Source organism: Streptomyces sp. NPDC033131, from assembly GCF_055578365.1.
The window spans coordinates 75564-133234 of the sequence record NZ_JBVIPA010000017.1 but is presented as its reverse complement, the minus strand read 5'-3'; the positions used below and the strand labels follow the sequence as shown (position 1 = coordinate 133234).

The following is a 57671-nucleotide window of genomic DNA, read 5'->3' as shown; positions in this document are numbered from 1 at the left end:
ATGAGACGCGATACGTGAGATCCGATACGCGATATCCGAGAGGCGCGCATGACCTCTGTGCCCACGCCGATCCCCTCCCGCACGCAGTACGTGCTGGAAGGGATCAAACACCGCATCCTCACCGGGCAGCTGACCCCGGGGCAGGCTCTGGTCGAGACCGAGCTCGCCGCACAGTTCGGGGTGTCCAAGACCCCGGTGCGCGAGGCCCTCAAGACCCTGGCCGGCACCGGGCTCGTCGTGATGAACCAGTACAAGGGCGTCACGGTGCGCATGGTGGACGCGGACATGGCGCGCGAGGTCTACGACGTCCGGCTGCTCCTGGAGCCCGAGGCGCTGAAGCGTGCCGTGCAGCGTGGGGCGTCCCTCGACGCCGCCCGCTCCGCGCTGACCAGGGCCGACGAGGCCACCGACACCGCCGAACGCTCCCTGGCCAACCGCGAGTTCCACCGCGCCCTCTACCTGCCCTGCGGCAACCCGCTGCTCGGCCGGATGCTCGACGAGGTGCGCGACCAGGCGGCCCTCGTCTCCGCCGTCGCCTGGGCGGCCTCGCCGTCCTGGGAGCGGGAGGCCGGCGAGCACCGGGAGATCCTGCGGCTCGCCCTCGCCGGTGACGCCGACGGAGCCGCCCGCGCCCTTCACGCGCACATCGGGTCGTTCGTGCAGCGGGCCTTTCCGCATGCGGAGTCCGAGGCCCAGGGAGAGGACGGTCAGGCATGACAACGACGTTCGAGACCCAGCGGACGGCCCTGGCCGACGTGGTGGCGATCCCGGTGACCCCGTTCGCCGAGGACGGCAGCATCGACCAGGACACCCACCGGGCCCTGCTGCGTCGTCTGCTCGACGGAGGAGTCAGGACCCTCACCCCCAACGGCAACACCGGGGAGTTCTACGCCCTCACCCCCCGGGAGCGGCAGCTCGTCACCGAGTGGACCATCGACGAGGCCGGCGACCGCGGCGTGATCCTCGTCGGGGTCGGACACGACGTGCCGACCGCCATCGCCTCCGCCCGGCACGCCCGTGAGCACGGCGCCCAGATGGTCATGGTCCACCAGCCCGTCCACCCCTACGTCTCGCAGAGCGGCTGGGTCGACTACCACCGCGCGATCGCCGAGGCGGTGCCCGAGCTGGGCGTCGTCCCGTACATCCGCAACGCCCAGCTGCACGGCGTCCGCCTCGCCGAACTCGCCGACGCCTGCCCGAACGTCATCGGCGTGAAGTACGCCGTCCCGGACGCGGCCAGATTCGCGGCGTTCGCCCGCGACGCCGGCCTCGACCGTTTCGTGTGGGTCGCCGGCCTCGCCGAGCCGTACGCCCCCTCCTACTTCTCCGCGGGCGCCACCGGCTTCACCTCCGGACTGGTGAACGTGGCCCCGTCCGTCTCGCTGAACATGCTCGAAGCGCTGCGGTCCGGCGACTTCCCGGGCGCGATGAAGGTCTGGGAGCAGATCCGCCGTTTCGAGGAGCTGCGCGCCGCGAACGGCTCCGCCAACAACGTCACCGTCGTCAAGGAAGCGCTCGCCTCCCTCGGTCTGTGCCGCCGCGAGGTCCGGCCGCCGAGCAGGCACCTGCCCGAGGACGAGCGGGCGGAAGTCGCCGCGATAGCCGCCGGGTGGTCGATGTGAACGGGCCGGTCAGAAAGCGCCCCGAGGACCTCAGAAGCCACCAGTGGTACGGCACCGACGGCCTGCGCTCCTTCAGCCACCGTGCCCGCACCCGCCAGCTCGGCTACCTGCCCGAGGAACACCTGGGCAAGCCGGTCATCGCGATCCTCAACACCTGGTCCGACATCAACCCCTGCCACGTCCATCTGCGGGACCGCGCGCAGGCCGTGAAGCGGGGGGTGTGGCAGGCCGGAGGTTTCCCGCTCGAGTTCCCGGTCTCCACGCTCAGCGAGACCTTCCAGAAGCCGACCCCGATGCTCTACCGCAACATGCTGGCGATGGAGACCGAGGAGCTGCTGCGGTCCTACCCGGTCGACGGGGCCGTGCTCATGGGCGGCTGCGACAAGTCCACGCCCGCGCTCCTCATGGGCGCCGCGACCGTCGACCTGCCCGCCGTCTTCGTGCCCGCCGGGCCCATGCTGCCGGGCCACTGGCGCAACGAGATCCTCGGCTCCGGCACCGACATGTGGAAGTACTGGGACGACAAGCGGGCCGGCCTCATCGGCGACTGCGAGATGACCGAACTGGAGTCCGGGCTCGCCCGCTCTCCCGGTCACTGCATGACGATGGGGACGGCGTCCACGCTGACCGCCGCCGCCGAGGCCCTCGGCGTCACGGTCCCGGGCGCCTCCAGCATCCCGGCCGTCGACTCCGGACACGACCGGATGGCCGCCGCCGCGGGCCTCAGGATCGTCGAACTGGTCCACAAGGACCGCAGGCTGAGCGAGATCCTCACCCGTGACGCCTTCGAGGACGCGGTCACCACCGTGCTCGGCCTCGGCGGCTCCACCAACGCGGTGATCCACCTGATCGCCATGGCGGGCCGGGCCGGAGTCAGGCTCACCCTGGACGACTTCGACCGCATCGCCCGCACGGTCCCGGTGCTCGCCAACGTACGGCCCGGCGGACAGACCTACCTGATGGAGGACTTCCACTTCGCCGGCGGTCTGCCCGGTTTCCTCTCCCGGATCCCGGACCTGCTCCACCTGGAGCGGCCGACCGTCTCGTACGACACCCTGCGCGAGCAGATCTCCGGCGCGCAGGTGCACAACGACGACGTCATCCGGCTCCGGGACAACCCGGTCGCAAGCGAGGGCGGGGTCGCCGTCCTGCGCGGCAACCTCTGCCCGGACGGCGCGGTCATCAAGCACATCTCCGCCGAGCCGCACCTGCTCAAGCACACCGGTCCCGCGGTCGTCTTCGACGACTACCGGACCATGCAGCGGACCATCAACGACCCGTCGCTGAACATCACCGCCGAGAGCGTGCTGGTGCTGCGCAACGCCGGGCCCAAGGGCGGACCGGGCATGCCCGAGTACGGCATGCTGCCCATCCCCGACCACCTGCTCAAGCAGGGGGTGCGGGACATGGTCCGGATCTCCGACGCCCGGATGAGCGGCACGAGTTACGGCACGTGCGTCCTGCACGTGGCACCCGAGTCGTACATCGGCGGACCGCTGGCCCTCGTCCGGACCGGCGACAGCATCACCCTCGACGTCGACGCCCGCGCACTCCATCTGGACGTGGACGACGAGGAGCTGGAGCGCCGCCGGGCCGAGTGGACACCGCCGCCGGTGCGCTACGAGCGCGGCTACGGCGCGCTCTACAACGAACAGATCACCCAGGCCGACACAGGCTGCGACTTCGAGTTCCTGGCCCGCCCCGGCACGGTGCAGGACCCGTACGCGGGCTGAACCGCCCTGTCCCTCACCAGGACAAGAACCAGGCGCGCCCTGGGAGAAAGCGCTTCACCCGAACGCGAGACACCCGCACCACAACGCACGACGTACCAGAAACGGAGAACAGTCATGGCCCAAGCCGCAGCCGTGGCGAAACCGCCGGGGCCACCCCGGCGACGCCGTGCCTCCGCCACGCCGCGCAGGCTCCCTTACCTGCTGATCGCGCCGGCGGCCCTGCTCATGCTGGGCTTCATCGCCTACCCGGTCATCAGCGTCTTCTACTACAGCCTGCAGAACTACAACCCCACCAAACCGTGGCGGAACGGCTATGCGGGCTTCGACAACTTCGTCCACGCCTTCACCGACGACCCCATCTTCTGGGACACGCTGACCTTCAGCGCCAAGTGGGTCTTCGTCGAGGTCGGACTCCAGCTGATGTTCGGTCTGGCGCTGGCCCTCATCGTCAACCAGACCTTCGTGGGCCGCTCGCTCGGACGCGCCATGGTCTTCTCCCCGTGGGCCGTCTCCGGCGTGCTCACCTCCGCGATCTGGGTGCTGCTCTACAACTCCCAGACGGGCATCACCCGTTACCTCGCGGACATGGGCATCGGCAGCTACGGCACCAGCTGGCTGTCGGACACCTCGACCGTGTTCTCGGCGGCGGTCGTCGCCGACCTGTGGCGCGGTGTCCCCTTCTTCGCGATCCTCATCCTCGCCGACCTGCAGTCCGTCTCGAAGGACCTGTACGAGGCCGCCGAGGTCGACGGGGCGAGCCGGATCAAGCAGTTCTGGCACATCACGCTGCCGCACCTGAAGGACGCGATCATCCTGTCCACGCTGCTGCGCGCGGTGTGGGAGTTCAACAACGTCGACCTCCTCTACACCCTCACGGGCGGCGGACCGGCCGGCGAGACGACGACACTCCCGCTCTACATCGCCAACACCAGCGTCGACGCCCACAACTTCGGCTACGCGTCCGCCCTGACCACGGTGGCGTTCGTGATCCTGCTCTTCTGCTCGATGGTCTATCTGCGCCTGAGCAAGTTCGGAGGTGGGGACAAGTGAGCACCAAGGAGGCCACCGCGGTGGCACCGGCCCCCCGGCGCACGGTTCCCGAACCGCAGCGCCCGGTCAAGAAGCGTCCCGCCTGGGACGAGGCCCCTCGCTGGCAGATCTACCTGCCACTGTCGATCTACCTCGTCTTCACGCTGATCCCCTTCTACTGGATCCTGCTCTTCGCACTGCGCCCGGCGGGCTCGACCTCGCTCGTGCCCTGGCCGGTCACCTTCGAGCACTTCGAGAAGGTGTGGACGGAGCGCGCCTTCGCCACCTACTTCGAGAACAGCCTGCTCGTCGGTCTCGCCACCCTGGTGATGACGACCCTCGTCGCGCTGGCCGGCGGTTACGCACTCGCCCGGTTCGACTTCAAGATCAAGCAGGCCTTCATGCTGGCCCTGCTGTGCTCCCAGTTCGTACCGGGCGCGCTGCTCCTGGTCCCGCTGTTCGAGATCTTCGCCGAGCTCCAGATGATCAACTCGCTGGGCAGTGTCATCATCGCGGAGACGGTCTTCCAGCTGCCGCTGTCGATCATCCTGATCAGCAACTTCATCAAGAACGTGCCGTACTCGCTGGAAGAGGCGGCCTGGGTCGACGGCTGCAACCGGTTCACCGCGTTCCGGATCGTCGTCCTGCCGCTGCTGCGGCCCGGTCTGATCGCCGTCGGCTCCTTCGCCTTCGTGCACTCCTGGAACCACTTCCTGTTCGCCCTGATGTTCCTGAACAACCAGAGCAAGCAGACCATCCCGGTCGGACTCAACACCCTGATGAGCGCGGACAGCGTCGACCTCGGCGCGCTCGCCGCGGGCGGCATCATCGCGGCCGTACCCGTCGTGCTCGTGTTCGCCTTCATCCAGAAGTGGCTGATCACGGGCTTCAGCGCGGGGGCGGTGAAGGGATGAGGAAGCGTCACCTCGCGGTCGCCCTAGGCCTGTTGGGGATGCTCTGCGTCCCCGCCCACGCCGAGGCCCGTGACATCAGCCGCGAGACCCTGGCCCCGAACGACGGCTGGGCGGCCGCCGACGGCGGCACCACCGGGGGCGCGGCGGCCGACGACGCCCACGTGTACACGGTCACCGACCGCGCCGGACTGGTCCGCGCCCTCGACGGCGGCAGCGCCACCCCGAAGATCATCAAGATCGCCGGGACCATCGACGCCAACACCGACGACGACGGCGACCGCCTGGACTGCGCCGACTACACCACCGGCGGCTACAGCACGAAGAAGTACCTGGCGGCCTACGACCCCCGCACCTGGGGTTCGGCCAAGCCCGCCGGCCCGCAGGAGGAGGCCCGCCAGGCCTCGGCGGCCCGGCAGGCCGAGCGGGTCGTGCTGCCGGTCGGCTCCAACACCACGATCGTCGGCCTCGGCTCCAAGGCCGTCCTCAAGGGCGGCAGCCTCGAGGTGAACAACGCGGACAACGTGATCATCCGCAATCTCGAACTCCGCGACGCCTACGACTGCTTCCCCGTCTGGCAGCCCAACAACGGCGGCCTCGGGGACTGGAAGACGGCGTACGACACCCTCTGGCTGCGCGGTGCCACGCACGTCTGGATCGACCACGTCACGGCCTCCGACAAGGGCCACCCGGACGAGAAGGAACCCACCTACTTCGCCCGCAACTACCTCCGCCACGACGGCCTGCTCGACATCACAGGCGGCTCCGACCTGATCACCGTCTCCTGGAGCCGCTTCGCCGACCACGACAAGGCGATGCTCATCGGCAACAGCGACTCGGCCACCGGCGACCGCGGCAAGCTCCGGGTGACCCTGCACCACAACGAGTTCGAGTCCGTCGTCCAGCGCGCCCCGCGGGTCCGCTTCGGGCAGGTGCACCTCTACAACAACCGGTACGTCGTCCCGGAAGACGCCCACGACCACCGCTACTCCATCGGAGTGTCCACCGAATCGGCGATCCACGCCGAGAACAACGCCTTCCACACCCCCGGTCACGTGGAGGCCGCAGACCTGGTCAAGAGCTGGAACGGCACCGCCCTGCACCAGAGCGGCACCCTCTTCAACGGCTACCCGATCGACCTGCTCACCATCCACAACGCCTACAACTCGGCGAGCGAGCGCGACCTGACGGCCGACGTCGGCTGGACACCTACCCTGCACACAAAGATCGACAGCGCCGAGGCGGCCGACCGAGAGGTGGCACGCGGCGCGGGCGCAGGGAGGACCCCATGACCGTAGACATCGTCCTGGCGGGCGCGCGTGGCCACGGCCACTGGCACCTGGACAACATCCGCAGGCTCCAGGACAAGGGGATCGTCCGGCTCGCCGGCATCTGCGAGCTGACCCCGCTGACCGCGGACGAACTGCCCGAGGGCCTCGGCACGCCCGAGCAGTCCGCGGACTTCGGGGCCCTCCTCGACTCCACCGGCGCCCGGATCGCGGTGATCTGCACGCCCATCCACACCCACACGGACCTGGCGCTGACGGCCGCGCGCAGGGGCGTGCACCTCCTGCTGGAGAAGCCGCCCGCCCCCTCGTACGCCGAGTTCCGCCGCATGGCGGACGGGGTCGCCGAGGCCGGGGTGGTCTGCCAGATCGGCTTCCAGTCGCTCGGCTCGCACGCCGTGCCCGCGGTCCGTGAGCTGATCGGCGAGGGTGCCATCGGCGACCTGGTCGGCGTCGGCGGGGCCGGCGCCTGGGCGCGCCCCGAGGCCTACTACCGGCGGGCGCCCTGGGCCGGCAAGCGGCGGCTGAACGGCGTCGACGTGATCGACGGGGCGCTGACCAACCCCCTCGCGCACGCCGTCGCCACCGCCCTCGCCCTGGCCGGTGCCCCGCGCGCCGAGGACGTCGCCGGGATCGAGACGGAGCTGCTGCGCGCCAACGACATCGAGTCCGACGACACCTCCTGCGTCCGCGTCACCACCACGCGCGGCCTGCCGGTCACCGTCGCCGCGACCCTGTGCGCGGAGGACCCCGACGAGCCGTACGTCGTCGCGCACGGCAGCCGCGGCCGGATCACCCTCTGGTACAAGCAGGACCGCGTGCTGCTCCAGCGCGCCGACCACGGCCCCGAGGAGTACGACTACGGCCGCACCGACCTGCTGGAGAACCTCGTCGAGCACCTCACCGACGGCACGGAACTGCTGGTCACGCCGGACGTGACGGGCTCCTTCATGAAGGTCGTCGAGGCGATCCGGCAAGCCCCCGACCCGGCCCCGCTGCCGGAGGGCACCTGGCAGCTGCTTCCCGACGAGCAGCGCCGGGTCGTGCCCGGCATCGACGGACTCGTCGCGGCCGCCGCCGACAACCTCGCCCTCTACTCCGAGCTGGGAGCCCCCTGGGCCCTACCGAAAGAGGTGAGCACGTGATGACGACCACGACCAACGACTCGGCGGTGCTGCGCGTCGCGGGCCGGCCGGTCGGCCGGTACGTCACCCGGCCCGAGCTGCCGGCCCGGCTCTCCCCGCGCCCGTACCTGCACCCCGTCACCACCCTGGCCGGTACGGCGGTGACCGAGCTCAGCCCCGCCGACCACACACACCACCTCGGCGTCGGTGTCGCCGTTCCCGACGTCGAGGGGTTCAACTTCTGGGGAGGGCGCACCTACGTCCGCGAGCAGGGCCCGACCGAGCTCGACAACCACGGCGCCCAGCGCCACACCGCGTTCCAGCTGCGCGACCCCGACGGGTTCGTGGAGGAGCTGCGCTGGGTGGCCGCGGGCGGTGAGCTGCTGCGCGAACGCCGTACCGTCGCCGCCACCGAACTCACCGACACCGCCTGGGCGCTGGACTTCACCTTCTCCCTGACCAACGTCACCGCCGACCCGCTGTCGATCGGCAGCCCGGCGACGAACGGCCGCCCCGGCGCCGCCTACGGCGGCTTCTTCTGGCGGGCGCGCAAGGAGGACGAGGCCCCGCGGGTCTTCACCGCGGGCACCGAGGGCGAGGACCGGATCCACGGCACCCGTGCCGACTGGCTCGCCCTGGCCGGCGCCACCTGGACCCTGGTCTTCGCCGGTGCCACCGAGCAGACCCGCCGGGACCCGTGGTTCGTCCGCACCGCCGAGTACCCGGGCGTCGGCTCGTCCCTGGCGCACGAGGAACGGGTGCCGATCGAGCCGGGCGACACCGTCGTGCGCCGGATCGTCACCGTGGTCGCCGACGGCCGCCTCGACCGGAACGGGGCCGTGGCCCTCATCCGCAAGGCGGTGAGCCTGTGACCGCCGAGACGAACCCGGAGGCCGTTCCGACCGCCGAGACGTATACGAACCCCGTCCTGAACGCCGACTGGTCCGACCCGGACGTAATCCGCGTGGGCGACGACTTCTACCTCACCGCGTCCAGCTTCGGCCGCGTCCCGGGCCTGCCCCTGCTGCACTCCCGCGACCTGGTCAACTGGACCCTGGTCGGCCACGCGCTGGAACGCCTGGAACCGGCGGGCGAGTTCAGGTTTCCGCGGCACGACTGCGGCGTCTGGGCACCCGCGTTGCGCCACCACGACGAACGCTTCTGGATCTTCTGGGGCGACCCCGACCAGGGCGTCTTCCAGATCAACGCCCCCGAGATACGCGGCCCGTGGACCCGCCCCCACCTGCTGAAAGAGGGCAAAGGGCTGATCGACGCCTGCCCCCTGTGGGACGAGGAGACCGGCGAGGCCTACCTGGTGCACGGCTGGGCCAAGTCGCGCTCGGGCATCAAGAACCGGCTCACCGGCCACCGCATGCACCCTGACGGCACGTCACTCCTCGACGAGGGCAAGGTGATCGTCGACGGCGACCGCATCCCCGGCTGGTTCACCCTCGAGGGCCCCAAGCTCTACCGGCACGACGGCTGGTTCTGGATCTTCGCCCCGGCCGGGAGCGTCGAGACCGGCTGGCAGGGCGCCTTCCGCTCGCGCGGCTTCTTCGGGCCGTACGAGGAGAAGATCGTCCTGGAGCAGAAGGACACCGAGGTCAACGGCCCCCACCAGGGCGGCTGGGTGCGCACCCCGTCCGGCGAGGACTGGTTCCTGCACTTCCAGCAGCGCGGCGCCTACGGCCGGGTCGTCCACCTCCAGCCGATGCGCTGGGGCGCGGACGGCTGGCCGGTGCTCGGCGACGACGGCGCCCCCGTGGCCGAACACCCGAGGCCAGGCCTGCCACCGCAGCCGGCCGCGGCGCCCGCCACCGACGACGACTTCCCCGGCGGACGCTTCGGCCGCCAGTGGCAGTGGGCGGCCAACCCGCAGGACGGCTGGGCCACCCAGCACTCCGGGGACGGCCTCAGACTGGCCTGCGTCCGCACGGCCGACGCGCACGACCTGCGCAAACTGCCGAACGTCCTCACCCAGCGGCTGCCGGGCGTCCCGTCCGCCGTCGAGGTGGAGCTGACCCTGCACGGCGAGGAGCCGGGCGCACGGGCCGGGCTCGCGGTCCTCGGAGACGCCTTCAACTGGATCGGACTCCAGCGGGGCGCCGACGGGACGGTCCACCTCGTGCACCGGTTCGCCGAGACCGTCGCCGAGAAGGAACGCGACGCCGACCACCCGCGGCTCGCGCCCGAGGGGCGGGCCAGGCTGCGCATCGAGATCGGCGCCGGAGCACGCTGCCGCTTCTTCTACGACGTCGGCGACGGACTGCGCCCCTCCGGCCAGGTCTTCGCCGCCACCCCCTGGCGCTGGGTCGGCGCCCTGCTCGGCCTGTTCGCCCTGGCGCCCGTGGGCCCGGGACACGCGGGCGCGGCGAGTTTCACGCAGTTCAGGATCAGCCCGCTGTAGATCGGTCCCGCCGTAACACACCGCTCGTGTACGTCTGTTGATCGCACGTAGAACGCCTTTTGGGAGCCGCAATGACGCACCCCCAGAGCAAGCGCTTGCCGAGGTCGGGGCACGGCAGAGTCGTGGCCGCCGCGCTCGGCCTGGTGGCCGCCCTGTGCCTCGGCACGGTCGGTGAGGCGAAGGCCGCGGACCCTTTACCGGCCGCGACCGACCGCTGGAGCGACCGGGCCCACGGATTCGCCTCCCTCGCCGGCGGTACCACCGGCGGCGCGGGCGGCGGGGTCGTGACCGTCACCGACCAGGCCGCGCTGGCGACGTACGCGGCGGCCGAAGAGCCGTACGTCATCCGGGTGTCGGGGGCGATAGCCGTCGAGCCGTTCGGTGCGGAGATCGTCGTGGCCTCGAACAAGACGATCATCGGCGTCGGTGACACCGGCGAGATCGTCCAGGGCGAGCTGCACCTCAACCCGGGCACGCACAACGTGATCATCCGTAATCTGACGATCCGCGACTCGGCGGTCGAAGGCAACTGGGACTGCAAGGACACCGACTTCGACGGCATCCAGATGGACACCGTCCACCACGTGTGGGTCGACCACAACCGCTTCTCGAACATCTGCGACGGGCAGCTCGACGTCCGCAAGGACAGCGAGTACGTGACCGTCTCGTACAACCGGTTCGAGAACAACAACAAGACGTTCGGACTCGGCTGGACGACCAACGTCAAGACGCAGATCACCATCGACCACAACCTGTTCGCCCACACCAAGCAGCGCAACCCGTCCGTGGACAACGCCGCCTACGCGCACCTGTACAACAACCACCTGACGGCGCAGGCGGATCCGGGCGACCCCGTGTGGACGTACGGCAACTGGTCGCGCGGCCGGACCAAGATGGTCATCGAGAACAGCTACTACCGGGACGTCCAGCACCCCTACCAGGCCGACGCCACCGCCGAGCTGGTGGAACGCGGATCGATCCTGCGGAACACGAGCGGGCGGACCGACGAGTGGGGCGCGGCCTTCGATCCCCGGGAGTTCTACGACTACCGGCTGGATCCGGCCGCCGCCGTGCCGGCTCTGGTTCAGCGGTTCTCCGGGCCGCAGAAGCGCATCGGTACCACGCTGCACGTCCCCGCCGACTATCCGACCGTGCAGGCCGCCGTGGACGCCGTGCCCGACGGCAACGCCGTGCCCGTGACGATCGCTCTCGCGCCGGGCACGTACCGGGCGAAGGTCCTCATCCCCGCGACGAAGCCGAACATCGTGCTCCAGGGGACTGGACAACGCCGGTCCGACACCGTCATCGTCTACGACACGCCCGCCGCGTACGGCGGCTCCACCGGGAGCGCGACCGTGCGGATCGCCGCGCACGACGTCACGGCCCGCAACCTCACCTTCAGCAACGACTTCGACGAGGCCGCGCACGAGCTCAGCGCCGAGCAGGCCCTCGCGATGAAGACGACCGGTGACCGGATCGTCTTCGAGAACACCGCCTTCCTGGGCAACCAGGACACGCTGATGACCGACAGCCCCAAGCTGGACGTGATCAGCCGGGTCTACATCCGCGACTCGTACATCGAGGGCGATGTCGACTTCGTCTACGGACGCGCGACCACCGTCATCGAGCGGTCCGTCATCAAGGCGCTCAGCCGGGGCTCCGCCACCAACAACGGCTACATCACGGCGGCTTCGACCTGGACGGGGAACCCGTACGGATTCCTGATCACCAGGTCGAAGGTCGTGAGCGACGCGCCGGACGGGTCCTTCCACCTCGGCCGGCCCTGGCACCCGGGCGGTGAACCGGCCGCGGTCGCCCAGGTGCTGATCCGCGACACCGAGCTGCCCGCCGCGGTCAAGTCCTCCCCGTGGACCGACATGAGCGGTTTCTCGTGGAAGGACGCGCGGTTCGCCGAGTACCGCAACTCCGGGCCGGGGGCGGGCATCACCGCGGACCGGCCGCAGCTGGGCGACGCCGACGCGAAGGCGCACACCGTCGCGAACCACCTCAAGGGCACGGACAACTGGGCTCCGTACGCCCGCCACTGACCCCCACAACTTCATGTCTCCGCTGGATCCAGAAGAAGAGAGCCGACCAATGAAGATCAGCATCCGTAGAAGCAGGCGCGCTGCCATAGCCGTCGCCCTGGGTTCCGTGCTCGCGCTCACCGCCACCGCGTGCGGTGACGACGGCAGCGGCTCCGGCGGTGACAAGGGCGCCGAGGGCAGCGGCAAGGGCAAGGTCCTCTTCTGGGACAACAACGGTGGTGTCCGCACCGACATCTGGAAGGAGATCATCGCCGACTTCGAGAAGGCGAACCCGGACATCGACGTCGAGTACGTCGGGATCGCCTCCACCGAGTACCAGTCCAAGGTCGACACCGCCATCCAGGGCGGCGGCCTGCCGGACGTCGGCGGTGTCGGCGCGGCGATGATCGCGGCGATCTCCGCGCAGAACGCGCTGGACCCGCTGGACGACCGTCTCGCCAAGTCCTCCCTCGACGGCAAGCTCAACGAGGACATGGTCAAGTCGCTGAAGGCGGCCGGCGGCGGCGACGGCACCCTGTACTCGATCCCGACCTCCGCCAACAACGGTGTGCTCTACTACCGCACCGACCTGTTCGAGCAGGCGGGCCTGGACGCGCCGACCACCTGGGACACGTTCTACGAGGCCGCGGACAAGCTCACCGACAGCGGCAAGAACAAGTTCGGCTACACCATCCGCGGTGGTGCCGGCTCCATCGCCCAGGCGCTGGACGCGATGTACGGGCAGTCCGGGATCACGTCCTTCTGGGACGCCTCCGGTGAGAAGACCACGGTCAACGACCCGAAGAACGTCGAGGCGCTGAAGAAGTACGCGGCCCTCTTCAAGAAGGTCACGCCGGCCGCCGACCTGAACAACGACTTCACCAAGATGGTCGCGCAGTGGGACTCCGGCACGATCGGCATGCTGAACCACAACCTGGGTTCCTACCAGGACCATGTGAAGGCGTTCGGGACCGACAAGTTCCGGGGTATTCCACAGCCGATCGGCGCTTCCGGCAAGCGGGTCCAGGTGTCCAACCCCGTGGACGGGCTCGGGCTGTTCAAGACGTCCAAGAACAAGGAAGCCGCCTGGAAGTTCATCGAGTTCGCCACCTCGCACGCGGAGAACTCGAAGTTCAACGAGTCGGCCGGTCAGGTTCCGGCGAACAACGACGCCGCGAAGGACGCGTGGGTTTCGAAGGCCGAGCCCACGAAGCTGGCGGCCGACGCGCTGAGTGACGGTTCCACGACCATTGTCCAGCTGCCGTACTACCTGCCCGACTGGGGCACCATCTCGAAGTCGGACAACGAGCCGAACTTCCAGAAGGTGCTGCTCGGGAAGATGAGCGCGAAGGACTTCCTCGACACGCTGGCCGAGCAGTTGAACACGGCTCAGGCGGAGTGGAACGAGCAGAAGGGCTAGGAGCCCGGCTGGTTCGGTATTGCGTCCGCTGCGGGTCTTTTGTGGCTGGTCGCGCAGTTCCCCGCGCCCCTTTGGGGGCGCGGGGCGTACCCCCCACTTGAAAGGCACCGCATTTCCCAAGACCGTCGAGAAAGGCACATCGTCGTGTCGCTCACCCGCAGACAGGTCACCACCGCGGCCCTGGCCGCCGCTCCTCTCGCTCTTGCCGCGACCGGTACCGCGCAGGCCTCGGGTCGCCGTACCCGGACGCTCTATATCGCCGGTGATTCCACCGCCGCGCAGAAATACTCGGCCGCCGCCCCCGAGACCGGGTGGGGCATGGCGCTTCCGTTCTTCCTGCACAAGGACCGGCCCGTCGCCAATCACGCGGTGAACGGGCGGAGTTCGAAGAGTTTCGTCGACGAGGGACGGCTCGACGCCATACTCTCCGCGATCCGGCCGGGGGACTTCCTGCTCGTCCAGTTCGCGCACAACGACGAGAAGACCGAGGACCCCACTCGTCACACCGAGCCCTGGACGACGTACCAGGACTATCTGCGCCTGTACATCGAGGGCGCCCGGGCCCGAGGGGCCCGGCCCGTGCTCGCCACGTCCGTCGAACGTCGCAGGTTCGACGGACACGGCAACGCCCTGCCGACCCACGGCGAGTATCCGGCCGCGATGCGTGCGCTCGCCGAGGAGGAGCGCGTCGCGCTGCTCGACCTGCAGGCCCTGACGCTCGCGCTGTGGCAGAAGCTCGGCGTCGAGGAGACGAAGAAGTACTTCAACTGGACCGCGACCGAGCAGGACAACACGCACTTCAATCCGCCGGGCGCGATCGCCGTGGCCCGGCTGGTCGCCGCCGAGCTGCTGCACCACCGGGTGCTGGGGCGCCAGGACGTGCGCCGGCTCGACGCGGAGGTCCCGGAGTCCTGGATCACCTGGCCGACGGCCACCGCGTAACCACCCTTCATCGAGAGAGAGCGGCACCATGAACACACATGTATGGCATGGGCATGTCACCAAGAAGATCGCCGTGCTGATCGGCTGCACCGCGCTCGTCCTCGGTGTCACCGGCACCACCGCCCAGGCCGGGTCCGGGTCCCGTGACCTCGGCCGTCAGGTCCTCGGGGCGAACGACGGCTGGGGCTCCGAGGGGGCGGGGACGACCGGCGGTTCGGCCGCGGAGGCCGAGCACGTCTACACCGTCAGCACCTGGGCGGAGTTCAAGGCCGCCCTGAAGGCCGGCGGCACCGCACCCAAGATCATCAAGGTGAAGGGCATGATCGACGCCGTCTCGGAGGGCTGCGAGGCCTTCGTCACCGGCGGCTACGACCTCCAGCAGTACCTGAAGGACTACGACCCCGCAGTCTGGGGCAACGACAAGGTCGCCAGCGGCCCGCAGGAGGACGCGCGGGTCGCGTCCGCCGCCAACCAGGACACGGCCATCAAGGCCAACGTGCCCAGCAACACCACCATCGTCGGCGTCGGCAGAAACTCCGGCATCCTCGGCGGCAGCCTCCAGGTCAAGGGTGTCTCGAACGTCATCCTGCGCAACCTCACCATCGAGGCCCCGCTCGACTGCTTCCCGAAGTGGGACCCGACCGACGACGACAACACCGGCAACTGGAACTCCGAGTACGACGCCGTGGTCGTCTTCGGCACCGACCACGTGTGGATCGACCACAACACGTTCACCGACGGGCGCTACCCCGACAGCGAGCGGCCGTCCTACTTCGGCAAGGTCTTCCAGCAGCACGACGGGCTGACGGACATCGTGCGCGGCTCCAACCACGTGACCGTGTCCTGGAACCGCTTCCAGGACCACGACAAGAACATGCTGATCGGCAACAGCGACGGCACCGCCGCCCTCGACGCCGGCAAGCTCAGGGTCACCATGCACCACAACCTCTTCGACGGGATCCTCCAGCGCTCCCCGCGGGTGCGGTTCGGACAGGTCGACGTCTACAACAACCACTACGTGGTGTCCGAAGAGCAGAAGTCCGACTACTACATCTTCGGTGTCGGCATCTCCTCACAGCTCCACGCCACCCACAACGCGATCTCGCTGCCGCCCGGCGCCGTCGTCGGCAAGGTCCTGAAGAGGTGGAACGACTCGCCGCTGACCGCCGAGAACAATCACGTCAACGGCAAGCTGACCGACCTGATCGCCGTGCACAACGCGGAGATCCCCGCCGAGACCCTGCGGTCGGGCGCGGGCTGGACGCCGACCCTGCGCACCAAGGTCGATGCGCCGAAGGCCGTCCCGGCGATCGTCGGCCACCGGGCGGGCGCCGGCCGCCTGCGCTGACGCACACCGGACCAGGTGACCGCCGGCCCTCCGCGCCGACGCCCGCGAAACCGGCCGGGGCGGGACCGCACCGCACCCCCGATCAGGGGTGCGCCCGCCCCGGCTCCTGTTCCTCCTCCCTTCGCCCGCGAGGAAGCACCCCACCGGACCACCCCGCCCAGCCGCACCTCCAAGGAGCACCCGCATGTCCTCGCCCCACGTCCAACTGCCCCTGTCCAGAAGGGGATTTCTGATGGCGAGCGCCGGAGCGGGCGCCGCGCTCGGGCTGGCCGCCGCGCCCGCCGACGCCGCCGCCCGGCCCCGCCCGTTCGGCCGGTACGGGTCCCCGGCAGCGCGCCTGACCCCGAAGACGCTCTACGTCGACCGGCAGGGCCGCGGCGACTTCACCACCGTCCAGGCAGCCGTGCGGGACGCCACCACCGCCGGGTACACCCTGGTCTTCGCGCCCGGCGTGTACCGCGAGACGGTGTCCGCCGGCGTCGTCGACCCGGCCACCGGACAGCGCACCGAGGCCGCCGCCGAGATGACCTGGATCGGCGCGAGCGAGAACCCGCGCGACGTCGTCATCGTCTACGACAACGCGGCCGGCACGATGAAGCCCGACGGCTCCGGCACCTACGGCACCACCGGCTCCGCCACCACCCTGATCCGCGCCGACGGCTTCACCGCCCGCTGGATCACCTTCGCCAACGACTGGCTGCGCGCCGACCACCCCGGGGTGTCCGGCACCCAGGCCGTCGCCATCAAGGTGCTCGGCGACCGCTCGGCCTTCCACCACTGCCGTTTCCTCGGCCACCAGGACACCCTGTACGCCGACTCCTTCGCGCTGTCCGTCTTCGCCCGCCAGTACTACGCGCACTGCTACGTCGAGGGTGACGTCGACTTCGTCTTCGGCCGGGGCACCGCGGTCTACGAGAACTGTCACTTCCGCACCCTGAACCGCACCGACCTCACCAGCGCCCCGTACGGCTTCGTCTTCGCGCCCTCCACGGCCGGTGCCAACCCGCTCGGCTACCTGGTGCTCCGCAGCCGGATCAGCAGCGAGGCCCCGGACGCCTCCTACAAGCTGGCCCGCCCCTGGGTCCCCAGCTCCGACACCACCGCCCGCCCGTCGCTCACCGTGCGGAACACCTGGATCGGCCCCGGCATCGACGCGGTCGCGCCCTACACCAACATGTCGGCCTCCTTCCCGTGGCAGAACCAGCGGTTCGCCGAGTACCGCAACACGGGACCGGGAGCGGAGATCACGGTGCCGGCCAATCGTCCCCAACTCACGGATGAGCAGGCCGAGTCGGCGACGCGGGCCGCCTACCTCGGTGACTGGACGCCCTGGCGGGGGGAGTGCTGATGCGCAGGCGCACGCTGCTCACGGGCATCGCCGGCGGGCTGGTGGCGGCCGGTGCCGGTCCCGCGTGGGCGGTGGGCCGCCGCGTCCTGCACGTCCGCCCCGGAGACCTGGTCCAGGCGGCCGTCGACGCGGTGACCGGCCCCGGCTGGACGATCGTCGTGCACCCGGGGACGTACCGCGAGGTCGTCAAGGTCCCCGCCGACAAGGCCGGGCTGACCCTGCGGGGTGCCACGCGCGACCCGCGGGACGTCGTCATCGTCCACGACAACGCCAACGGCACGCAGAAGCCCGACGGCTCGGGCACGTACGGCACCGCGGGCTCCGCCACCTTCACCTCGGCGGCCCCCGGGCTCACCGTCCGCGACCTCACCCTCGCCAACGACTGGCTGCGCGCCGACCATCCCGAGATCACCGGAACGCAGGCGGTGGCGGCGTACACGTACGGCGACCGCACCCACTTCGAGAACGTGCGCCTGCTGGCCCACCAGGACACCCTCTTCGTCGAGACGACCGCGCTGGACGTCTTCGACCGGCAGTACTTCCACCGCTGCTACATCGAGGGCGACGTCGACTTCGTCTTCGGCCGGGCGACCGCGGTCTTCGAGGACTGCCACTTCCGCACACTGCGACGGGACGTGAGCTTCACGCCCAAGGGCATGGTCTTCGCCCCGTCCACCGCCCGTGCCAACCCGCACGGCATCCTCGCCCTCCGCTCCCGGATCACCTCCGCCGCGGAGGACGGCGCGTACAAGCTGGCCCGGCCGTGGGTGCCGTCGTACGAGACGACCGCCTGGCCCTCCCTCGTCGTGCGGGACACCCGGATCGGCCCCGGGATCGACGCGGTGGCGCCCTACACCAACATGCGCGAGGCGTATCCCTGGCAGACCATGCGGTTCAGGGAGTACCGCAACACCGGTTTGGGCGCGGCGATCACCGTGCCGGAGAACCGGCCTCAGCTGACGGCGTCCGAAGCCGAGTGGCACACCAAGCAGACGTACCTCGGCGACTGGCGGCCCTGTGCGTAGGGCCCTGACAGCCCTCCTGGCCTGCGCGTTCCTGCTCGTGCCGACGACGGCATCCGCCGCCGAGCGCGCACCCGCCGGCTGGGCCTCCACCGGCACGGGCACCACCGGCGGGGCGGGCGGCACCACCTGGACGGTGCACACCCGCGCCGAACTCAAGGAGGCCCTGGCCAACGGGGGAGACCCCGCCGCACCCAAGGTGATCAGGGTCGTCGGCGACATCAACGGCCATGAGGCGGCGGACGGTTCGCTGCTCGGCGAGCAGGACTACGCCCCCGGCTACGACCTCGCCAAGTACATGTCCTGCTTCGGCGAGGACGGCGGCACCTGGTCCGACACCCGCCACGACTACTGCAGACAGCAGCGCCAGTTACGGCAGACCGGGTCGACGAAGGAGAAGCTGCAGATCCAGCTGACCGTGCCGAGCAACACCACCCTGGTCGGCGTGGACGGCGACGCCCGGCTCCTCGGCGTCTTCCTGACCGTCAACACCGGCACGAACATCATCGTGCGGAACCTGTATCTCGAAGCCCCCGTCGACCACTTCACCAGCTGGTCGCCGGACGACGGGACACAGGGCAACTGGAACGCCCGCTTCGACGCGATGACCGTGATCACCGGCAAGAACATCTGGGTCGACCACTGCACCTTCACCGACGGCCGCTTCCCGGACCACGAGGCGCCCGCCGGCTTCCACGGGGAACACGTCCAGCGCCACGACGGCCTCCTCGACATCGAGGACGGCTCGGACTTCGTCACGGTCTCCGACAGCCGCTTCACCGACCACGACAAGGCGATCCTCATCGGGTCGGGGGACGGGCGCGGCGACCGGGACCGCGGGCACCTCAAGGTCACCTTCGTCCGCAACCTCTTCACCGACATCGTGCAGCGCGCTCCCCGTGTCCGCTTCGGACAGGTGCACGTCGTCAACAACGTCTACCGGGGCCGGGCCGCCGACACGCTGTACGCGCTCGGCGCCGGCCTGGAGTCCGCGATCTTCTCCGAGCGCAACGTCTTCCGGTACCCGCGCGGCAACCCGGCCCTCGCGGTCGCCGACTACGGAGGCGAGCGCTTCCGGGACACCGGCTCCTGGTTCAACGGCCGGCCCGCCCACCTCAACGCCGTGGCGAACGGCCTCGGCCTGACGAACGACGTCGGCTGGAACCCCGCCGACGTCTACGACCACCGGCCGCTCAGATCCCCGTCCGCGGTCGAGCAGTACGTCCTGCGTCACGCCGGCACCGGGAGGCAGTATGACTGAGCTGTTCGGCCGCCGGACCTTCGTGGCGGGAGCCGCGGCGGCGGCGTTCCTCGGCGGCTCTCCCGGACAGGCCCAGGCCGCCGAGTTCGTCGGCGGCAACCTCCCCGGCTTCCACCCGGCGCTGAAGGACGAGCTGCGCTTCCCGCTCGCCTGGGGCACGTCACCCGTCCGCGACTTCAGGTCCTGGCGCCGCACCGCCCGTTCCAAGGTCGAGGAACACCTCCTCGTCGACCGGCAGGACAGGACGCCGTACGCGCCCGAGTTCACCGCCGGCCCCCAAGGAGAGGGATACACAAGGGAGTTGGTGACCCTCTCCCTCACCTCGTACGAACGCGTCCGCGGCACCCTGCTCACCCCGCACGGCACCGGACCCTTCCCCGCCGTCCTGCTCCTGCACGACCACGGAGCCCGGTTCGACATCGGGAAGGAGAAACTCGTCCGGCCCTGGTACGACGACACCCGCCTCGCCTCCGGACAGGCATGGGCGGACAAGTACTTCAGCGGACGCTTCGTCGGCGACGAACTGGCCCGGCGCGGCTACGTCGTCCTGTGCCTGGACGCGCTCGGCTGGGGCGACCGCGGCCCCCTCACCTACGAGCAGCAGCAGGCCCTCGCCTCCAACTTCTACAACCTCGGCTCCTCGCTCGCCGGACTCATGGCCCGCGAGGACGCCCGCGCCGCCGCCTTCCTGGCCGGCCTCGACCGCGTGGACGCACGCCGGGTCGCGGCCCTCGGGTTCTCCATGGGCGCCTACCGTGCCTGGCAGACGGCCGCGCTCAGCGACGACATCGCCGCCGCGGCGAGCGTGTGCTGGATGACCGGGCTGAAGGAAATGATGGTGCCCGGCAACAACACGCTGCGCGGGCAGTCGTCGTACTACATGCTCCACCCCGGGCTTCCCCGGTTCCTCGACTTCCCCGACGTGGCGGGCATCGCCGCACCCAGGCCGATGCTCTTCTTCAGCGGCGCGCTGGACACCCTCTTCCCCGCCGACGGTGTCCGGGTGGCCCACGACAAGCTGCGCGCCGTCTGGCGTTCGCGCCACGCCGAGGAGCGGTTGCACCTCAAGACCTGGCCCGACCTCGGCCATGTCTTCGTCGACCGCATGCAGGACGAGGTCTTCACCTGGCTGGACCGCGTCCTGTAATCCCCCTCCCCATCCGCACGACGTTCAAAGGACCCGCACTCCATGACTCGTCGTACCGCTCTCACCACCCTCGGCACGGCCCTCGCCCTCGGCGCCGGCCTCGCCCTGCTCCCCACCCAGGCACAGGCCGCGACCGTGGTCGTCAGCAACTCGACCGACCTGTCCAACGCCCTCAAGAACGCCACACCCGGCACCGTCATCCAGGTCCGCGGCGGCACCTACTACCCGACCGCCACCCTCCAGTCGACGGCCAACGGCACGTCGTCGGCGCCGGTCACGCTCACCGCGTACGGCTCGGAGACGGTGAAGATCGACGGGTCGTCGCTCCCCTCCGGCGGCTGGATCCTCAAGCTCACCGCCGACTACTGGAACGTCTCCAACCTGACCTTCCAGAACTCCCCGGACAGCGCGGTCGTCTGCCAGTCGTGCACCGGCACCAACTGGAACAACGTCAGGACCATCAACGGCGGCGACTCCGGCTTCACGCTCACCGGCGACGGCACGGTCAACAACACCGTGAGGAACATCGACAGTTACGGCCACTACGACGCCGCCACCCACGGCGAGAACGCCGACGGCATCGCCGTGAAGTTCGGCTCCGGCACCGGCAACCTCATCACCGGGGCCCGCCTCCACAACAACTCCGACGACGGCCTGGACTTCTGGTCGTTCTCCTCGCCCGTCACCGTCGAGCACACCTGGGCCATGGGCAACGGCAAGAACCGCTGGTCGGACTCCGCCTTCGCGGGCGACGGCAACGGCTACAAGCTGGGCGGCGACGGCGAGGTCGTCGCGCACGTCATCAACAACTCGGCCGCCTGGGACAACGCGGGCAACGGCTTCACCGAGAACAGCAACAAGGGCGCGATCGTCATCAACCGCACCACCGCCTACGCCAACGCCAAGTGGGGCTACTACTTCGCCACCGGCGCGGCCAAGCTCGGCAAGAACCTCGCCGTGAGCAACGGCGGCGGATCGGTGAGCAAGAGCTCCTCGGTGGCCTCCTCCGGCAACAACTGGGACTCGGGGATCGCCACCCCGGCGTTCAGGTCGACGGACGCGAGCAGCACGTACAACGCCCGCGGTTCGAGCGGCACCCTGCCCGCCACGACGTTCCTGACGACGGGCTCGACCACCATCGGCGCGACGATGAACTGAGCCGACCGAGGCCGTTGACCCGATTTCTGCTCCTTGAAGTGGTCAAGGTCGGGCAACGGGTCTCGTGCTCGCGATGGTGCAGCGCGTAGAACCAGGGACCTCGACACCTACTACGGCACCACGCTCGACGCGAACGGTGTCTACCAGGCGTCCGCGGACAGTCCGTACGCGAAGGACCTCGCCCGCATCGACGCCGCCGCGAAGAAGCAGATCGCCCAGGCGGCCCGCACGTCGGTGCACAAGGGGGAGAGACCCGCGGTCGTCTTCGACATCGACGACACGCTGCTGCTCAGCCTGGACTACGAGAAGAAGTACAACTACGGCTACAACAGCGCCACCTGGGCCGCGTACGTGAACAAGGCCGACCGTCCGGCCGTCTTCGGCAGCCCCGAGCTGGTCAGGTACGCGCAGTCCCGGGGCGTCGAGGTCTTCTACGTCTCGGGGTTCAGCGCGGCGCAGCGCTCCGCCGCCGTCGACAACCTGAAGAAGGTCGGTGCGGACGTGAACCTCGACGCCGGCCACATGTTCCTCAAGGACACCGCCGACCCCCCGTCCTACCTGAGCGGTTGCGCCACGCCGGGCGCCTGGACCTGCACCACCGTGCAGTACAAGTCCGGCACCCGGCGGCACATCGAGAAGGACCTCGGGTACGACATCGTCGCCAACCTCGGCGACCAGTACTCGGACCTCGACGGCGGCTACGCCGACCGCACGTACAAGCTGCCGAACCCGTCGTACTTCGTCAGTTAGAGCGCACGGGCCTGACCGACTCCAGTGTCGGCACCACCGGCTTGATCGTCCCGTCCGCCGCGAACTCCATGCGGTCGATGGTCGTCTCGCGGTGCATGCCGTCGCCGCCCGGCCTTCCGGGGCCGTTCAGGGCGAACCGGTGGTAGACGACGTACCAGTCGTCGGTGCCCGGGGTGTTCACCACGGAGTGGTGGCCGGTGCCGAGGATGCCGTACTCGGCACGCTTGGACAGGATCGTCCCCCGCTTGGTCCACGGGCCGAGCGGGGACGGTCCGGTCGCGTAGGCGACGTGGTAGTTCTCGCTGCGGGTGTCGTCCTCGGACCACATGAAGTAGTACGTGCCGTCCCGCTTGATCACGAAGGATCCCTCGCGGAAGTTGTCCGGGGTGATGTCCTGCACCTTCGTCGCGTCGAAGGACACCATGTCGTCGTTGAGCGGCACCACGTACCCGCGCCCGTTGCCCCAGTAGAGATACACCGTCCCGTCGTCGTCCGTGAAGACGGCCGGGTCGATCATCTGGCCGCTCAGCGCACCGCCCTTGGCCACCAGGGGTTTGCCGAGCGCGTCCTTGAAGGGACCGGCGGGGGAGTCGGCGACCGCCACGCCGATCTGCTGCTCGGCGCAGAAGTAGAAGTAGTACTTGCCGTCGCGCTCGGCGATCGCGGGCGCCCAGGCGTACTTGTCCGCCCAGGTCACGTCGGGCCCGAGGTCCAGGATGACGCCGTGGCCCTTCCAGTGGACGAGATCCTTCGACGAGTACGCCGTGAACCGGGTCCCGCCCCAGCCCTGGAAGCCGTCCGTCGTCGGGTAGATCCAGTACTCGCCGTCCAGATGGTGCACGTCGGGGTCGGCGTTGAGGCCGGGCAGGATCGGGCTGCGGGTGCGGACCGCCTCGACGGTCCAGGCGCGCTTCGTCCCGTCGGCGGCCGTCACGGTGTACGTCTGCGGCTTGCGGAAGTCCCGGCGGGTACCGGACCGCGGGCTCAGGCTCGCGCCCTCGCTCACGTGCAGCTTGGGGGCGAGCCGCGACACGTCCGCGCCGGGCTCCATCGGCAGGACGACCTTCGACGCGGCCTCGGTGACGACCGCGTACCCCTTCTGGCCGGTCACCGTCGCGTCCACGACCGACGCCGGCGTGGTCGGGTACGCGGCAAGGAGCCGGTCGTACTCGGCTTGCGTCACCGGCAGCACCGTGCCGTGCCGCGGGCTCGCGGGCAGCTGGTAGTTCGCGGACATCGTCCACCTGCCCGAGTCGAGGTCGGTGGTCTCGAAGGGGACGTAGCCGCGGCCGCCGTACTCGTCGATGAACAGGTACCACTTCTTCTCGGTGTTGGACTTGAAGACCGTCGGCCCCTCGCCGCGGGTGATCGAGCCGCTGCCGATGCAGTCGGAGACGAAGTCGTACGAGGTGTCCGTCAGGCTCGTCGACTTCTCCCCGGTGATGAACTTGGAGCAGGGCGAGCTGGAGGACGGGTCCCGCTCGTCCTTGGTGTAGCGGTAGTAGGTGTCCTTGTGCTTCACGACCGTCGAGTCGATGACCGAGTAGCCGGGGTCGTCCCAGACCTTCGGCTCGCTGAAGGTGCGGAAGTCCTTGGTGGTCGCGTAGAGCATCTTGTTGTACGTCGATCCCGTGTGGCCGGGATCGTCGTCGGCGTACAGCTTCGACGCCCAGAAGACGACGAACTCGCCGAGCGAGTCGTCCCAGTAGGCCTCCGGCGCCCAGGTGTTGCCCGCGCTGTCCGGAGAGACCTTCACCAGGCGCTGGTCGGTCCAGTGGACCAGGTCCGTGGACTCCCACACCATGATCGACTTGCTGCCGTGCCGCTGGACCTGGTCCCAACTGCCGCTGCTGTTGCGGTACATCCTCAGGTCGGTGGCGATCATGTAGAACTTGTCGCCCTCGGGGGAGCGGATCACGAACGGGTCCCGCAGCCCCTTCTCGCCGATGGTCGACGTGAGGACCGGCTTGCCCGAGTTCAGCTCACGCCAGTGCAGCGCGTCGTTGCCGCGGCTGAGGGCGTAGCGGATCTGCTCGCCGTCGGCGGTGCCCTCGCCGGTGAAGTAGGCGAAGAGATAGCCGGCGTACGTGGGCTGCTTCACGGGTGGTGCTCCTGATTGCGCGGTGCTGGGCGGACTGGCGACGAGGGACAGGAGGGAGAGGAGGAGGGCCAGGAAGGGGACCAGGAACGTGCGGGCGGTACGGCCTCTGGGGGGTCGCATGACACATCCTGTGTGAGTGTGGGGGTTTCTGTGGAGTCGGTTCGCCTTCGGAGTGTCAGGGGAGGGGGACAGCTGGTCAATCGGTGTGGAGGGGGCCGACGGAAGCGAAAGTTTCGATCGCTTTCGCGGGGCCGCGGCAACCTTTCCGGCCGGGGCGACGACCGGATGTCAGAAGCGGGCCGGGGCGGCACCTCCGGTCCGCTTCGCCCCCATTCCCCAGGAAAGGAACGCCCCGTGCGCCCCAGCACCGGACGCCACCGCAGGACGCGGACCCTCTCGATCGCCGCGACGGTGGCCCTCGCCGCGTGCGCGGGCGGCGTGCACCTCGGCCTCTCCGAGGGCGGCGCCCAGGCCGCCTCGACGACGGTCACCGTGTCCACCACCGGCCGGCTGGAGGCGGCCGTCAGAGACGCGTCCGCGGGCACCGTCATCCAGGTCCGCGCCGGCACGTACTACCCGACGGCCACCCTCGAGTCCACGGCCGACGGCACCGGTTCGGCGCGGATCACGCTGCGGGCTTACGGCAGCGAGAAGGTGCGGATCGACGGCTCCAGGCTGGCCGACGGCTCCTGGCTCGCCGGGATCCACGGCGACCACTGGACCGTCCAGAACCTCACCTTCCAGAACTCCCCGGCCCAGGGCCTGGTCGTCACCTCCTCCGTCGGAGGCGTCTTCAGGAACCTCGTCACCGCGAGGAACGGCGACTGTGGCTTCACCCTGCGCGGCGACGGCACGAGCGACAACCTCGTGCAGAACCTGGACAGTCACGGCAACTACGACCCGGCCGGGCACGGGCAGAACGCCGACGGCATCGCGGTGACGTTCGGCTCCGGAACAGGGAACAGGATCACCGGCGCACGGCTGTACGGCAACTCCGACGACGGCCTCGACCTGTGGCAGTTCTCCTCACCGGTCACCGTCGAGCACACGTGGGCCTTCGGCAACGGCGAGAACCGGTGGGCCGACCCGGCCTTCGGGGGCGACGGCAACGGGTTCGAGCTGGGCGGCGGGGGTGTCACGGTCGCGCACGTCGTCAACGACAGCGCGGCATGGGACAACAGGGCGCACGGCTTCACCGGGAGCTCCAACCCGGGCGCGGTCGCGCTGAACCGGAACACCGCCTACGCCAACGCCGGGAGCGGGTTCTCCTTCGCCACGGGGAAGGCGCGGCTGGCCCGGAACCTCGCGGTGAGCAACAAGGGCGGTCCGTCCGAGCTGGGTTCGTCCACCGTCTCCGCCGCGAACAACTGGGACAGCGGCGTCGGCACACCGCCGCTGAAGTCGACGGACGCCACCTCGGCCCAGGGCACCCGCGAGGCGGACGGCTCGCTGCCCGCCACGACGTTCCTGACCACGGGTTCGACGGCCATCGGTACGGCGATGGACCGGAGCCGGCAGAAATGAACGCCCCCGCCGGTCGTCACCGGCGGGGGCGTTCCGCGTACCGGCCGAGGGGGGCTCGACCAGTGCTTCCGGTCGGCCCAAGGGGGGCTTGGCCGACCGGCATCCGGGCCGTCGGACGTCTGAACGACGACCCGGAGTCAGAGGATCACTGATACGTGATGTCAGACGCGGAGAACCGGCAGGACGTTGCGTCCGGACCGACACCGAGCTGGGTGGGCTCCTTGCCGGTGTTGTTGCCCTGGAAGCGGACACAGGTCTTGATCTTCTTGCCGCTGTCGCCGTGGATGCGCACCTTGCGCAGCGCGGCGGTGTCGCCGTAGTTGGCGTTGATGCCGACGATCGAGTTCATCGGCGCGGTGACGTCGACGTCGTTGATGATGATCGTGCGCCTGTACTGCGTGGAGCAGTTGCCGCAGGACCGCACCAGCTTGCCGGAGTTCTCGACCTGGAACTTGCTGACGACGAGCTTGCCCGCGCCGTTGAACTGGAGGACCTTGTCCGATCCGTTCTTCGCGCCGCCGCCGTGGACGGTGTACACGGACGACGCCGACTTGCCCTTGAAGGTGGCGGCGTCCTCGCCGACGTCCAGCCACCACACGTTCTGCAGGGTGCAGCTGCCCAGGCAGTGGACGCCGTCCGCGGCCGGGGTGCCGATGATCACATTCTTGAGGACCGCCCCGTCGGCCAGCTGGAAGACCGGGTCCTGACCCTCCTCCTGGCCGCTGCCGCCCAGGGCGCCGGAGCCGTGGAACTTGGTGAGCTCGCCGTCGTACGTGCCGGACACCTTGATGGTCGACGACACGGCCTTGCTGCCCTTGGCGGTGGGCCACGCCGAGGCGGCGCCGGCGGAGGACAGCAGTGACGTGGTGACGATCGCGGCGCCGGTGATGCCTAACGCGGCGGTCGAGGCGATCACGGCCCGCCTCGTGGTGACCCGGCGGCGGTGTCGGACGCGCTTCTCGGCTCGTGCAGTCATGCCCATTCCTTGCGTGGGGGAGGAACCTTGCGTTTCCTGGTCGCCACGGGGTGAGGAAAGGGTTGCCGCCTCTTCAGGATTTTCCTACGAGTCGTCCTCGTCGTCTTCACGCGCGGCGAAGTCGCCCGCCACCGCGCGCTGTTCGCCGCCCACGGTGGCGGTGATCGCGTAGCTGTCGTCCCGCGCGTCCCGCCCGCCGCGGTCGTGGTCGTACTGGCCCGCGAACACCCACTCGCCCGCCGACAGGGAACGGTCGGGCTTGAGCACCCAGGTGTAGACGAGGAAACCGTCCTGCTCGACGACCGTCGCCGTGAAGTCGCCCTCGGGAGCGGACCGCCAGGCACCCGCCGAGGTCACCCCGCCGGTCTGCCTGACCTTCAGCCGGACGGTGAGTGCGGTGAGTTTCCCGCTCGTCTTGAGGGTCACGTTGCTCTGCCCCCAGAACTCGTTGCTGTGCGGGTCCACCGAGCCGTCCGACCACAGCGGGCCGTCCTCGACGCCGGAGGCGGCGGGCGCCTCGACGGTGGCGGAGGCGCTCGGGGTGCGCGCCGGCGAACTGCCTGCCTCGGGGGACTGCTGCGGGGCGCTCGGCGTCGAGTCCGCGGGTGGGGCGGGCGGGGCGGGCGCGCGGCTCGTCGCGTCGGGAGACGGTGTCGCCGTGACCGCGACGTTCCTCTGCGGGGGAGCGTCCTCCTTCACCGCGGAGGCCACCGCGTAGCCGCCGACACCGAGAACGCCCGCGACCGCGGTGGTCGCGGCGACCACCCGCACCCAGCCGAACACCGGCGGACGGGTCGCCCGGTGGTCGACGCGGGCCTGCTCACTCATGCCGCGTTCGATCCGGGCCAGGATGCGGGCGCGGTCGGGCTCGTGCGTTCCGGCCGCCTCGTGCAGCCGGGCGCGCAGCTCGTCGTGCACGTCCCGCTGCATGGTCATCGGTCCCTTCCCACGGCGTCACCGGTGCGCGCCATCGCCGCATGCACTCTAAGCGGTGCCGTCTGCGTGCCGAGCAGCCGCTGCAGCTCCGCCATCCCCTTCGACGTCTGGCTCTTCACCGTACCGACCGAGACTCCGAGGGCGAGCGCGGTGTCCTTCTCCGAGAGGTCGAAGGCGTGCCGCAGCACCACGCAGGCCCGCTTGCGGAACGGCAGCCTGCGCAGGGCCTCCTGAACGTCCACCACGCCGGCGACATCCGGGTTCTCGGTCTTCTCCTCACGCTGCGACCAGAACAGCGCGATGCGCCGGCGCTCGCGGACCGCGCTGCGGATGCGGGTGCGCGCCAGGTTGGCCACGACGCCACGGGCGTACGCCGCCGGATGGTCGGCCGCGCGGACCCGGTCCCAGCGGTGCCACAGCGCCAGTAACGCGTCGGCCGCCAGGTCGTCGGCGGCGTCCGCCTCGCCGGTCAGCAGATGGGCGAGACGGGACAGTTCGGCGTAGTGACGCTCGAAGAAGGCATGGAACTCCACGGAGGCGGCGTCGTCGACGACTGTGCCCACGGGCAGACCTCTCCTCACGGCGACTCGGGCACCCGCAGGGCCCTGTGCGTGTCATGTGAATGACATGTGATCGTCCGGCGCCCGCCGGGACGAGATCCGGAAGCGTAGCAGTGATCGAACACGTGCTTCGTACGGGCCTTCGAACGCTGTATGGTCCTCCGACCCCGATTCCGTAACACGGAGAAAACCTGAGACAGGTTCAACGCAGGAACAATCCAGCCAGCACCCGCGCACCGATCATTCAGGCAACAAGGAGCAGCAACCATGTCCGAACCACAGAAGGTGGCCGACCGGCAGAGTGCCCCGCCACCCGGGGCGAACGGCGTCGACCGGTTCTTCAAGATCTCCGAGCGGGGATCCACCTTCGCCCGTGAGATACGCGGCGGCTTCGCCACGTTCTTCACGATGGCCTACATCCTTGTCCTGAATCCCATCATCCTCGGCAGCGCGAAGGACAAGTTCGGCGACCAACTGGATGCGGTCCAACTCACCACCGCCACCGCCCTGGTGGCCGCCGTCATGACGATCATCATGGGCGTCGGCGGCAATCTGCCCCTAGCGCTCGCCGCCGGCCTCGGCCTGAACGCGGTCGTCGCCTTCCAGATCGCCCCGCTGATGAGCTGGGACGACGCGATGGGCCTGGTCGTCCTCGAAGGCCTGCTGATCTGCGTCCTGGTGGTGACCGGGCTGCGCGAGGCCGTCATGCACGCCATCCCGCAGGCCCTCAAACAGGCCATCAGCGTCGGCATCGGTCTGTTCATCGCCTTCATCGGCTTCGTCGACGCCGGCTTCGTCACCCGTATCCCGGACATCGCGGGCACCACGGTCCCGGTGCAGCTCGGCGCCACCGGCGCCCTCACCGGGTGGCCGATCCTCGTCTTCTGTCTCGGTGTGCTGCTGACGATCGGACTGCTCGCCCGCAAGGTCAAGGGCGCCATCCTGATCAGCATCGTGACCATGACGGTCATCGCGATGATCATCAACTCGATCGCCGACATCAAGGCCTGGGGCCTGACCACACCCGCGTGGCCCGACAAGATCGTCGACACCCCCGACTTCGGGCTGATCGGTCACTTCAGCCTGTTCGGCGCCTTCGACGCGGCCGGCGTCGGCGTGATCACCGTCGTCCTGCTGATCTTCACGCTGATCCTGTCCGACTTCTTCGACACCATGGGCACCGTCGTCGGCATCAGCGCCGAGGCCGGCCTCCTCGACGAGGAGGGCAAGGTCCCCAACCTCGGCCGGGTCCTGCTCATCGACGGTGCCGCGGCGGTCGCGGGCGGCGCGGCCTCGTCCTCCTCCGCCACGTCCTACATCGAGTCGGCGGCCGGCGTCGGCGAGGGCTCGCGCACCGGCTTCTCCAACCTGATCACCGGCGGCATGTTCGCCCTGGCCCTGTTCCTGACCCCGCTGCTCACCATCGTCCCGCTCCAGGCGGCCGCCCCGGCGCTGGTCGCCGTCGGCTTCCTGATGATGACGCAGGTCAAGAACATCGACTGGGACAAGTACGAGATCGCCATCCCGGCGTTCCTCACCATCGCCGTCATGCCGTTCACCTACTCCATCACCAACGGCATCGGCGCCGGCTTCCTCTCCTACGTGGTGATCAAGGCGGTCCTCGGCAAGGCCAAGGAGATCCACTGGCTGCTGTGGGCGACCTCGGCACTGTTCCTGGTGTACTTCGCGATCGACCCGATCGAGCAGATCCTCGGCGCGAAGTAGCGCGGGGGCGAACACGCAGGATCCGGGGCAGCCTCCGTCGAGGCCGCCCCGGCTTGTCTAGCTAGTCCCTCAGTGCCGCTTCCATCACGGCCTTGGCGACCGGCGCGGCCAGCCCGTTGCCGCTGACCTCCGACCGGGCCGCGTTCGACTGCTCCACGATCACCGCCACGGCGACCTCCTTGCCGTCGGCCTTGCCGTACGACGTGAACCAGGCGTACGGCGTCTTGCTGTTGTTCTCGCCGTGCTGGGCCGTACCGGTCTTGCCGCCCACCGTCGCGCCCGAGATCTGCGCGTTCGTACCGGTGCCCTTGTCGACCACGGTCTGCATCGCCGACTGCAACTGCTCGGCGGTGCTGGAGCTGACGATCTCCTTGGTGTCCGTGTTGTCGTCGTAGTCCTCCAGGACGTCACCGCCGCTGTCGGTGATCTGCGCCACCATGTGCGGCGAGACCAGCTTGCCGTCGTTGGCTATCGCCGCCGACACCATGGCCATCTGCAGCGGCGTCGCCGTCACGTCGAACTGGCCGATGCCCGTCAGGGCCGTCTCCGCCTCGTCCATGTCCTTCGGGTACACGCTCTCGTACGCCCGCACCGGCACGTCCTGCGAGGCGTCGTCGAACCCGAACTTCTCCGCCTGCGCCCGGACCTTGTCCTGGCCCAGGTCGACGGCCATCTTCCCGAAGACGTTGTTGCAGGAGTACTGCAGGGCGACCCGGATCGAGGCGTCCGCACAGGGCGCCGACGGGTTCTCGTTGGACAGCACCCTGTTGGAGAGCGGCAGCGGATACGGGTTCGGGCTGTCCGTCTTCTCGTCCACCGAGGAGTACAGACCGTCCTCCAGCGCGGCCGCCGCGACGACCAGCTTGAACGTCGAACCCGGCGGCAGCGGCTGGCGCAGCGCCCGGTTCGTCATCGGTTTCTCGGGATCCTTGGTCAGCCGCGTCCACGCGTCGCCGGTCCCCGTGGCGAGCGTCGACGGGTCGTACGACGGGGTGGAGACGACCGCGAGGATCTTGCCCGTGGCCGGGTCGATCGCCACGGCGGCGCCCTTGTTGTCACCGAGCGCGTCGTACGCCGCCTTCTGTACGGCCGGGTCGATCGTCGTGATCACGTTGCCCGGGGCGGCGCGCTTGCCGGTGACCGTGTCCATCACGGTCTTCAGCCGGGTGTCCGTTCCGTCGAGCAGGTTCTGGTAGATGCCCTCCAACTGCGTCGCTCCGTACACCTGTGAGCTGTAGCCCGTGACGGCCGAGTACAGCTCGCCGTCCGTGTACGTCCGCTTGTACTTGAGGTCGCTGCCGGTGGTGGGCGCCGAGCCGGTGACCGACTTTCCGCCCACGACGATGTCGCCGAGCGGTTCGCTGTACAGCTCGATCGCGTTGCGCCGGTTGTCCTTGTCGTCCGCGAGCGCCTGGCCGTCGTAGAACTGCACCCAGGTCGCCCTGATCAACAGAGCGAACACGAGCAGCAGCGTGAAGACGGAGGCGCGCCTGATCGTTTTGTTCATCCCGCTCAGAAGGACGAGCGGAAGCGGACGGAACGTTCCCTTCCGGCGGATTTCTCATCGGGTGTTCATGAAGCCGGCCTCCGCGCGGAACGGCTCGGCCGCCCTCAGCCCTCCAGCGTCAGCACGACCTCGTCGATCTCCTCGCCGCGGGCGTTCGCGTATCCCGTGGCCCGGGCGGACGCGCGGAAGCCGCACTTGGTCAACACCCGCAGGGAACCCTCGTTGTCGGCGGCGGCGCGGGCGTACAGCGGGCGTTCCGGCACCTCGGCCAGCAGCGCGCCCAGGGCGGCGGTGGCGATGCCCCGGCCCCAGTGCGTGCGGTCGATCCAGTACGTGACCTCGCGCTCGCCCGGCTCCCCGTACACGGCCGCGTTGCCCACCACGTCACCGTCCACGAGGACGGTCCGCGCCACCACGTCGGCCGACGACCTCTGCTGTTTCCACCGGGCCTCGAAGGCGTCCCGGTCGGCCGGATCCCGCGGGGTGAAGGCCGCCATGTGCAGGGCCTCGGGGTCGTTGAGCTGCCGGAAGAAGACCGGCAGGTCGCTGTCGTGGACATCGCGGAGTGCGACCTGCATCGTCAGAGCCTCCGAGTGGCGAGTGTCAGTCGGTCACGGGCGTCGAACAGCGCGTCCTTCACCATCTGCTCGTGGGCGGGAGTCAGCCGGGCCACCGGCACCGAGCAGCTGATCGCGTCGCGCGCCGGGGTGCGGTAGGGGATCGCCACGCCGAAGCAGCGCAGTCCCAGGGTGTTCTCCTCGCGGTCCACGGCGAAGCCCTGGTCCCGCACCTGGTGCAGTTCCTCGATGAGCTTCTCCCGGTCGGTGATCGTGTGCTCGGTCAGGGCGGGCAGGGTCTCGGGCAGCATCTTGCGGACCCGCTCGTCCGAGTAGGTGCTCAGCAGCGCCTTGCCGAGGGACGTGGAGTGCGCGGGCAGGCGGCGGCCCACTCTGGTGAAGGGGCGCAGATAGTGCTGGGACTGGCGGGTGGCGAGGTAGACGACGTTCGTGCCGTCCAGACGCGCCAGGTGGATCGTCTCCGTGGTGTCGTCCGAGAGGCGGTCCAGCGTCGGACGGGCCGCCGCGACCACCTCGTCGCCGTCGATGTACGACGTGCCGACCAGCAGCGCCCGCACGCCGATGCCGTAGCGGGTGCCCGTCGCGTCCGTCTCCACCCAGCCCAGCTCCACGAGCGTGCGCAGTAGCATGTACAGACTGGACTTGGGGTATCCGACGGCCTCCTGGACCGCGGCCAGGGAGTGCATACCGGGGCGTCCGGCGAAGTACTCCAGCAGTTCAACGGTCCGTACCGCGGACTTGACCTGTGCCCCGCCGCCTGTCTCGGCTGCCGACATCGCCCTTGACCCCTTCGTTCGACGGGAAATAGTCTCCGACAGCATATTCACCATCAGAGACAGCGTTCAGCATATCGAACGACCTGGTGGATGACCTGGAAACAGCGGCAATAAAGCGGCAAACACGCCGACGGCCGAGCAATGTGGAGGGACCCGCGGTGGCAGCAGCACCAGTCTGGAGTGTCGACCCCCGAACCGGGAAGCAGCGTGAACAGGTTGCGGTGGAGGCCACAGCCCAGGAGGTGGACGCCGCCGTCCGCGCCGCGCACGCCGCGCGCGGCGCCCTCGCCGACCGCACGGTCCGCGCGGCCTTCCTGCGCAGCGCCGCGGCCGGTCTGGAGGCGTCCAAGGACCACCTCGTCGAGGCCGCCGACGCCGAGACCGCGCTCGGCCCGGTCCGGCTGACCGGCGAACTCGCCCGTACCTGCTACCAGCTGCGGGCCTTCGCGGACATCGTCGACGAGGGCGCCTTCCTCGACGTCGTCATCAACCACCCCGACGACACCGCGACGCCGCCGATCCCCGACCTGCGCCGCTACAAGGTGCCGCTCGGCGTCGTCGCCGTCTACTCGGCCTCCAACTTCCCCTTCGCCTTCTCGGTCGCCGGCGGTGACACCGCGAGCGCGCTGGGCGCGGGCTGCCCGGTCGTCGTCAAGGCCCACCCCGACCACCCGGGCCTGTCCGAGCTGGTCGCGTCCGTGCTGCGCCGGGCCGCCGCCGAGCACGGCATCCCGGACGGCGTCCTCGGCCTCGTCCACGGCTTCGAGGCCGGTGTCGAACTGGTCAAGCACCCGCTGGTCTCGGCCGCGGGATTCACCGGCTCGGTACGCGGCGGACGCGCCCTCTTCGACGCGGCGGCCGCGCGGCCGGTGCCGATTCCGTTCCACGGCGAGCTGGGGTCGCTGAACCCTGTCGTGATCACGGAGGCGGCGGCCGCGGAACGCGCCGAGGCGATCGGCGCCGGCCTGGCCGGTTCGATGACGCTGGGCGTCGGCCAGTTCTGCGTGAAGCCGGGGCTCGTCCTCGCCCCGTCCGGTGCGTCGGGCGACCGTCTGCTGAAGTCCCTGACCGACGCCGTCAGCGACACCGAGGCCGGGGTGCTCCTCGACCACCGCATGCGGGACAACTTCGTCGCGGGTGTCGCCGAGCGGGCCGAGCTGCCCGAGGTGGACTCCCCGGTGACGCCCGGTGCGGGTGGCGAGCACACGGTGAGCGCGGGCTTCCTGACGGTGTCGGCCCAGAAGCTGACCAGCGAGGGCGCCTACGACCTCCTCCTGGAGGAGTGCTTCGGGCCGGTGACCGTCGTGGCCCGCTACGACGACGACACGCAGGCACAGGCCGTCCTGTCACGTCTGCCCGGCAACCTCACCGCGACGGTCCATCTGTCGACGGAGGAGGCGGCCGGTGAGGGGCGTGGCGCGGAGATCCTCGCCGAGCTGACCCCGCTGGCCGGCCGCGTGCTGGTGAACGGGTGGCCGACGGGTGTCGCCGTCGCTCCGGCCCAGCATCACGGCGGCCCGTACCCGGCCACGACGTCGACGTCGACGTCCGTCGGCGGGACGGCCATCGAGCGGTGGCTGCGGCCGGTCGCGTACCAGAACGCGCCGCAGGCGCTGCTTCCCGCGGAGCTTCGGGACGAGAATCCGCTGGGGCTGCCGCGGCGGTTCAACGGGCGCCTGGAGCGGTAGTGCCGTAGGGGTGCGGTGAATTGCGGGCTGCCGGTCGGTCGTGGCTGGTCGCGCAGTTCCCCGCGCCCCTGAAATACCTCGACCGGACCTGCGAGAGTCAGGCAATCGACGTGGAACTTCCCGAACTGCCCTTCCCGCTGCGCGCTTACGGGCCGGACGGCGGTTGGTCCCACGAGGACGGTGTGCTCACCGGATGGGCGGGCCCCCGCCAGGACCGCTTCGTGCCGCCCACCGGTGAGGGACTGGACCCCGCCTCCGACGCGCCGCGGCTGCTGGGTGACCCCGTAGGGGACTTCCAGCTGATCGCGCGCGTCACCGTGGGGTTCGCCGGGGCCTTCGACGCGGGGGTGCTCTACGTCCATATCGGTGAGCGGGCCTGGGCCAAGCTGTGTCTGGAGTACTCCCCGGACGTGGCCACCGTCTGCACGGTGGTCACCCGGGGGCACTCCGACGACGCCAACTCCTGGACCGTCGAGGGCAGTTCCGTCTGGCTCAGGGTGAGCCGCACCGGCCGCGCCTTCGCCTTCCACGCCTCCCGCGACGGACAGCGCTGGACCTTCGTCCGGCTCTTCACCCTCGGGGACGAGAAGGAGACCGGCGCGGCCCTGGTCGGGTTCATGGCGCAGTCGCCGATGGGCGAGGGCTGCGTGGTGACGTACGACCACATCGAGTTCCGGCCTAGCTGGCCGAAGGACCTGAGAGACGGCAGCTGAGCGCGAACGTCACCGCCAGCAGGGCCGCGCTGATGACCAGGCTCAGCCGCATCCCCCCGACGAACCCGTCGGAGACCAGCGCTCCGAAGACGGCGATCCCGAGCCCCCCGGACACCTGGCGCGCCGAGTTGAGCACCCCGGCCGCCAGCCCCGCCCGCTCGGCGGGTACGGCGTCCATCATCGCCGCGGTCAGCGGCGGCACCGTCAGGGCGCAGCCCAGCGCCATGGGGACCAGGAGAACGGCCACCAGAGCCGACGGCGTGCCGGCGTCGACGTACAGCAGCATCAGCAGTCCCGCGGCGGCCAGCCCCTGCCCCACCAGCATGGGCAGCCGGGGGCCGTACCGGCCGGCGAGCTTGCCCGCCACCACGTTCGTCACCGCGATCAGCCCGGTCATCGGCAGGAACATCAGTCCCGCCGCCAGCGCGGAGCGCCCCTGGACCTGCTGGAAGAAGAGCGAGAAGACGAACACCATGCTGTAGAAGGCGACGCTGACCGCGGCTCCCGCGGCGACCGTCGCGGTCACGGTCCGGTCGTGGAAGAGCCCGAGCGGGACGACAGGGTGCGGTTGGCGCGCCTCGATCCGGACGAACGCGGCACCGGCGACGACGGCCACCGCCCCCGCGGCCCAGCCCGCCGCCCCGCGCTCGATCACGGCGAACGTCAGCGCCGTCAGGGAAAGCACCGCCGTCACCTGGCCGGGCAGATCCAGCGGTGCCGGACGGCGTTCCGAGCGCGGGGCCCGCACCAGCAGGGCCAGGATGACCAGCCCCACCGGCAGATTGACGAAGAAGATCCCGCGCCAGTCCCAGGCGGTCGTCAGGGCCCCGCCCGCCACCGGGCCCAGCGCCACCGCCACCGAACCCCCGGCCGCCCACAGGGCCACCGCCCGGGCCCGCCCCGCCGGATCGGTGTAGGCCTGCCGCACCAGCGCCAGCGAGGCCGGGAGCACGACGGCCGCCGCCACGCCCTGCACCGTCCGCGCGCCGATCAGGGCAGGCAGGTTCGGCGCCAGCCCGCAGGCCACCGAGGCGAGCGTGAACACCGCGGTGCCCAGCGCGTACGCGCGGCTCGCCCCCGCCCGGTCGGAGAACGCCCCGGTGGACAGCATGAGCGCGGCGAAGGCCAGCGTGTAGGCGTCCACCACCCACTGCAGACCGGACATGCCGCTGCCGAAGGAGGAACCGATCGCGGGCAGCGCCACGTTCACCACGGACGCGTCGAGACAGATCAGCGCGAAGCCGAGCAGGGCGGCGGTGAGGGTGAGGGCGGGTGAGGGCCGGTCGGCGCCCAACTCCTGCTGCCCGACGGCGGGTTCGTCGGCCTGGAAGGTCCGGTTCGTTGACATGGATTACATGCTGCGGAATTCCGGCGACGTACAGTAGTGGCCGGAATGCCATATGCCCGGAGGTTCTGGCCATGCCCCAGTCGGTCGCCCCGCACCGCGTCGTCGTCATCGCGCCCTCGCCCGTGTCGATGTTCAACCTCGCCATCCCGGAGATGCTCTTCGGCAAGGTCGTCAGGGACGGGCGGCCGGGGTACGAGGTGGTGATCTGCACGGCCGAGCCGGGACCGGTGCCCACCACCGGCGGCCTCGATCTGGCCGTGGGGCGCGGTCTCGACGCGGTGCGGGAGGCGGACACGGTGCTGGTGGCGGGCACCGGGGCGCCGTTCGAGCCGGAGGCGCGGATCGTGGCCGCGGTGCGCGAGGCGGCCGCCGACGGCAAGCGGATCGCGGCGCTGTGCACCGGCGCCTTCCAGCTCGCCGAGGCCGGCCTTCTGGAGGGCCGCAGGGCCACGACGTACTGGGCGCACGCCGGGGAACTCCGCAGGCGGTACCCGGGCGTGAACCTGTGCGGAGACGTGCTGTTCGTGCAGGACGGGCCATACCTGACGGCATCCGGCTACGCCGCCGGCATCGACCTGTGCCTGCACATCATCCGCACCGACTACGGCGCCGCCGCGGCCAACCAGGTCGCCCGCCTCGCGCTCGTCGCCCCCGTCCGGCCCGGCGGCCAGGCCCAGTTCACGCAGACCCCGCTGCCGCCCGAGCGCGGCACCGCCTGCGCCGACATCCGCGGCCACGCCATGCGCAACCTCGACAAGCCGCTCACCCTGACCGATCTGGCCCGCCACGCCGGGGTCTCCGTACGCACCCTCACCCGCCGCTTCCACGCCGAGAGCGGGGTCAGCCCCCTCCAGTGGCTGCTCCACCAGCGCGTCGAGCGCGCCAAGGAGCTCCTGGAGACCACCGGCCTGCCCATGGACCGGGTGGCCCGCGAGAGCGGTCTCGGCACGGCCGACTCCCTGCGGGCGCATCTGGTCCGGCGGACCGGACTGACGCCGAGCGCGTACCGGGCGCAGTTCAGCCGCCTGGGAACCACGGCCGCCGGGAGCCGGGGAATGAAACCCGCTGCTTGAACGTTCACGCACCTACGGAGAAAGCCTCCGCACCGCCACGACCTGGAGAGTGCTGCCACCATGCGCGTCGAGATCTGGAGCGACATCGCCTGCCCCTGGTGCTACGTGGGCAAGGCCCGCTTCGAGAAGGCGCTGGAGGCCTTCCCGCACCGTGGACAGGTCGAGGTGGTGCACCGGTCGTTCGAGCTGGACCCCGGCCGCGCCAAGGACGACATCCAGCCCGTGGTCACGATGCTCACCAAGAAGTACGGCATGAGCGAGGCGCAGGCCCGGGCCGGCGAGGAGAACCTCGGTGCGCTGGCCGCCGCCGAAGGGCTGGAGTACCGCACCCACGGCCGCGACCACGGCAGCACCTTCGACATGCACCGTCTCCTCCACCTCGCCAAGGCGCAGGGCCGTCAGGACGCACTCCTCGACCTGTTCTACCAGGCCAACTTCGCCGAGGAGCGGTCCGTCTTCACCGAGGGCGAGGCACGGCTCGTGGAGCTGGCCGTCGCCGCGGGCCTCGACGCCGACGCCGTCCGCGAAGTGCTCGCCGACCCGGCCGCCTACGCCGACGAGGTCCGCGCCGACGAGCGGGAGGCCGCCGAGCTCGGCGCGAACGGGGTGCCCTTCTTCGTCCTCGACCGCAAGTTCGGCGTCTCCGGCGCCCAGCCCGCCGAGGTCTTCGCCCAGGCGCTGACCCAGGCGTGGGGCGAGCGTCCGCCGCTGCGGCTGCTCGACCAGGCGGACGCGCAGGCGTGCGGCCCGGACGGGTGCGCGGTGCCGCAGCACGGAGGAAACACGCAGGTCGGGGCGGACGTATAAGCGTCGCTAAGAGGAATCACGTAAAAATTCGCAATGGACCGGAGGTTGTGGGGGGCTCACAGTGGTCCCATGGAGACCTTCGAGAGCCGCGTCCGTGCCGAGTTCGCCCCGAAGAACACCTATCTGAACACCGCGAGCAGCGGGCTGCTGCCGGCCCGTACCGTCGCGGCCCTGCACGAGGCCGTGCGGCTCAGGGCCGAGGGCCGGCCGCTGGACTCCCTGTTCGCCGACGTGGAGGCCGCCCGGGCCGCCTTCGCCCGGCTGGCCGGTGTCCCGGTCGGCCGGGTCGCGGCCGGGTCCTCGGTCGTGGCGTACACCGGACTGGTCGCCGCCTCGCTGCCCGCGGGCGCCGAAGTCCTCACCGCCGAGGACGACTTCACCTCCGTCGTGAACCCCTTCTACGCCCGCGGCGACCTCAAGGTCCGGGCCGTGCCGCTGGAACGCCTCGCCGAGTCCGTCCGCCACGGCACCGCGCTCGTCGCGGTCAGCTCCGCGCAGTCCGCCGACGGCCGGATCGCCGACCTGCCCGCCCTCCGGGAAGCGGCCCGGGCGCACGGCGCCCGTACGTACCTCGACGTCTCCCAGTCCGCCGGCTGGCTGCCGATCGAGGCCGACACCTACGACTACACCGTCTGCGTCGGCTACAAGTGGCTGCTCGGGCCGCACGGAGTGGGTTTCCTCGTCGTGCCGGAGGACTTCGGCGCCCTGACGCCGATCCTGGCCGGCTGGGTCGCGGGGGAGAACCCCTGGGACAGCTGCTACGGCCCCGTCACCGAACTCGCCCACTCCGCACGGCGTTTCGACCTGCCTCCCGCCCTCTTCTCGTACGCCGGTATGCGCGGCTCCCTCGAACTGATCGAGGAACTCGGCGTGGACGCCGTGCACGCCCACGACCTCGCCCTCGCCGACCGCTTCCGTTCGGGGCTCGCCGGCCTCGGCCGCGAACCGGTGCCCGCACCCGGCTCGGCGATCGTGTCCGTGCCCGGACTGGGCCACCGCCAGCCGGAGTTGGACAGCGCCGGCCTCGGGGTCTCCAACCGAGCGGGAAACCTGCGCGCCTCCTTCCACCTGTACAACACGACGGCCGACGTGGACCGGCTGCTGGAGGTCCTGTCCGGCTGAACCGGTGGCGCCGGCCCGCCCGGGACGCTAGGAAGGGCGCAGGGGTGGTGGTGCCGTTGGAGTCCAGGGGCAAGACGTCCGTCGAACCGTCCGCCGACGCGGAGCTGCACCGGCGGCTGGTCCACGGCGACGAGTCGGCGCTGACGGAGGCGTACACGGCGTACGGCGGGCTGGTGCGGCGGGTGGCCCTGCGGGTCACCCGGACTCCGGCCGCCGCCGAGGACGTGGCGCAGGAGGTCTTCGCCCAGCTGTGGAGCAGGCCGTACGCCTTCGACGCCGGCCGGGGCACCCTGCGCACCTGGCTGTCCCTGCTCGCCCACCGGCGGGCCGTCGACTGGGTGCGCAGCGAGGCCCGGCACCGCAAGGACGCCCGCGCCGACGACCTCGCTCTGCACACCATCCCCGATGCCGCTCCCGGCCCCGACGAGGCGGTCGTCGACCGGGAACGCTCCCTGCTCCTGCACTCCGCGCTCGCCGAACTCCCGCAGTCGCAACGGGAGGTGGTGCACCTCGCCTACTTCGCGGGCCGTACCTACCGGCAGGCCGCCGTCGAACTCGGCATCCCCGAGGGCACCGCCAAGACCCGCCTGCGCAAGGCACTGCGCACCTTGGCCGCGTCCTTGGCGGATGCGCCCGACCCGCCCGACCCGGCGTGGGAGGCAGGCGCATGATGGCAGGCGGGGAACCGCGGCAAGAGCGGGAAGGAGGTGTGCGATGACCACGGATCACGAGGGCGTACGGGACCTGCTGGCCGCCTGGGCCTTCGGCGCCCTGGAACCGGCCGACGAGGAGAGGGTTTCCCGGCACCTGGCCGAGTGCGAGGACTGCGCGGGGGAGGCGGAACGGCTGCGGGAGACGGTACGACTGCTGGACGGACCGCCGCCGGTCGAGCCCTCGCAGCGGCCCGCCGCGCCGCCCGGCGTGCTGCCGCTCGCCCTGCGCGTCCGCCCGCCCGCACCCCGTGTCGCCCCGCACGCCGCCCCCTACGCCGCCGCCGTCGCCGGGCTCAGGGCGCTGCTGCCCGAGGCGGACGGCCGCTGGGGGACCTGGGTGGTGCACGACTGGGACGTGCACGCGACCGTGGCCCACCTCCTCGCCGCGGACGAGCCCCTGGCCGGCCGGCTCGGCGTCGGCACTCGGGTGCCGCCCGCGCCGCCCGCCGACGAGAGCACGGACTGGGAGCAGGTCTGGAACCGGCGTACCGCCCAGGTCATCGCCCACGAGTCGGGCCGTACGCCCGAAGAGACGGTCGCCGACTGGGCCGCCCAGGCGGACGCGCTGCTCGCCACGCCCGAGGCGCGTGATCCCCAACCGGCGGCGTCGGCCGTGACGTTGATGGGGATGCGGCTGCCGGTCGCCGAGCACTTCCTGGTGCGGGCCTTCGAGGTGTGGATCCACACCGACGACATCGGCCGCGCCCTCGGCCTGCCCGTCCCGCCGCCGCCCGAGGCACACCTGTGGCAGCTGGTCCGGCTGGCCGTCCGCGTCCTCGGCCTGGCCCTGGGACCGACCGCGCCGCCGGTGCTGTTCGCGGTCACCGGCGGCGAGGAGTGGGTGCTGGGCTCCGAGGACGAGCCCGTACGCGCCGAACTCGCCCTGAACCCCGTCGACTTCTGCCTCCTGGTCGGCGGACGGTACGCACCCGACGAGGTGCCGCGGGGCGCCGACGGGGACGCGGAGGCCGTACGGAACGTGCTGGAGCGGGCGGCGTCACTCGCCTGGCTGTGACACCGCCCGCTCCCCGAGGACCTATCGCACCGGCGTGAAGTCCCTGGCCCCGATGAACTCCGGCCGGCGCACCGGCGCCGCGAACGGCTCGACCGCCTCGTTCTCCACGCTGTTGAACACGATGAAGACGTTGCTGCGCGGGAAGGGCGTGATGTTGTCGCCCGAGCCGTGCATGCAGTTGCAGTCGAACCAGGTCGCCGAACCGGCCTTGCCGGTGAACAGCTTGATGCCGTACTGGCTCGCCATGGCGGTCAGCGCCTCGTCGGACGGCGTGCCCGCGTCCTGCATCTGCAGCGACTTCTTGTAGTTGTCCTTCGGAGTGGCCCCCGCACACCCGAGGAACGTACGGTGCGACCCCGGCATGATCATGAGACCGCCGTTGGTGTCGTAGTTCTCGGTGAGCGCGATCGAGACCGACACCGTGCGCATGTTCGGCAGACCGTCCTCGGCGTGCCAGGTCTCGAAGTCGGAGTGCCAGTAGAAGCCGCTGGCGCCGAAGCCGGGCTTGACGTTGATCCGCGACTGGTGGACGTACACGTCCGAGCCGAGGATCTGCCGGGCCCGGCCGACGACCCGTTCGTCGCGCACGAGGTTCGCGAAGATCTCGCTGATCTTGTGCACCTCGAAGACGGACCGGATCTCCTGGGTCCGCGGCTCGACGATGGACCGCTCGTCGGCCCGGATCGCGGGATCCGTGACGAGCCGCTCCAACTCGCTGCGGTACAGGGGAACTTCGTCCGGGCCGATGAGCTGGTCGACGGCGAGGAAGCCGTCACGCTCGAAGGACTGCAGCCCGGCGTGGGCGATCGGGCCGGGCGTTCCGGGCGCGGACCACACGACCGGGTCCTTGCGCTCGGTGGCCACCTCGGTGGCGCCACGACTGGGATAGAGATCGGGGATCCTGGTGGCGGTCGTCATGGTGATGTCACACCTCCTCGGGTTCGGTGAGCAACGGGTAGACACCGTTCTCGTCGTGGTCCTCCCGGCCGGTCACGGGCGGGTTGAAGACACAGATGCAGCGGAAGTCCTTCTTGATCCGCATCGTGTGCCGCTCGTGGCCGTCGAGCAGGTACATGGTCCCGGGCGTGATCGCGTACTTCTGCCCGGTCTCGTCGTCGGTGAGCTCGGCCTCGCCCTCGACGCACACGACGGCCTCGACGTGGTTCGCGTACCACATCGACGTCTCCGTACCCGCGTACAGGACCGTCTCGTGCAGGGAGAAGCCGACCTTCTCCTTGGCGAGGACGATGCGTTTGCTCTCCCAGGTGCCGGACTCGGCCTTCACGTGCCGGTCGGTGCCTTCGAGGTCCTTGAACGAACGGACGATCACGGTGCTGCGATGCCTCCTAGGTGGATGTGCTGATGGGTGGGGCCCGAAGGGCTCAGGCGGTCTCGCGGACGGCACGGGCGAGGATGCTCAGCCCGGCGTCCAGTTCCTCGGGCGTGATGGTGAGCGCCGGCAGCAGCTTCACGACCTCGCTCTCCGGGCCCGACGTCTCGATGAGCAGCCCGAGTTCGAAGGCGCGGTGCGCGATCTTGCCGGCCCGCTCCTTGTCGTGGAACTCCATGCCCCACACGAGCCCGCGTCCCCGGTACTCCTTCACGTCGGCGGGGTTCTCCTCGGTGATGGAGATGAACGCCTGCTCGACCTGCTCGCCGCGCTTGCGGGTCTGCTTCTCCATCACGGAGCCGTCCGCCCAGTACGCCTCCAGCGTGGCGGTGGCCGTGACGAAGGCGGGGTTGTTGCCGCGGAAGGTGCCGTTGTGCTCGCCCGGCTCCCAGATGTCCAGCTCGGGCTTGAACAGGCACAGCGACATGGGCATGCCGTAGCCGCTGATGGACTTGGACACGGTGACGATGTCGGGCGTGATGCCGGCCTCCTCGAAGGAGAAGAAGGCGCCCGTACGTCCGCAGCCCATCTGGATGTCGTCGACGATGAGCAGCATGTCCTGCCGCCGGCACAGCTCGGAGAGCGCGCGCAGCCACTCCGGACGCGCGACGTTGATGCCGCCCTCGCCCTGCACGGTCTCCACGATCACCGCGGCGGGCTTGTTGAGCCCGGAGCCCTGGTCCTCGAGCAGTCGCTCGAACCAGAGGAAGTCCGGGACCTTCCCGTCGAAGTAGTTGTCGAACGGCATCGGCGTCCCGTGGACGAGCGGGATGCCCGCGCCGGCCCGCTTGAAGGCGTTGCCGGTCACGGCGAGCGAGCCGAGCGACATGCCGTGGAAGGCGTTGGTGAAGGACACGATCGCCTCGCGCCCCTTCACCTTCCGCGCCAGCTTCAGCGCGGCCTCCACGGCGTTGGTGCCCGTCGGCCCGGGGAACATGACCTTGTACGGCAGGTCGCGCGGCCGCAGCACGAGGTTCTGGAAGGACTCCAGGAAGGCCCGCTTGGCGGTGGTCGACATGTCGAGACCGTGCGTGACGCCGTCCCGCTCCAGGTAGTCGATCAGCGCCCGTTTGAGAACGGGGTTGTTGTGGCCGTAGTTGAGCGAGCCCGCTCCGGCGAAGAAGTCGAGGTACTCGTGGCCGTCCTCGTCGTACATGCGGCTGCCCTGCGCACGGTCGAAGACGGTGGGCCAGCCGCGGCAGTAGCTGCGCACCTCGGACTCGACGGTCTCGAAGACACTGAGGTCGGGCTGGGTGATGGTCACGACGAATCGCTCCTCGTTGCGTGGCGGGTTGCGTGGGGGTCAGGCGGCGGGAGTGAGGGACAGGGGCCCGATGCGGTACAGGACTTCGGGGTCGTGCGGGCCGTCGGGGAACACGCCGGCGTCGAACAGCACCTCGCGCTCCAGGCGGGCGCCGTGACGCTCGGCGAACGACGTGAACAGCCGCTCGGAGGCGGTGTTGCCCGGCGTGATGGTGGTCTCGACGCCGGTCACCCCGCGTTCGGCTGCGGTGCGCGCGACCAGCCCGTCCAGCAGGGCGGCGGCGAGCCCGCGCCCGCGGTGCGACTCGTCCACGGCCACCTGCCAGACGAGCAGGGTGCCGGGGCGGTCCGGCCGGACGTAGCCGGTGACGAAGCCGACCGGCTCGCCGTGCTCGTCGCGAGCGACGGCCGACGTGGCGGCGAAGTCGCGACACCACAGCAGATAGCTGTAGGACGAGTTCAGGTCGAGAACCTTCGAGTCCCTTGCCATCCGCCACAGCGCGGCTCCGTCCGCCACCACCGGGCGGTCGATTTGCAGGTCTGCTTGTGCGGCAGTCATGCCCAGTGAATTTACCGAGGGAAATTGAAAAATGCATCGCCGGATGGGGTTACGTCCGGGCGCTGTTTATGTTATCCGCGCGGGTGCATGCGAAAGAATGTGGCGATTTGAACGGAAAATAGGGGGCGAAATGGACAGTGTGTGTAACGCGTCACAGCCATGTAATCCCCACGAGATCTGCCCGAATTCCACCGATGGGCGTTCGCGGAATCTTTGCGTTTAGGTCGAGAAAAAGCGGGCAGAAGAATACGGGAAGCTGCACGTAAAAGAATACCCGGAATTCTCTCGGAATTAGGCTCCGGTTACTCCGTCGATCCGTTCCCGCAGAATGTCGGCGTGCCCGTTGTGGCGCGCGTACTCCTCGATCATGTGGATGTACACCCATCGCAGACTGACCTCGGCGCCGGCCATGAACCCGTCGGCGATCCGCCCCACGTCGTCCAGCGACCGCCCCGCACACAGCTCGTCCCCGCGCGCGACCTCCCGCCGCCACACCGCCAGCGCCTCGTCGAGCCCCCGCTCCGGATCGAGGACGTGCCCGTTCCCCTCCCCGTGCAACGGCGGTACGTCCTGCCCCGCGGCCACCCGCTGGAACCAGTTCCGCTCCACCTCCGCGAGGTGCCGCACCAGCCCGAGCAGCGTGAGCGACGACGGCTGCGCGGACGCCCTGCGCACCTGCGCGTCGTCCAGCCCCGCGCACTTCAGCTCCAGCGTGGCCCGGTGGAAGGCGAGCCAGCTCTCCAGCATGGGGCGCTCGTCGCCGGTCAGAAGGGGAACGGGGCGGCCGTCGGGGAGAGTTGAGGGAGTGTCTGTGGTCATGAACCGAGCATGCCACGGGGGTTCGCGGCCGGTCCGGCCTTCGGGAACGAGGCGCCTTTGGCCGAGGCGGGGGTCAGCCGGCGACTACCGCCACGCACCCTCGACCGCCCGCAGCGCCCCCTCCACGTCCACACTCAGTCCCTGGTCACGCAACGCGGCCCCCAGGGCCGCCAGACTCGCCCGCACCGCCCCCTGCGTGGCGTCCGCCCCGTAGTGGTTCACCCGGATCATCTCCTTGGCCAGCGCACCCCCGCCCGCCACCAGCGGCACCGCCGGGTCCGACTCCAGGGCCCGGGCCACCAGCTCCGACGCCACCACCCCCGAAGGCGCCCTCAGCGTCGTGGCGACAGGCGCGGCCTCCGCGTCCTCGTACACGTACGGCTCCAGGCCCGCGCCCAGCGCCCGTGCCCCGGCCCGCGTCGCCGCGGCGGCGCGCCGGTGCCGGTCCATCACGGTGTCCGGCCCGGCCGCCTCGATCCGCTCGACGCACGCCTCCAGCGCGAGCATCTCCAACTGCGCCGGCGCGTGCGGCAGCGCCGTGCGGCCGCCGTCTGTCCACCTCTCCTTCCAGTCCAGCAAGGAGAGGTACGACCGTCGCGGGGCCCCCGGATTCGCGGCCATCCGCGCCCACGCCCGCTCGCTCACCGACACGGCCGAGACCCCCGCGGGCCCGCCCATCGCCTTCTGCGCCCCGATCACGCACAGGTCGACGCCCCACGCGTCCGGCAGCACCGGCTCCGCGCCGATGGAGGCGACGGCGTCCAGGTAGAACAGCGCACCGTGGCGCCGTACGACCTCGCCGATCTCCGCGACCGGGTTGGTGTTGCCGGTCGCGGCCTCGGCGTGCACCAGGGACACGAAGTCGATCTCCGGATGCTCGGCGAAGGCGTCCCGGATCTGTTCGGCGGTGACGGCCGTGTGGAAGGGCACCGCCAGGTCGATGACCCGCGCGCCGCAGTCGCGCAGCCAGTCGCCGAAGGTCTGCCCGTACGGACCGGTGATGACGTTCAGCGCCGTGGTGCCCGGTCCGGCGGTGGAACGGATCGCACCCTCCAGCGGCAGCAGTGCCTCGCCCTGCATGATCACCACGTCCTGTCGGGTGCTCAGCAGACGCGCCACGCGGTCCTCGATCGACGCGAAGTGCGCCGCGGTCAACGGGGCCAGATCCAGGAACGGATGCGTCACGGCAGTGCTCTCTTCACTCACGGGGCGACGACTCCCTCACGGGGCAACGACTCCCACCCATGGGGCAACGACTCCCACTCGCGGGGTAACGAGTGTCACTCACGGGGTAGACGAGACGAGGGTAACCGCCCTCCGCCGCCCTTCTCCGGCCGATGACTTCTCAGGCCGGACGGACCCGCAACCATTGGTTTGATTTGAGGAACCCAAAGTTCTCCTTATAATCTCAAGCCTCTGACGTCATAGTTCCCCCATAGGAAGGCCCGCCGTGAACACGCCCCTCGGTCGCCGGACCCGCGTCCTGGCTGCCATCACCGCGACGGCCGGGCTGGTGCTCGTGTCCGCCTGCACGTCCACCGACGACGGCGGCAGCGGCTCGAAGACCGCCGCCGGCGGGGTCGAGCTGGTCAGGGCCGGCCAGCTCACCACGTGCACGCACCTGCCCTACCCGCCCTTCCAGTCGGAGATCGACGGCAAGGTGCAGGGCTTCGACGTCTCACTGATCGACCTGGCCGCCAAGGACCTGGGCGTGAGGCAGGACATCCTCGACCAGCCCTTCGAGAACTTCAAGACCGGCGGGTCCCTCAACGCCGGCCAGTGCGACCTCGCCGCGGCCGGCATGACCATCACCGAGGAACGCAAGAAGAACGTCGACTTCTCGGACCCGTACTTCGACGCCACGCAGGCCGTCCTGGTCGACAAGAACGCCGGGGTCGGCTCCCTCGCCGACGTGAAGTCCAAGAAGGTGAAGCTCGGCGCCCAGGCGCAGACCACCGGCGAGGACTACGCGAAGGGCCAGGGCTTCGACCCGGTCTCCTTCGAGTCCTCCGACGCCGTCCTCAACGGACTGCGCTCCGGCCAGGTCAAGGCCGTCATCATCGACTACCCGGTCGTCCAGGGCTGGCTGAAGGGCAAGGCCAACGCCGACGCCTTCAAGGTGGTCGACAACCTCAACACCGGTGAGCAGTACGGCTTCACGGTGAAGAAGGGCAACACCAAGCTCCTCGCCGCGATCAACAAGGCCATCGCGGACGCCAGGGCCGACGGCACGTACAAGAAGCTCTACGAGCAGTGGATCGGCCCGTACGACGAGACCGCGGCCTCGCCGTCCGCGTCATGAGTGACGCCACCAAGCTCGAAGTCCCGCCCCGCAGAAAAGGTCTGACCAGGCGTCAGAAGCGCAGCCTGTCCCGCGGCATTCAGTACGCCGTCTTCGCCGCCGCCGTGATCGCCTTCGCGGTCTCGGCGGACTGGGGGCGGCTGAAGAACCAGTTCGCGCAGGCCGACATCGCCGAGCAGATGTTCCCGGACGTCATCACGCTGGCGCTGAAGAACACCGTGCTCTACACCCTGTCCGGCTTCGTCGTCGGCCTGGTGCTCGGCATGGTCATCGCGCTGATGCGGCTGTCGTCGGTCGGGCCGTACCGCTGGTTCGCCGGCGTGTACATCGAGATCTTCCGCGGCCTGCCCGCCCTGCTGATCTTCATCTTCATCGGCGTCGCCGTCCCGCTCGCCTTCCCGGGCACGGAGATCATCGGCGGCACCTACGGCAAGGTCGCCCTCGCGCTCGGGCTGGTCGCCGCCGCGTACATGGCGGAGACGATCCGCGCGGGCATCCAGGCGGTCCCCAAGGGCCAGATGGAAGCGGCCCGTTCCCTGGGCTTCTCACCCGCACGCGCGATGGTCTCGATCATCATCCCGCAGGCGTTCCGGATCATCCTGCCGCCGCTCACCAACGAGTTGGTCCTGCTCTTCAAGGACTCCTCGCTGGTGCTGTTCCTCGGCGTCACCCTGGAGGAGCGCGAACTGTCCAAGTACGGCCGCGATCTGGCCAGCACGACCGCCAACTCCACGCCGATCCTCGTCGCCGGCCTGTGCTACCTGCTGGTCACGGTCCCGCTCGGCTTCGTCGTGCGCCGGATGGAGACGAAGGCCCAGGAGGCCGTGAAATGAGCGAGAGGATTCCTGGGGCGCACCCGGAGATCGACGTACGGGCCCTGCACAAGTCCTTCGGCGACAACGAGGTGCTGCGCGGCATCGACCTGAAGATCGACCGGGGCGAGGTCGTGTGCGTGATCGGGCCGTCGGGCTCGGGCAAGTCGACGCTGCTGCGATGTGTGAACCTCCTGGAGGAGCCGACCGGGGGACAGGTCTTCGTCGGCGGCACCGAGCTGACGGACCCGGACGTCGACATCGACGCCGCACGCCGCCGTATCGGCATGGTCTTCCAGCAGTTCAACCTCTTCCCGCACCTGTCGGTGACCGAGAACCTCACGCTGCCGCAGCGCAGGGTGCTCCGGCGCGGCAAGGCGGAGGCCTCCCGGATCGCCGCCCAGAACCTGGAGCGGGTGGGACTGTCCGAGAAGGCGAACGCCTACCCCTCCTCCCTCTCCGGCGGCCAGCAGCAGCGCGTCGCGATCGCCCGCGCGCTGGCGATGGGCCCGGAGGTCATGCTGTTCGACGAGCCGACGTCGGCGCTCGACCCCGAACTGGTGGGGGACGTCCTGGCGGTGATGCGCAGACTGGCGAACGAGGGCATGACGATGATGGTCGTCACCCACGAGATGACCTTCGCGCGCGAGGTCGCCGACCGGGTCGCCTTCATGGACGGCGGAGTGATCGTCGAGGACGGCACCCCCGAGCAGGTCATCACCGGCCCCCGCCACGAACGCACCCGCCACTTCCTCTCCCGCCTCCTCGACCCGGCGATGGCCGAGGTGGAGGAGGAGACGTCGGACCAGGTGGGCGGCAGGGACTGAAGAGGGCATACGTTCCTCTGTCGGTCAGAGCCCGCGAAGCGGCATCATTCGGGCATGACGACTCTCGACGACACGGCCGGCTCCGGAGCCGGCACCGCGCTGCCCTCGCTGCCGGAGGACTGGGAACGCTGCCTCGCCGTGGCCGCGCACCCGGACGACATCGAGTACGGGGCGGCGTCCGCCGTGGCCCGGTGGACGGCTCAGGGCAAGCAGGTCACCTACCTGCTGGTCACACGGGGCGAGGCCGGCATCGACGGACTGCCCCCGCACGAGGCGGGCCCGCTGCGCGAGGCCGAGGAGCGGGCCGGAGCCCGAGAAGTGGGCGTGGAAACGGTCGAGTTCCTCGACCACCGCGACGGGAGCATCGAGGACGGGCCGGCCCTGCGCCGCGACCTCGTGCGGGCGATCCGCCGGCACCGGCCCGAGGTCGTGGTGACGGGCGCGTACACCGTGCGGATGGTCGCCGGAGTCGTCAACCAGGCCGACCACCGCGTGGTCGGCCTCGCCGCCCTCGACGCCTCGCGGGACGCGGGCAACCGGTGGATCTTCCCGGAGCTCGCCGACGAAGGGCTCGAGCCCTGGGGCGGAGTCCGCTTCGTGTGCTTCGCCGGCGCCGAGCGGCCCACCCACGGCGTGGACGTGACGGGCGCACCACTGGAGCGGGGCATCGCCTCGCTCACCGCCCACGCCGAGTACACCAGGGGCCTCGGTGCCCAGGCCTTCGAGCCCCGCCCGTTCCTGACCTGGTCGGCCCGACAGGCCGGGCGCGCGCTCGGTACCGAGGCCGCGGTCCTCTTCGACGTGTTCCCGCTCGCCTTCGAGGGACCACCACCCTGGGAGCAGTGACGCCGGGGCTGGCTAAGGTGCGGTGCATGAGTGATCGCACGGTGCTGCGCGTGAAGGGGCGGATCCTGGTCGGCCCGGACGAGGTCCGGGACGAGCTGTGGATCATCGATGGCCGGATCTCCTACGACCGCCCCGTCGCCGCCCGTGACATCCGCACGATGTCGGGCTGGGCGCTGCCGGGCCTGGTCGACGCGCACTGCCACGTCGGCCTGGGCCCGCACGGGCCGGTCGACGTCGACGTCGCGGAGAAGCAGGCGCTGACCGACCGCGAGGCCGGCACCCTGCTGATCCGCGACGCGGGCTCCCCCTCCGACACCCGCTGGACCGACGACCGCGAGGACCTGCCGAAGATCATCCGCGCGGGCCGGCACATCGCCCGCACGCGCCGCTACATCCGGGGCTTCGCCCACGAGATCGAGCCGGACGACCTGGTGGCGTACGTCGCCCAGGAGGCCCGGCGCGGCGACGGCTGGGTGAAGCTGGTCGGCGACTGGATCGACCGCGAGGTGGGCGACCTGGCACCCAGTTGGCCGCGAGAGGCCGCCGAGGCGGCGATCGCGGAGGCCCACCGTCTGGGCGCCCGCGTCACCGCCCACTGCTTCGCCGAGAACTCGCTCCGTGACCTGGTCGAGTCCGGCATCGACTGCATCGAACACGCCACGGGCCTGACGGACGACCTGATCCCGCTGTTCGCCTCGCGAGGGGTGGCGATCGTCCCGACCCTGGTCAACATCGCCACGTTCCCGCGGCTGGCCGAGGGCGGCGAGTCCCGGTTCCCCCGCTGGTCCGCCCACATGCGCCGCCTGCACGAACACCGCTACGACACGGTCCGGGGCGCCTACGACGCCGGCATCCCGGTCTTCGTCGGCACGGACGCCGGCGGCACGCTTCCCCACGGCCTGGTCGCGGCGGAGGTCGCGGAACTGGTGACGGCCGGTATCCCGCCGTTGAAGGCCCTCGCGGCGACGACCTGGGACGCCCGGCAGTGGCTGGGCCGCCCCGGCCTGGAGGAGGGCGCGGCGGCGGACCTGGTGGTGTACGAACAGGACCCCCGCACGGACGTCCGCGTGCTCGCGGACCCACTGCGGGTGGTGCTGAACGGTCGGGTGACGGCCTGAGGTTCGCTGAAAGAATGGCAGGCGTGATCGAACCGGGCGAACATCGACCTGGGTGAGTTCCTGTCCACCTGGTACGGCCCTCCGGCCAGGGACGCGACGCCGCTGCCGGATTCCTGCGTGTGGCTGCCCCGCCCGCTGCGGGACTGGCATGAGCTGGCCGCACGGTGGGACGTGCCGCTCGAGTCGTGACGACGATGATCCCGCCCGAGCGGATCGGGGTCGCCGACGGCAGGGCCGTCTTCATGGTGGACACCACCGGCGACTGGCGCTGGTGTTTCGACCCGGAGAATCCGCACGCCGTGTACGGCGCGGAACTCCACGAGCCCTGGGAGCGGAACCCCGAGCGGCTCGAGGACTTCCTCGTGCACCGCGCGGTGGCGGAGGTGCTCCACGGGGCCCCGCCACGCTGCGCGCGTTCGACGTCCCGGACGAGGCCCTGCGGGGACATCCTCGGCTCGATGGAGGAAGCGGCGTTCGGCGCCTGGCGCCGGCCGACACCGGGGTACCGGACCTTCATGGGGGACCACGTGGTGGTGAGGAGGCGGCCGCGGGTCTTGCCTCGCCCGTGCGGGCCGGGGTCGAGGGAGCGGTGCCGATGATCAACGCCGTGGCCGGTGCCGACAAGGGTGGCGCGCAGACGGAGACGGCGGAGGCGGAGACGTGAAGGTGCCCGGCGTGGGCGAGGTCCGCCTCGACCCCTCCAAGACGGAGACGACGACGCGTACCGCGGCCGCGACGGCCCTCGAACTCAAGGTGTCCGTCAACCCGTTGGAACTGAACGTGGCCGAGGTGACCGGCGCTCTGACCCTGGCGAAGGCGACCTGCGAGGCACCCCCGGCGCCTTCGAAGGCCCCCGCCGCGCCCGGCGGCACGGCCCCGGCAGCCGACGTGAAGCCGCAGGGCACCCCGGCCGAAGCGGGGTTGGCGCGGACCGGCGGCAGCTCGATGACGCCGTACCTCGCGGGCGGCGCGTTCGCGCTGGTCGTGGCGGGTGGGGGAGCGGTGGTGCTGGCGCGCCGCGGCCGCGGCTGACCGGCCGGGCAGGTTCGGCAGTCAACAGCCCTTCTGTGTCAGACCTGTTGACTGCCGAATGAAAACGTTTTAACTTCCCCTCACTCCGACATCGAGACTCGAGGGGGACCCGTGGTCGCTGTCCTACGGGAACGCGCAGGTACGGAGGAGGTTGACACAACTCGCCGTCGAACCAGTGGTGAACATCCGCGACGAAAACGTTTGCAGAGCCGTGGTCTCATCCTGCTTCTGCTGCCCGGTCTCGCCTACTTCCTGCTGTTCCACTACGGCGCCCTGGCCGGCAATGTCATCGCCTTCAAGGAGTACGTCCCCTTCGACGGACTCTGGGGCAGTCCGTGGGTCGGACTCGGCAACTTCCAGCGGATGTTCGAGGACGGCGCCTTCTGGGACGCGGTGCTCAACACCGTCTGGATCGCCGTCCTGCAACTGGCCTTCTACTTCCCCGTGCCGCTCGCCCTCGCCCTGCTCCTGCACAGCCTCACCTGGAGCTCGGTGCGCCGGTTCGTGCAGTCGGTGGCCTACCTGCCGCACTTCATCTCGTGGGTGATCGTCGTCGCCCTCTTCCAGCAGCTGCTCGGCGACACCGGCCTGCTCAACTCCTCGCTGGACGGCATGGGGTTGAGCACCGTCGACATCATCGGCAACCCCGACGCCTTCAAGCCGCTCACCGTCGCCCAGGTCATCTGGAAGGACGCCGGCTGGGGCACGATCATCTTCCTCGCCGCGCTGGCCACGGTGGACGAGCAGCAGTACGAGGCCGCCGCGATCGACGGCGCCGGGCCCTGGCGGCGCTTCTGGCACGTCACGCTGCCCGCGATCCGCCCGGTGATCGTGCTGCTGCTCATCATGCGGCTCGGCGACATCCTCTCCGTCGGCTTCGAGCAGATGCTGCTGCAGCGCGACGCGGTCGGCCCGGAGGCCGCCGAGATCATCGACACCTTCGTCTACTACCAGGGCATCGTCGGCGGCGACTACGGATTCGCCGCCGCCGCGGGCCTGTTCAAGGGCTTGATCGGGGCCCTCCTCGTCTACGCCGCCAACAAGGTCGCCCACCGCCTCGGCGAACAGGGGGTCTACAAGTGAGTGCCCGTACCCGCACCCCCGTCCGGCCCGGCTGGATGGAGAGGCCGAAGCCGCTCACCCAGGCCGCCAAAGCCCTCGCGCTCGTCGCGGTCGTGCTGCTGGTCTGCGTGCCGTTCCTCGTCATCGTGTCGACCTCGCTGGCCTCCACCGACGAGGTCGTCGACAACGGCGGCTGGGTGCTGTGGCCGACCGAACCCTCGCTCGACGCCTACCGCGACATCCTCGACGGCGGCATCGTCACCCACGCCCTCGGCGTCAGCGCCGGCGTCACGATCGTCGGCACCCTGCTCAGCCTCGCCTGCACGGTGACCCTCGCCTACGCCCTGTCCCGCCCCGGTGTCTTCGGCGGCAAACCGGTCCTGCTCCTCATCCTGTTCACCTTCCTCTTCCCGCCCGGCATGATCCCCAGCTTCCTGCTGGTCAAGGAACTGGGCCTGCTGGACAGTTACGCCTCCCTGGTCCTGCCCGTCCTGGTCAACGTGTTCAACCTCGTCGTCCTGCGCGGCTTCTTCCAGGGCATCCCCGAGGAGCTGTACGAGGCCGCACGGCTCGACGGGGCGGGCGACTGGCGGGTGCTGTTCTCGGTCGTCCTGCCGCTGTCCAAGGCCGCGCTCGCCGTGGTCGGCCTGTTCTACGCGGTGTCGTACTGGAACTCCTGGTTCTACGCCTCCCTCTACCTGGAGAGCGACCACTGGCCCCTGCAACAGGTGCTGCGCACCTACGTGGTGGCAGGTTCCGGGCTCACCGACGCGACGACCGGCGAGGGCACGATCACCGCCCCGCAGACCGTGCAGATGGCGGTGCTGGTGATCGCCACCGTGCCGATCCTGCTGGTCTACCCGTTCCTGCAGAAGTACTTCACGAAGGGCGTGCTCACGGGCGCCATCAAGAGCTGACACGGCACGGCCCCAGAGAACTGACACATCATCCAGAGCCGCGTTCGGAAAGGTCACCTGCCCATGCCCAGCATCTCCCGACGCACCCTGCTGCGTTCCGCCGCCGCAGTCGGCGCCGCCGTCTCCGCCCCCACCCTGCTGACCGCCTGCTCCACCGGCTCGGGCGACAGCGACGTCTCCAACGCGGGCAAGAAACTCGCCCCCTGGCCCGCCCACCGTCCCACCACCGGCCCCAAGCCGGACCTCGCCCCCACCGACGCCGGAGTCCAGGCCGGATACACCGCCTACCCCTCCGACCTGGTCAGGTCCGTCTCCCGCACCCCGGGCGACGGCTCCACCGTCAAGGTCATGTCGGTGTCGTTCGGCACCCCGCCCAAGCCCGCCTCCGCGAACCGGTTCTGGGCCGCCGTCGAGAAGGCCCTCGGCGTGAAGATCGAGTACACGATCGTCTCCCAGGCCGACTACCAGAAGAAGATGGCCACCGTGATGGCCGGCGACGCCGACACCCTCCCGGACATCATCAACCTCTTCTCCGGGTTCGTGCTGCCCCGCGAGGCCGAGTTCGTGCAGCGGCGGGCGGAGGACCTCACGCCGTACCTGTCCGGCGAGGCGATCACCGACTACCCCAACCTCGCGAACATCCCCACCCATGCCTGGCGCGACATGGGCCGCATCGGCGGCCGGATCTTCGGCATCCCGCTGGAGCGCCCGCTGCCCGGCTCCACCCTCTGGCTCAACCAGGGCATGTTCGCCGACGCCGGCATGACGGAGGGCTGGAGCGCCGACGACTTCGCCGCCGTCGCGAAACGGGCGACCAGCGGGCGGACGTACGCGCTCGGCGCCGCCCAGGGCTCCCTCTTCGGCAACGCCGCGCACTCCGCCGCCCACAACGCACCCCAGGAGTGGGCCGTCAGCAAGGACGGCACCTTCCTGCCGGGCTGCGCCGACGAACGCTACAAGGCCTCGATCGCCTTCCAGTCCCGGCTGCGCAAGGACGGCTCCTACCACCCGGACGCCACGTCCGTCTCCCAGATCGACCTCACCACCCTCTACTACAACGGCACGGTCGGCTCCATGCAGGACGGCTTCGGCGCCTACCTGCCCAAGTACCGGGAGTCACAGGGCAAGTTGACCCCGGCCGCCGCGCTCCCGTACAGCGTCGGCGGAGAAGCCGGCGGCATCGTCGCGGCCCGCCGCTCCTTCGGCTACACGGTGCTCAAGAAGGCCAAGAAGGAACGCGTCGAGCTGCTGCTGCGCATCCTCGACTACCTCGCCGCGCCCTTCGGCAGCCAGGAGTGGGAACTCGTCCACTACGGCCTCGAGGGCACCCACTTCACCCGCGGCAAGGACGGTTCACCACAGCCCACCAAGCTCGGCGAGGTGGAGAACAACACCAACCTGCCGCTGAAGTACCTCGCCGAAGGCCCCCAGGTGCTGTTCGTGCCGGGCATGCCCGACGCCGTGCGGGCGCTGCACGCCTGGCAGCTCAAAACCGTCCCGCACGCCGTCCGCAACGCCTCCTACGGCCTGCAGTCCCGGACGAAGAACGCCCAGGGCACCACGCTCAAGGCGCTCCTCGACGACACCGTCACCGGCATCGTCGCCGGGCGCCTGTCGTTGTCGGAGTGGGACGGGGCGGTGAAGAAGTGGCGGGCGCGGGGCGGCGACAGAATGGCCGAGGAGTTCGCGAAGGACTACGCGGCCAACACGTGACGGCTGCCGGTGGAAGAGGAGCGCGGGGGATGGGGAACGGCATGGGGTCCAAGCGGCGGGTCACGATCAGAGAGGTCGCGGAGCGGGCGGGCGTGTCGATGGCCACCGCCTCCCGCGCGCTCAGCGGCAACCACCCGGTGCCGCCCGCGACCAGGGCCCGCGTCCTGCGCGCCGCCCGCGACCTCGACTACGTCGCCAACGCGCACGCGCGCGCCCTGGTCGGCGGCGGCCGCAAGATGGCCGCGGTCGTCGTCCGCCAGGTGACCAGCCCGTTCTACGCCCAGGTCGCCGAGGGCGTCGAGGCGGAGGCCGCCGACCGCGGCTGGCTGTGCGTGGTCGGCGCGACCGGCGGGGACCCGCAGCGCGAGATGGAGTTCGTGCAGCTCATGCGGGAGGAGGGGGCCCGGCTGGTGATCCTGGTCGGCGGGGTCGTCGAGGACGACGCGTATCGCTCGCGCGTGGCGCACTACGCTCAGGCCCTCGATGCCACCGGCGCCCGGCTCGTGCTGTGCGGCCGGCCCGCCCCGGACCCCGACATCCCCGCGCTGGTCGTCGAGTTCGACAACGAGGCGGGGGCGCGGGCGATCACCGGGCACCTGCTGTCGGCCGGCCACCGCCGGATCGTCTTCCTCGGCGGACTGCCCGGCAACACCGCCCTCGACGCCCGCGTCACCGGCTACCGCGCCGCGCTCGCCGAGCACGGGCTGCCGGCGAGCGCCGCGCACGTCGTCGACTGCGGCCTGGGCCGCGCGGCCGGGCTGCACGCGATGACCGAACTCCTCAAGGAGGAAAGGGAGTTCACGGCGGTCTTCGCCGGGGACGACATGGTCGCCGCCGGGGCTCTGCGCGCCATCGCCGACGCGGGACTGAGGGTCCCCGACGACATCTCCGTCGTCGGCTACAACGACATCCCCCTCGCCGAGGACTTCAACCCGCCGCTCACCACCGTCCGCACCCCCGCCGAGGAACTCGGCCGCGCCGCCGTCCGCATCGCCCTGCGCGACCCCGACCACGCCGCCGGCAGCCACCACCTCCTCGGCACCCACATCGTCGTACGCCGCAGCGTTGCCCCGCCCCCGGCCACCGCCGCATGAAAGGGCAACCGACGCCAGGGGTCGTGCGCCGCAGCACTGCCGTCCCGGCCGCCCACCGACCGAAAGGACCTGCTCCCCCCTGTCCCTCGCCGTAAGCCGGGCGTTGCCCCCGCCCTCCGGCCATCGCCGGATGAAAGGGCAACCGACGCCAGGGGTCGTGCGCCGCAGCACTGCCGTCCCGGCCGCCCACCGACCGAAAGGACCTGCTCCCCCCTGTCCC

General features: G+C 70.3%; 51 protein-coding genes and 2 pseudogenes. 39 read left to right on the top strand and 14 right to left on the bottom strand.

Annotated elements, in window-relative coordinates; all coding sequences use genetic code 11:
- The first annotated feature begins 48 nt into the window (after positions 1-48).
- From ACZ5XS_RS22690 to ACZ5XS_RS22600, 19 genes and pseudogenes are all read left to right on the top strand, one after another.
- Positions 49-717, top strand: coding sequence for a GntR family transcriptional regulator (locus tag ACZ5XS_RS22690; RefSeq protein WP_468653984.1), 669 nt, complete (start codon positions 49-51; stop codon positions 715-717).
- Positions 714-1622, top strand: coding sequence for a dihydrodipicolinate synthase family protein (locus ACZ5XS_RS22685; protein ID WP_468653982.1), 909 nt, complete (start codon positions 714-716; stop codon positions 1620-1622). Before ACZ5XS_RS22690 ends, ACZ5XS_RS22685 begins: the two co-directional genes overlap by 4 nt.
- Complete coding sequence (araD, locus tag ACZ5XS_RS22680; protein WP_468653980.1) at positions 1619-3355, top strand: L-arabinonate dehydratase; 1737 nt, start codon at positions 1619-1621, stop codon at positions 3353-3355. Before ACZ5XS_RS22685 ends, araD begins: the two co-directional genes overlap by 4 nt.
- A 114-nt stretch (positions 3356-3469) precedes the next feature.
- A complete protein-coding gene (locus tag ACZ5XS_RS22675; protein WP_217235748.1) occupies positions 3470-4405 on the top strand; it encodes a carbohydrate ABC transporter permease in 936 nt (311 codons plus the stop codon).
- A complete protein-coding gene (locus ACZ5XS_RS22670) occupies positions 4402-5298 on the top strand; it encodes a carbohydrate ABC transporter permease (RefSeq protein WP_468653978.1) in 897 nt (298 codons plus the stop codon). The genes ACZ5XS_RS22675 and ACZ5XS_RS22670 overlap by 4 nt, the downstream gene beginning before the upstream one ends.
- Positions 5295-6587: a pectate lyase family protein gene (locus ACZ5XS_RS22665; protein ID WP_468653976.1), complete on the top strand. Its 1293-nt coding sequence runs from the start codon at positions 5295-5297 to the stop codon at positions 6585-6587. Before ACZ5XS_RS22670 ends, ACZ5XS_RS22665 begins: the two co-directional genes overlap by 4 nt.
- On the top strand, positions 6584-7726 hold the full coding sequence (locus tag ACZ5XS_RS22660; RefSeq protein ID WP_468653974.1) for a Gfo/Idh/MocA family protein: 1143 nt from the start codon (positions 6584-6586) through the stop codon (positions 7724-7726). Before ACZ5XS_RS22665 ends, ACZ5XS_RS22660 begins: the two co-directional genes overlap by 4 nt.
- Entirely contained in the window at positions 7726-8577 is an 852-nt protein-coding gene (locus ACZ5XS_RS22655; RefSeq protein WP_468653972.1) for a DUF6807 domain-containing protein, read from the top strand. Before ACZ5XS_RS22660 ends, ACZ5XS_RS22655 begins: the two co-directional genes overlap by 1 nt.
- Positions 8574-10112 carry a glycoside hydrolase family 43 protein gene (locus ACZ5XS_RS22650; protein WP_468653970.1) on the top strand — a complete coding sequence of 513 codons (1539 nt, stop codon included), beginning with the start codon at positions 8574-8576 and terminating at the stop codon, positions 10110-10112. Before ACZ5XS_RS22655 ends, ACZ5XS_RS22650 begins: the two co-directional genes overlap by 4 nt.
- Before the next feature lie 71 nt (positions 10113-10183).
- Positions 10184-12160 carry a pectinesterase family protein gene (locus tag ACZ5XS_RS22645; protein ID WP_468653968.1) on the top strand — a complete coding sequence of 659 codons (1977 nt, stop codon included), beginning with the start codon at positions 10184-10186 and terminating at the stop codon, positions 12158-12160.
- Between the two features lie 49 nt (positions 12161-12209).
- Positions 12210-13559, top strand: a complete 1350-nt coding sequence (locus ACZ5XS_RS22640) for an ABC transporter substrate-binding protein (protein WP_468653966.1) — start codon at positions 12210-12212, stop codon at positions 13557-13559.
- A 144-nt stretch (positions 13560-13703) separates the two neighbouring features.
- A complete protein-coding gene (locus ACZ5XS_RS22635; protein ID WP_468653964.1) occupies positions 13704-14501 on the top strand; it encodes a rhamnogalacturonan acetylesterase in 798 nt (265 codons plus the stop codon).
- 28 nt (positions 14502-14529) lie between these two features.
- Complete coding sequence (locus tag ACZ5XS_RS22630) at positions 14530-15849, top strand: pectate lyase family protein (RefSeq protein WP_468653962.1); 1320 nt, start codon at positions 14530-14532, stop codon at positions 15847-15849.
- A 184-nt stretch (positions 15850-16033) separates the two neighbouring features.
- On the top strand, positions 16034-17197 hold the full coding sequence (locus ACZ5XS_RS22625) for a pectinesterase family protein (RefSeq protein WP_468653960.1): 1164 nt from the start codon (positions 16034-16036) through the stop codon (positions 17195-17197).
- Complete coding sequence (locus ACZ5XS_RS22620; protein ID WP_468653958.1) at positions 17197-18222, top strand: pectinesterase family protein; 1026 nt, start codon at positions 17197-17199, stop codon at positions 18220-18222. The genes ACZ5XS_RS22625 and ACZ5XS_RS22620 overlap by 1 nt, the downstream gene beginning before the upstream one ends.
- Complete coding sequence (locus ACZ5XS_RS22615; RefSeq protein ID WP_468653956.1) at positions 18215-19480, top strand: pectate lyase family protein; 1266 nt, start codon at positions 18215-18217, stop codon at positions 19478-19480. Before ACZ5XS_RS22620 ends, ACZ5XS_RS22615 begins: the two co-directional genes overlap by 8 nt.
- Positions 19473-20627 (top strand): dienelactone hydrolase family protein, encoded by a 1155-nt coding sequence (locus tag ACZ5XS_RS22610; RefSeq protein WP_468653954.1) that lies wholly within the window; start codon positions 19473-19475, stop codon positions 20625-20627. The genes ACZ5XS_RS22615 and ACZ5XS_RS22610 overlap by 8 nt, the downstream gene beginning before the upstream one ends.
- Positions 20628-20669: 42 nt before the next feature.
- The gene (locus ACZ5XS_RS22605) at positions 20670-21785 is read left to right on the top strand and encodes a right-handed parallel beta-helix repeat-containing protein (RefSeq protein ID WP_468653952.1); all 1116 of its coding nucleotides are present in this window, start codon (positions 20670-20672) and stop codon (positions 21783-21785) included.
- A gap of 93 nt (positions 21786-21878) precedes the next feature.
- Positions 21879-22535 (top strand): annotated as a pseudogene (locus ACZ5XS_RS22600) (HAD family acid phosphatase); the annotation flags it as partial.
- On the opposite strand, the gene ACZ5XS_RS22595 reads toward ACZ5XS_RS22600, so the two are convergent.
- Positions 22528-24756: a glycoside hydrolase family 43 protein gene (locus ACZ5XS_RS22595; protein WP_468653950.1), complete on the bottom strand. Its 2229-nt coding sequence runs from the start codon at positions 24754-24756 to the stop codon at positions 22528-22530. The pseudogene ACZ5XS_RS22600 and the gene ACZ5XS_RS22595 sit on opposite strands and share 8 nt — an antisense overlap.
- A gap of 234 nt (positions 24757-24990) precedes the next feature.
- On the opposite strand from ACZ5XS_RS22595, the gene ACZ5XS_RS22590 reads away from it, so the two are divergent.
- Positions 24991-26160, top strand: a complete 1170-nt coding sequence (locus ACZ5XS_RS22590) for a right-handed parallel beta-helix repeat-containing protein (protein WP_468653948.1) — start codon at positions 24991-24993, stop codon at positions 26158-26160.
- A 145-nt stretch (positions 26161-26305) separates the two neighbouring features.
- On the opposite strand, the gene ACZ5XS_RS22585 is transcribed toward ACZ5XS_RS22590, so the two are convergent.
- The 3 genes from ACZ5XS_RS22585 to ACZ5XS_RS22575 form a co-directional block, all read right to left on the bottom strand.
- Positions 26306-27136, bottom strand: coding sequence for a pectate lyase (locus tag ACZ5XS_RS22585; RefSeq protein WP_468653946.1), 831 nt, complete (start codon positions 27134-27136; stop codon positions 26306-26308).
- A gap of 84 nt (positions 27137-27220) precedes the next feature.
- Positions 27221-28072 carry a hypothetical protein gene (locus ACZ5XS_RS22580; RefSeq protein ID WP_468653944.1) on the bottom strand — a complete coding sequence of 284 codons (852 nt, stop codon included), beginning with the start codon at positions 28070-28072 and terminating at the stop codon, positions 27221-27223.
- Entirely contained in the window at positions 28069-28635 is a 567-nt protein-coding gene (locus ACZ5XS_RS22575; RefSeq protein WP_217235767.1) for a SigE family RNA polymerase sigma factor, read from the bottom strand. The genes ACZ5XS_RS22580 and ACZ5XS_RS22575 overlap by 4 nt, the downstream gene beginning before the upstream one ends.
- 264 nt (positions 28636-28899) lie before the next feature.
- Between ACZ5XS_RS22575 and ACZ5XS_RS22570 the strand changes: the two genes are divergently transcribed.
- The gene (locus tag ACZ5XS_RS22570; protein ID WP_468653942.1) at positions 28900-30357 is read left to right on the top strand and encodes an NCS2 family permease; all 1458 of its coding nucleotides are present in this window, start codon (positions 28900-28902) and stop codon (positions 30355-30357) included.
- A 61-nt stretch (positions 30358-30418) separates the two neighbouring features.
- On the opposite strand, the gene ACZ5XS_RS22565 is transcribed toward ACZ5XS_RS22570, so the two are convergent.
- The 3 genes from ACZ5XS_RS22565 to ACZ5XS_RS22555 all read right to left on the bottom strand — a co-directional run bounded on the left by ACZ5XS_RS22565 (position 30419) and on the right by ACZ5XS_RS22555 (position 33218).
- Positions 30419-31864, bottom strand: coding sequence for a peptidoglycan D,D-transpeptidase FtsI family protein (locus tag ACZ5XS_RS22565; protein ID WP_468653940.1), 1446 nt, complete (start codon positions 31862-31864; stop codon positions 30419-30421).
- A gap of 104 nt (positions 31865-31968) precedes the next feature.
- A complete protein-coding gene (locus ACZ5XS_RS22560) occupies positions 31969-32442 on the bottom strand; it encodes a GNAT family N-acetyltransferase (protein WP_468653938.1) in 474 nt (157 codons plus the stop codon).
- A 2-nt stretch (positions 32443-32444) separates the two neighbouring features.
- Positions 32445-33218, bottom strand: coding sequence for an IclR family transcriptional regulator (locus ACZ5XS_RS22555; RefSeq protein WP_468653936.1), 774 nt, complete (start codon positions 33216-33218; stop codon positions 32445-32447).
- Between the two features lie 158 nt (positions 33219-33376).
- Between ACZ5XS_RS22555 and ACZ5XS_RS22550 the strand changes: the two genes are divergently transcribed.
- Together ACZ5XS_RS22550 and ACZ5XS_RS22545 are read left to right on the top strand one after the other, a co-directional pair.
- Positions 33377-34906: an aldehyde dehydrogenase (NADP(+)) gene (locus ACZ5XS_RS22550; RefSeq protein ID WP_468653934.1), complete on the top strand. Its 1530-nt coding sequence runs from the start codon at positions 33377-33379 to the stop codon at positions 34904-34906.
- 104 nt (positions 34907-35010) lie between these two features.
- A complete protein-coding gene (locus tag ACZ5XS_RS22545) occupies positions 35011-35619 on the top strand; it encodes a DUF1349 domain-containing protein (RefSeq protein WP_468654075.1) in 609 nt (202 codons plus the stop codon).
- On the opposite strand, the gene ACZ5XS_RS22540 is transcribed toward ACZ5XS_RS22545, so the two are convergent.
- Positions 35585-36967, bottom strand: a complete 1383-nt coding sequence (locus ACZ5XS_RS22540) for an MFS transporter (RefSeq protein WP_468653932.1) — start codon at positions 36965-36967, stop codon at positions 35585-35587. The two genes, ACZ5XS_RS22545 and ACZ5XS_RS22540, sit on opposite strands and share 35 nt — an antisense overlap.
- 71 nt (positions 36968-37038) lie before the next feature.
- Here ACZ5XS_RS22540 and ACZ5XS_RS22535 point away from each other — a divergent pair, with 71 nt between their 5' ends.
- The 5 genes from ACZ5XS_RS22535 to ACZ5XS_RS22515 all read left to right on the top strand — a co-directional run bounded on the left by ACZ5XS_RS22535 (position 37039) and on the right by ACZ5XS_RS22515 (position 41697).
- Entirely contained in the window at positions 37039-38040 is a 1002-nt protein-coding gene (locus ACZ5XS_RS22535) for a GlxA family transcriptional regulator (protein WP_468653930.1), read from the top strand.
- 60 nt (positions 38041-38100) lie between these two features.
- On the top strand, positions 38101-38847 hold the full coding sequence (locus ACZ5XS_RS22530; protein WP_468653928.1) for a DsbA family oxidoreductase: 747 nt from the start codon (positions 38101-38103) through the stop codon (positions 38845-38847).
- Positions 38848-38916: 69 nt separating this feature from the next.
- Complete coding sequence (locus tag ACZ5XS_RS22525; RefSeq protein WP_468653926.1) at positions 38917-39969, top strand: aminotransferase class V-fold PLP-dependent enzyme; 1053 nt, start codon at positions 38917-38919, stop codon at positions 39967-39969.
- A 44-nt stretch (positions 39970-40013) separates the two neighbouring features.
- The gene (locus ACZ5XS_RS22520; RefSeq protein WP_217235776.1) at positions 40014-40640 is read left to right on the top strand and encodes an RNA polymerase sigma factor; all 627 of its coding nucleotides are present in this window, start codon (positions 40014-40016) and stop codon (positions 40638-40640) included.
- Positions 40641-40683: 43 nt separating this feature from the next.
- Positions 40684-41697: a maleylpyruvate isomerase family mycothiol-dependent enzyme gene (locus ACZ5XS_RS22515; RefSeq protein ID WP_468653924.1), complete on the top strand. Its 1014-nt coding sequence runs from the start codon at positions 40684-40686 to the stop codon at positions 41695-41697.
- Between the two features lie 21 nt (positions 41698-41718).
- Here ACZ5XS_RS22515 and thpD read toward each other — a convergent pair whose 3' ends face one another.
- The 6 genes from thpD to ACZ5XS_RS22485 all read right to left on the bottom strand — a co-directional run bounded on the left by thpD (position 41719) and on the right by ACZ5XS_RS22485 (position 46913).
- Complete coding sequence (gene thpD / locus ACZ5XS_RS22510) at positions 41719-42615, bottom strand: ectoine hydroxylase (RefSeq protein WP_468653922.1); 897 nt, start codon at positions 42613-42615, stop codon at positions 41719-41721.
- 7 nt (positions 42616-42622) lie between these two features.
- Entirely contained in the window at positions 42623-43027 is a 405-nt protein-coding gene (locus tag ACZ5XS_RS22505; RefSeq protein WP_217235779.1) for an ectoine synthase, read from the bottom strand.
- A 52-nt stretch (positions 43028-43079) separates the two neighbouring features.
- Positions 43080-44351, bottom strand: a complete 1272-nt coding sequence (gene ectB, locus ACZ5XS_RS22500; protein ID WP_468653920.1) for a diaminobutyrate--2-oxoglutarate transaminase — start codon at positions 44349-44351, stop codon at positions 43080-43082.
- 39 nt (positions 44352-44390) lie between these two features.
- A complete protein-coding gene (gene ectA, locus ACZ5XS_RS22495; RefSeq protein WP_217235781.1) occupies positions 44391-44909 on the bottom strand; it encodes a diaminobutyrate acetyltransferase in 519 nt (172 codons plus the stop codon).
- A gap of 291 nt (positions 44910-45200) precedes the next feature.
- Entirely contained in the window at positions 45201-45728 is a 528-nt protein-coding gene (locus ACZ5XS_RS22490) for a DinB family protein (protein WP_468653918.1), read from the bottom strand.
- 84 nt (positions 45729-45812) lie between these two features.
- A complete protein-coding gene (locus ACZ5XS_RS22485) occupies positions 45813-46913 on the bottom strand; it encodes a pyridoxal-phosphate-dependent aminotransferase family protein (protein ID WP_468654073.1) in 1101 nt (366 codons plus the stop codon).
- A gap of 265 nt (positions 46914-47178) precedes the next feature.
- Between ACZ5XS_RS22485 and ACZ5XS_RS22480 the strand changes: the two genes are divergently transcribed.
- From ACZ5XS_RS22480 to ACZ5XS_RS22430, 11 genes and pseudogenes are all read left to right on the top strand, one after another.
- On the top strand, positions 47179-48030 hold the full coding sequence (locus ACZ5XS_RS22480; RefSeq protein WP_468653916.1) for a transporter substrate-binding domain-containing protein: 852 nt from the start codon (positions 47179-47181) through the stop codon (positions 48028-48030).
- Positions 48027-48863: an amino acid ABC transporter permease gene (locus tag ACZ5XS_RS22475; RefSeq protein ID WP_468653914.1), complete on the top strand. Its 837-nt coding sequence runs from the start codon at positions 48027-48029 to the stop codon at positions 48861-48863. The genes ACZ5XS_RS22480 and ACZ5XS_RS22475 overlap by 4 nt, the downstream gene beginning before the upstream one ends.
- On the top strand, positions 48860-49669 hold the full coding sequence (locus ACZ5XS_RS22470; protein WP_468653912.1) for an amino acid ABC transporter ATP-binding protein: 810 nt from the start codon (positions 48860-48862) through the stop codon (positions 49667-49669). Before ACZ5XS_RS22475 ends, ACZ5XS_RS22470 begins: the two co-directional genes overlap by 4 nt.
- A 54-nt stretch (positions 49670-49723) precedes the next feature.
- Positions 49724-50515 carry a PIG-L deacetylase family protein gene (locus tag ACZ5XS_RS22465; protein WP_468653910.1) on the top strand — a complete coding sequence of 264 codons (792 nt, stop codon included), beginning with the start codon at positions 49724-49726 and terminating at the stop codon, positions 50513-50515.
- A gap of 26 nt (positions 50516-50541) precedes the next feature.
- Positions 50542-51633, top strand: a complete 1092-nt coding sequence (locus tag ACZ5XS_RS22460) for an amidohydrolase family protein (protein WP_468653908.1) — start codon at positions 50542-50544, stop codon at positions 51631-51633.
- Positions 51634-51818: 185 nt separating this feature from the next.
- On the top strand, positions 51819-52232 hold the full coding sequence (locus tag ACZ5XS_RS22455) for a hypothetical protein (RefSeq protein WP_468653906.1): 414 nt from the start codon (positions 51819-51821) through the stop codon (positions 52230-52232).
- A gap of 46 nt (positions 52233-52278) precedes the next feature.
- A pseudogene (locus tag ACZ5XS_RS22450) lies at positions 52279-52665 on the top strand (LAETG motif-containing sortase-dependent surface protein); the annotation flags it as partial.
- A gap of 228 nt (positions 52666-52893) precedes the next feature.
- Positions 52894-53748, top strand: coding sequence for an ABC transporter permease (locus ACZ5XS_RS22445; RefSeq protein ID WP_468654072.1), 855 nt, complete (start codon positions 52894-52896; stop codon positions 53746-53748).
- Between the two features lie 35 nt (positions 53749-53783).
- A complete protein-coding gene (locus ACZ5XS_RS22440; RefSeq protein WP_217235876.1) occupies positions 53784-54644 on the top strand; it encodes a carbohydrate ABC transporter permease in 861 nt (286 codons plus the stop codon).
- Positions 54645-54707: 63 nt separating this feature from the next.
- Positions 54708-56357 (top strand): extracellular solute-binding protein, encoded by a 1650-nt coding sequence (locus ACZ5XS_RS22435; protein ID WP_468653904.1) that lies wholly within the window; start codon positions 54708-54710, stop codon positions 56355-56357.
- A gap of 41 nt (positions 56358-56398) precedes the next feature.
- Positions 56399-57451, top strand: a complete 1053-nt coding sequence (locus tag ACZ5XS_RS22430) for a LacI family DNA-binding transcriptional regulator (protein WP_468654069.1) — start codon at positions 56399-56401, stop codon at positions 57449-57451.
- The last annotated feature ends 220 nt before the right edge of the window (positions 57452-57671 follow it).

What these genes read in the sequence shown, in the direction of transcription:
- ACZ5XS_RS22690 (WP_468653984.1), top strand. Translation starts at nt 49, where the DNA reads ATGACCTCTGTGCCCACGCCGATCCCCTCCCGCACGCAGTACGTGCTG.
- ACZ5XS_RS22685 (WP_468653982.1), top strand. Translation starts at nt 714, where the DNA reads ATGACAACGACGTTCGAGACCCAGCGGACGGCCCTGGCCGACGTGGTG.
- ACZ5XS_RS22675 (WP_217235748.1), top strand. Translation starts at nt 3,470, where the DNA reads ATGGCCCAAGCCGCAGCCGTGGCGAAACCGCCGGGGCCACCCCGGCGA.
- ACZ5XS_RS22665 (WP_468653976.1), top strand. Translation starts at nt 5,295, where the DNA reads ATGAGGAAGCGTCACCTCGCGGTCGCCCTAGGCCTGTTGGGGATGCTC.
- ACZ5XS_RS22660 (WP_468653974.1), top strand. Translation starts at nt 6,584, where the DNA reads ATGACCGTAGACATCGTCCTGGCGGGCGCGCGTGGCCACGGCCACTGG.
- ACZ5XS_RS22655 (WP_468653972.1), top strand. Translation starts at nt 7,726, where the DNA reads ATGACGACCACGACCAACGACTCGGCGGTGCTGCGCGTCGCGGGCCGG.
- ACZ5XS_RS22645 (WP_468653968.1), top strand. Translation starts at nt 10,184, where the DNA reads ATGACGCACCCCCAGAGCAAGCGCTTGCCGAGGTCGGGGCACGGCAGA.
- ACZ5XS_RS22640 (WP_468653966.1), top strand. Translation starts at nt 12,210, where the DNA reads ATGAAGATCAGCATCCGTAGAAGCAGGCGCGCTGCCATAGCCGTCGCC.
- ACZ5XS_RS22630 (WP_468653962.1), top strand. Translation starts at nt 14,530, where the DNA reads ATGAACACACATGTATGGCATGGGCATGTCACCAAGAAGATCGCCGTG.
- ACZ5XS_RS22625 (WP_468653960.1), top strand. Translation starts at nt 16,034, where the DNA reads ATGTCCTCGCCCCACGTCCAACTGCCCCTGTCCAGAAGGGGATTTCTG.
- ACZ5XS_RS22620 (WP_468653958.1), top strand. Translation starts at nt 17,197, where the DNA reads ATGCGCAGGCGCACGCTGCTCACGGGCATCGCCGGCGGGCTGGTGGCG.
- ACZ5XS_RS22610 (WP_468653954.1), top strand. Translation starts at nt 19,473, where the DNA reads ATGACTGAGCTGTTCGGCCGCCGGACCTTCGTGGCGGGAGCCGCGGCG.
- ACZ5XS_RS22605 (WP_468653952.1), top strand. Translation starts at nt 20,670, where the DNA reads ATGACTCGTCGTACCGCTCTCACCACCCTCGGCACGGCCCTCGCCCTC.
- ACZ5XS_RS22595 (WP_468653950.1), bottom strand. Translation starts at nt 24,756, where the DNA reads ATGCGACCCCCCAGAGGCCGTACCGCCCGCACGTTCCTGGTCCCCTTC.
- ACZ5XS_RS22585 (WP_468653946.1), bottom strand. Translation starts at nt 27,136, where the DNA reads ATGACTGCACGAGCCGAGAAGCGCGTCCGACACCGCCGCCGGGTCACC.
- ACZ5XS_RS22580 (WP_468653944.1), bottom strand. Translation starts at nt 28,072, where the DNA reads ATGACCATGCAGCGGGACGTGCACGACGAGCTGCGCGCCCGGCTGCAC.
- ACZ5XS_RS22570 (WP_468653942.1), top strand. Translation starts at nt 28,900, where the DNA reads ATGTCCGAACCACAGAAGGTGGCCGACCGGCAGAGTGCCCCGCCACCC.
- ACZ5XS_RS22565 (WP_468653940.1), bottom strand. Translation starts at nt 31,864, where the DNA reads ATGAACAAAACGATCAGGCGCGCCTCCGTCTTCACGCTGCTGCTCGTG.
- ACZ5XS_RS22560 (WP_468653938.1), bottom strand. Translation starts at nt 32,442, where the DNA reads ATGCAGGTCGCACTCCGCGATGTCCACGACAGCGACCTGCCGGTCTTC.
- ACZ5XS_RS22555 (WP_468653936.1), bottom strand. Translation starts at nt 33,218, where the DNA reads ATGTCGGCAGCCGAGACAGGCGGCGGGGCACAGGTCAAGTCCGCGGTA.
- ACZ5XS_RS22540 (WP_468653932.1), bottom strand. Translation starts at nt 36,967, where the DNA reads ATGTCAACGAACCGGACCTTCCAGGCCGACGAACCCGCCGTCGGGCAG.
- ACZ5XS_RS22535 (WP_468653930.1), top strand. Translation starts at nt 37,039, where the DNA reads ATGCCCCAGTCGGTCGCCCCGCACCGCGTCGTCGTCATCGCGCCCTCG.
- ACZ5XS_RS22530 (WP_468653928.1), top strand. Translation starts at nt 38,101, where the DNA reads ATGCGCGTCGAGATCTGGAGCGACATCGCCTGCCCCTGGTGCTACGTG.
- ACZ5XS_RS22525 (WP_468653926.1), top strand. Translation starts at nt 38,917, where the DNA reads ATGGAGACCTTCGAGAGCCGCGTCCGTGCCGAGTTCGCCCCGAAGAAC.
- ACZ5XS_RS22515 (WP_468653924.1), top strand. Translation starts at nt 40,684, where the DNA reads ATGACCACGGATCACGAGGGCGTACGGGACCTGCTGGCCGCCTGGGCC.
- thpD (WP_468653922.1), bottom strand. Translation starts at nt 42,615, where the DNA reads ATGACGACCGCCACCAGGATCCCCGATCTCTATCCCAGTCGTGGCGCC.
- ectA (WP_217235781.1), bottom strand. Translation starts at nt 44,909, where the DNA reads ATGACTGCCGCACAAGCAGACCTGCAAATCGACCGCCCGGTGGTGGCG.
- ACZ5XS_RS22490 (WP_468653918.1), bottom strand. Translation starts at nt 45,728, where the DNA reads ATGACCACAGACACTCCCTCAACTCTCCCCGACGGCCGCCCCGTTCCC.
- ACZ5XS_RS22475 (WP_468653914.1), top strand. Translation starts at nt 48,027, where the DNA reads ATGAGTGACGCCACCAAGCTCGAAGTCCCGCCCCGCAGAAAAGGTCTG.
- ACZ5XS_RS22470 (WP_468653912.1), top strand. Translation starts at nt 48,860, where the DNA reads ATGAGCGAGAGGATTCCTGGGGCGCACCCGGAGATCGACGTACGGGCC.
- ACZ5XS_RS22465 (WP_468653910.1), top strand. Translation starts at nt 49,724, where the DNA reads ATGACGACTCTCGACGACACGGCCGGCTCCGGAGCCGGCACCGCGCTG.
- ACZ5XS_RS22460 (WP_468653908.1), top strand. Translation starts at nt 50,542, where the DNA reads ATGAGTGATCGCACGGTGCTGCGCGTGAAGGGGCGGATCCTGGTCGGC.
- ACZ5XS_RS22440 (WP_217235876.1), top strand. Translation starts at nt 53,784, where the DNA reads ATGGAGAGGCCGAAGCCGCTCACCCAGGCCGCCAAAGCCCTCGCGCTC.
- ACZ5XS_RS22435 (WP_468653904.1), top strand. Translation starts at nt 54,708, where the DNA reads ATGCCCAGCATCTCCCGACGCACCCTGCTGCGTTCCGCCGCCGCAGTC.
- ACZ5XS_RS22430 (WP_468654069.1), top strand. Translation starts at nt 56,399, where the DNA reads ATGGGGTCCAAGCGGCGGGTCACGATCAGAGAGGTCGCGGAGCGGGCG.